The sequence below is a fragment of the Mycobacterium sp. NTMscope_MAC_12 genome (assembly GCF_976985675.1).
Genome location: NZ_CDRJYY010000001.1, coordinates 918,748 through 974,631, shown reverse-complemented (window position 1 = coordinate 974,631; position 55,884 = coordinate 918,748). Strand labels below are relative to the sequence as shown.

Here is a 55,884-nt window from a genome sequence, read left to right as displayed (position 1 = left end):
GGCGCGGCGCCGGTCAGATCCACGATCGTGGAGGCGGCGCCCTGCTCGGACGGGCCCGCTTCCAGGTATACGTCGACAAGATCGCCGAGCTGGCTGCGCGCCTCGCCGGCGTCCACGGCGGCCGAACGGCCCGAGATGTTGGCACTGGACACCGCCAGCGGCCCCACCTCACGCAGGAGCTCGATGGCGACCGGGTGCAGCGGCATCCGCAGCATCACGGTGCCGCGGGCGTCGCCGAGATCCCACTGCAACGACGGCGCCTGGGTCACGACCAGGCTGAGTGCGCCCGGCCAGAACGCGCGGATCAGATCGCGGGCGCCGTCCGGCATGGTGTAGACGAGTCCCTCGATGGTGTGCCAGGAGCCGACCAACACGCCCACCGGCATGTCACGGCCCCGTCCCTTTGCCGAGAGCAGCGCCGAGACCGCGGCGCTGTTGAAGGCGTCGGCGCCGATGCCGTACACGGTGTCGGTCGGCATGACCACGAGTCGCCCGCCCTTGAGAGCTCCCGCCGCCGCGGCGATTCCGAGTGCGCGCTGTTCGGGATCGGCGCAGTCAAAAACGTCTGTCATTAGCGCCACTCCTCCTCATCGCTGCGCTCTGCATCGTCGCGACGCGCGTCATCGGCGCCACTCGTCCCAACGGCCGACTTCTTGCGGGCCGTCACGAAGCGTGGCCGGCCGGTCAGATCATGCCGCGCCCGGACGTCCTCGAAAAGCCCCGTGCGCTCGAACAATTCCACCGTCTCCCGCGAGGTGGTGTCGTCATGCTCGACGCCGATCAGCCCTCCGGCGCGCAGCCAGCGGCCGGCGAGGCCGACGATCGGAGCGATCACCGCCAGACCGTCCGGCCCGCCGAACACCGCTTGGTGGGGATCATGCTGGGCGACTTCAGGATCCAGCACGGCGCCGTCGGGAACATAGGGCGGGTTGGCCACGACCAAGTCGACCTGACCGTCCAGTTCCGGGAGCACGCCGGGCTCGGTGATGTCGGCCCGCACGACCTCGATCGCGGTGCCCTCGGTGTTGCGGCGCGCGTACTCGAGAGCGGCGTCGGAGACATCGATGGCGATGATGCGCGCCCCCGGCCGGTGGTGGGCCAGCGCCACCGCCAAGGCGCCGGACCCGGTGCACAGGTCGACGATCACCGGCCGTGGCGTCAGTTGTTGCGCGCCAGCCCATTCCAGCAGCGCCTCGGTTTCGGGTCGGGGTATGAATACGCCAGGGCCGACGCGCAGCAGCACCGGCCCGAACGCCGCCGTCCCCAGCAGATGCTGCAGCGGCACACGTCGCGACCGGGCGGCCACGGCGTCGCGGTACCGCCCGAAAAAGTTCTCGCCGGGCGATTCCAGCACGGCCAGGCGACCGCGGTCGACGCCCGCCAGGTGCGCGGCCAGCTGCTCGGCATCCCAACGCGCAGAATCGATTCCCGCGTCGGCGAGGATGGCCGCCGCATCGTCGATCGCGCGCCGCAGACTGAGCTGAATCATCCTCAGCGCTTCCCTCTGCATCGCGGGGACGTCATGCTTGTTGCAGCCGGCTTTGCTTGTCGGCCGCGGCCAGGGCGTCGAACAACGCGTCCAAGTCGCCGTCGAGCACTTGATCGAGATTGTGTGACTTGAAGTTGATGCGGTGGTCGGCGATCCGGTTCTCCGGGAAGTTGTAGGTGCGGATGCGCTCGCTGCGGTCCACCGTGCGGATCTGGCTGGCCCGGTCCGCCGACGCATCGGCCAGCGCCTGCTCTTCGGCCAATGACTGCAGGCGAGCCGCCAGCACCTGCAGCGCCCGCGCCTTGTTCTGTAACTGGGAGCGCTCGTTCTGACAGGTCACCACGATTCCGGTGGGCAGATGCGTGATTCGCACCGCGGAGTCGGTCGTGTTGACACCCTGGCCGCCCTTCCCCGAAGAGCGATAGACATCGATGCGCAGGTCCGACTCGTCGATCTGCACCTCGCCGACTTCTTCGGGTTCGGGGTACACGAGCACACCCGCCGCCGAAGTATGAACGCGGCCTTGGGATTCCGTCACCGGGACGCGTTGCACGCGGTGCACCCCGCCCTCGAACTTCATCCGCGACCAGACCCCGTCCGCCGAATCACCCTTGCTGGCGATGGACAGCGTCGCGTCCTTGTAACCGCCGAGGTCCGAGGTGGTTTCGTCGAGCACGGTGACGGTCCAGCCGTGCCGCTCGGCGTAGCGAATGTACATCCGGGCCAGGTCGGCGGCGAACAGCGCCGACTCTTCACCACCCTCCCCGGATTTGACCTCGAGCACGATGTCGTCGGCGTCGTGCGGGTCGCGCGGGGCCAACATGTCGGTGAGCGCAGTGTCCAACTCGGCCACCCGGGATTCCAGGTCGGCCGCCTCGGCGGCGAACGAATCGTCGTCGGCGGCCAGCTCGCGTGCGGCCTCGAGGTCCTCGCGGGCGGCCATCAGCTTGCGGTAGGTGCCGACGATCGGGGCCAGCCGCGCGAACCGGCGTCCGGCCTTGCGGGCCTCGTCGGGGTTGCTGTGCAGTTCGGGGTCGGCCAGCCGTTGCTCGAGGTCGGCGTGCTCGGCCAGCAGCACGTCAATGGTCTGTACCGGCTTCGTCATGCCACACCTCCTGCCTCGCTGTCGCCCGTCACTGCCGCAAACGCAAACCGACGCCCGGCCTGTGCGACTGCACGCACAGTTCGGGCGTCGGAAACCGAGCTATTTGTCGGCAGCAGCTCCGGTGCTGCGCTTTCCGTAGCGCTTCTCGAAGCGCGCGACCCGGCCACCGCTGTCCAGAATCTTCTGCTTGCCGGTGTAGAAGGGGTGGCACTGCGAGCAGACCTCGACGGTGATGTGACCGCCCTCTTTGGTGCTGCGGGTCTGGAACGTGTTACCGCACCCGCAGAGCACCGTGGTCTCCGCGTAAGCGGGGTGAATGTCAGCTTTCATGGTGTCCTCTTCGATCGTTTGTCGCCCGCCCCCGTCCAGGAATCAGACGGTCAGGCGTGAACTCCGAACCTCATGCGGTTGGCGGATAATCGAGCCCCGATTATGCCAGGTCAACCGCCATCATCCCAAACAGCGAGCCGCGCCCGCGCATTCCCGGGTGCGCTCAGGTCTCTCCGACCGGGCTAGTCGTTGTCCATCCCAGGCGTCGTCTTGGACACCTGAACCAGGAACTCGTAGTTGGTCTTCGTCTTGCGCAGCTGCGACATCAACAGGTCGATGGCCTGGTGGGAATCCAGGCCCGACAGCACACGGCGCAGCTTGTGCACGATGCCGAACTCGTCCGGCGACAGCAGCAGTTCGTCCTTGCGGGTACCGGAGGGGTTCACGTCGACCGCCGGGAAGACCCGCCGTTCGGAGATCTTGCGGTCCAGCTTGAGCTCGGCGTTACCGGTGCCCTTGAACTCCTCGAAGATGACCGTGTCACCGGTGGACCCGGTCTCGACCATCGCGGTGGCGATTATGGTCAGCGAGCCGCCCCCCTCGATGTTGCGCGCGGCCCCCAGGAAGCGCTTGGGCGGGTACAGCGCGGTGGAGTCGACACCACCGGACAGGATGCGGCCCGACGCCGGCGACGCGTTGTTGTAGGCGCGCCCGAGGCGGGTGATCGAGTCCAGCAGCACGACGACGTCCTTGCCCTGCTCGACGAGCCGCTTGGCCCGCTCGATGGCCAGCTCCGCGGCCTGGGTGTGATCGGACGGCGGCCGGTCAAAGGTCGAGGAGATGACCTCACCCTTGACCGAACGCTGCATGTCGGTGACCTCCTCGGGCCGCTCGTCGACGAGCACGACCATGAGGTGGCATTCCGGGTTGTTCCTGGTGATCGCGTTCGCGATGTCCTGCAGGATCGTCGTCTTACCCGCCTTGGGCGGCGACACGATCAGCGCACGCTGGCCCTTCCCGATCGGCATGATCAGGTCGATGACCCGAGTGGTCAGCCGGTCGGGCGTGGTTTCCAGACGAAGCCGCTGGTTGGGGTACAGCGGCGTCAGCTTGGAGAAATCGGGCCGCTTCTTGGCGTCCTCGACCGAGCCACCGTTGACGCTGTCCAGGCGCACCAGCGGGTTGAACTTCTGGCGCTGGTTGGGCTGCTCGCCTTCCTTCGGCACGCGCACCGCGCCGGTGACGGCGTCACCGCGGCGCAGGCCGTTCTTGCGCACCATGTTCATCGACACGTAGACGTCATGCGGACCGGCCAGGTAACCGGACGTCCGCACGAAGGCGTAATTGTCGAGGACGTCAAGAATGCCGGCTACGGGCTGAACGACGTCGTCGTCGCGCAGTTCGGCATCGCCGCCCTCGCCGGATCGCTCGCCCCGGCGCCGGCGGTCGCGGAAGCGGCGTCCCCGCCGGCCCCCACGTCCTTCGCCGTCGTCGTCCTGCTGGTTCGACCCACCGCGCCCCTGCTGGCCGCCGGAGTTCTGTTGATCCTCGTTGCCGCCGCCCTGGCCGCGGTCTTCGCTCTGGGTGTCTTTGTCTTGCTTGCCTTGCTCGCGGCCGTCGGTCTCGCCGCCCTCTCGGCTGGCGGTGCGCTCGCGATCGGCGTCGTCGTTGCCGCGGGCGGCCGATCCGGCGTCGCGGGACGCGCCGCGTCGTTCGCGGCGGGGCGCCTCGGTGGTGGCACCGTTCTGGCTTTCCTTGGCCGGCGGTGCTTCAGCGCCGCTGTCGTCCTTGTTGTCTTTGGCGTCGTTGACTTTGATGTCCGACTTACCGCTGTCCTCAGCGGACTTCGTGCCGTTGGCGGGAGCGCCGTTGGCCTGTCCCCTGACTTCCTTGATCGCGGCGATCAGTTCGTTCTTACGCATGCCCGACGTCCCCTTGACGCCGACCTGGTTGGCCAGCGCGCGTAGCTCGGGCAGCACCATGGTGGACAAGGCACCGGCCGGAGCGTTCGTCTTCGCGTCGGGAGTGTCGGTGGTGGTCACGGCATTAGACAGTTGATTGGCGTCAGTGTTTTCGCCAGCCGTGAACAGGTCCGTATCAGTCACGGAGTTCCTTTCTTCCCCCGCTGATCACGTCATAGGGGGGTTCGTTGCATTCAGCCAAATTGCCGAGTGCGCCCAATCATCGACTCTGCAACGGTGATCGCCTGGATCGGCGGAGTAAACGGCGAACCTCGTCCACGAGAAGAATTGGTGTTGTCCTAGCGGCAAGGCAGTATGGATGCAGATGCAGATGCTGCGATTGCTGGACGGCTCCGAGGATAGCCCCCATCCCTGCTGGAAGCAAGCAAACCCTCCGGCCACGCTGTTGATCAACCCGCGACGGCGACTCCCGGACTCCAGCGAACTCGTTCGCCGGCGGCCATCTTGAAGAGGGCAAATCCGTTGGTGGCGCCGTACTGCACCACCTCCGAGGGCAACTCCGCCGCCGTGGTCATCGCGATGAGCGATGGACCAGCCCCGGATAGCGTCGCTGCCACGTCATAACGCCGCAACAGACGCAAATATTCCGCCGAGGCGGGCATGGCCGGCGCGCGCTGCGGCTGGTGGAGCACATCCTCGGTGGCCGCCATGAGCAAGTCGGGGCGTTCGGTGAGTGCGACCACCAGCAACGCGGTGCGGCTGACGTTGAAGCGTGCCTCGTCATGGCTGACCTGCGCCGGCAGCAGCACGCGGGTCTCCGCGGTCAGGGAGCGGTCCTCGGGAACGGCGCAGTACAGGTGGATTTCGGGGTGCAGCCGCAGCGGCACCGCCGCGTACCGAGGGTGATCACCGCTGCGGTCAACCCACGACACGATTGCCCCGCCCAGCACAGCGGCCGCCGCGTTGTCGGGATGACCCTCGAATTCCGAGGACAGCTGAATCAGCTGAGTATCGTCGAGCGGGTCCCAATCCGTCTGCGCGACAAGGCCATTCGCGGCCGCAAGGCCGCCGACCACCGCCGCCGCGGACGAGCCCAGGCCGCGGGAGTGCGGGATGGCGTTGCGGCAGCGCACCGCGAGGCCGGGAGCGCGGACCCCGACGGCTTGCAGGCCGCGCTCGAGAGCGCGCACCACCAGATGGTCGGGACCCGCCGGTAGCTGGCCGGCGCCTTCACCCTCGACCGTAACCGACAAGCCGGAAGGTGTTGTCTCCACGGTGATTTCGTCGCAGAGACTCAAGGCCAGACCGATGCTGTCAAAGCCCGGGCCGAGGTTAGCGCTGGACGCCGAAACCACGGCGGTGGCCACCAGCCCGGCGGGCAGCGTCGAGGTCACCAACAGCCCTTCGTCGCGCAAGCTTCAACCGATCCCAATGCGTGCCGACCCGCTGCGCCCGGCTCCGCCGCGCTTGCGATCGTCACTAGGCCAGCCCCAGCTTTTCGACCACCAGGACCGGATCGACCGGCAGCGCAGTCACGGTGGGCATATCCCGCAGTGCCGTATCGGGATCCTTGAGGCCATTGCCCGTCACCGTGCACACGACCGTCGACCCGCGAGCCACCCAGCCGTCGTCAACGGCCTTGAGCAGACCGGCGATGCTGGCCGCCGAGGCGGGTTCGACGAAGACACCTTCGGATTCGGCCACCAGGTGGTAGGCGGCCAGGATCTCCTCGTCGGCGGCCGCCAGGAAGCGGCCGTTGGATTGCTGCTGCGCGTCGACCGCGGCGGTCCACGATGCGGGGGCGCCGATGCGGATTGCGGTCGCAATCGTTTCCGGGTTTTTGACCGGCGCACCGTTCACCAGGGGGGCGGCGCCGGCCGCCTGGGTGCCCAGCATGCGCGGCAGCTTTTCGATCAGGCCCTCGTGGTGATATTCGGTGTAGCCCTTCCAGTACGCGGTGATGTTTCCCGCGTTGCCGACGGGAAGGGCGTGCACGTCCGGCGCGACGCCCAGCGCGTCGACGATCTCGAACGCGGCCGTCTTCTGGCCCTCGATGCGCACCGGATTGACCGAATTGACCAACGAGATCGTCGGAAAGTCGGCGGCCATCTTGCGGGCCAGTTCCAGACAGTCGTCGAAGTTGCCGTCGATCTGGATGATCTTGGCGCCGTGCATGACCGCCTGCGCCAGCTTGCCCATCGCGATCTTGCCCTGCGGGATCAGCACCGCGCAGGTGATCCCGGCGCGGGCCGCATACGCCGCCGCCGACGCCGAGGTGTTGCCGGTCGAGGCGCACAACACGGCCTGCTGGCCGCGTGCCACCGCATCGGTGACCGCCATCGTCATGCCCCGGTCTTTGAAAGAGCCGGTGGGATTGAGGCCCTCGACCTTGAGATGAACGCTGCAGCCGGTCTTTTCCGACAGGCGGGTCGCCGCGATCAGCGGGGTGCCACCCTCGAGCAGGGTGACCGGGGTCCAGTCGTCGCCCACCGGCAACCGGTCCCGGTAGGCCTCGATGAGGCCGGGCCACGGCTGATGGACGGCGGTGCGCGGCGCGCTCATAGGGTGGTCCCTTCCAGTCGCAGCACGCTTGCCACGTTCTGCACGGCATCGAGATCGGCGAGGGCGTCGACGGTTTCGGACAGCGCGGCGTCCGTGGCGCGGTGGGTGACCACGACGATCCGGGCCCCCACCCGTCGTCCGCCTTCGTCCGCGACCCCCTCCTGCCGCACCTCGGCGATGCTGACCTCGCGCTTGGCGAATTCGGCTGCCACCGAGGACAGCACACCGGGCTTGTCCGCCACGTTCATGCTGACGTAGTAGCGCGTGGAGATGAGACCCATTGGGGCCACGGGGAGTTGGGCGTATTTGGATTCCCTGGGTCCGCGGCTGCCCAGCACCCGGTTGCGCGCGGCCATCACCAAGTCACCGGCTACCGCGGACGCGGTCGGCGCACCGCCGGCGCCCTGGCCGTAGAACATCAGCCTTCCGGAGGCCTTGGCCTCGACCACGACCGCGTTGAATGCGCCGCTGACCGAGGCCAGCGGATGCGCCAACGGCACCAGCGCCGGATAGACGCGGGCCGAAACCCGTTCCTGGCCATCGTCGCCCGCGATGCGCTCGCAGATGGACAGCAGCTTGATGGTGCAGCCCAACGCCCGGGCGGATTCGAAGTCGGCCGGAGTGACTTTGGTGATGCCTTCGCGATAGACGTCGTCGGCGGTCACGCGGGTGTGGAAGGCGATGGACGCCAGGATCGCGGCCTTGGCGGCGGCGTCGTAGCCCTCGACGTCGGCGGTGGGGTCGGCCTCGGCGTAGCCCAGCGCGCTGGCTTCGGCCAGCGCTGTGTCGTAGTCGGCGCCGGTGCTGTCCATCGCGGACAAGATGTAGTTCGTGGTGCCGTTGACGATGCCGGCGACCCGCAACACCGTGTCGCCGGCCAGCGACTGGGTGAGCGGCCGGATGACGGGAATGGCGCCCGCGACCGCGGCTTCGAAATACAAGTCGACATGCGCGCTTTCGGCCGCCTGCGCCAACTCGCCGGTGGAGACGGACAGCAGCGCCTTGTTCGCCGTGACGACCGATTTGCCGTGCTCGAGGGCGCACAGGATGGCCTTGCGAGATGGCTCGACCGGCCCCATGAGCTCCACGACGATGTCGACGTCGTCGCGTGCGGCGAGCCCTTCGATGTCGTCGGTGAGCAGCTCGGCGGGAACGCCGCGGTCGTCGGCGACGCGGCGCACTCCAACGCCGCGCAGCACTAGGGGCGCACCGACACGAGCCGCGAGGTCATCGGCGCTGTCCTCGATGATTCGGACAACTTCGCTTCCGACGTTGCCCAACCCGAGTACCGCTACACCGACCGGCTTTTCGTCACGGGGCACAGTTCACCTCACTTCCAGACTCAGTAGATCGTCGACCGTCTCGCGGCGCAGGACCAGGCGCGCGCGCCCGTCGCGCACCGCGACGACGGCGGGCCGGCAGATCATGTTGTAACGACTCGACAACGAATAACAGTAGGCGCCGGTGGCGGCCACCCCGATCAGGTCGCCGGGGTGCAGGTCGCCGGGCACCCAGGTGTCGCGCACGACGATATCGCCGCTCTCGCAATGCTTTCCGACGACGCGCGCCAGCTCCGCGGGCGCATCGCTGAGCCGGGAGACCAGCCTGGCGTCGTATTGCGCGTCGTAGAGCGCGGTGCGGATGTTGTCGCTCATGCCGCCGTCGACGCTGACGTAACGCCGGTGTGCGGTGGCGCTGACATCCACGTCCTTGACCGTGCCCACCTCGTAGAGGGTGATGGTGCCGGGTCCCGCGATGGCGCGTCCGGGCTCGACCACCAGGCGCGGTGTCGGCAGCCCGACCGCCGCTGACTCGTTCTTGACGATCGAGCTCAGCTTGGCGGCCAGGTCTCCCATCGGTGGCGGGTCGTCCGCCGCCAGGTACGAAATACCAAGTCCACCACCGAGGTCCACGGTGGAGATCTGCGCGGTCTTCTCGACGCCGAACTGCTCGACCGCCTCGTGCAGCAGGCCGAGGACACGGCGCGCGGCGAGTTCGAAGCCGGCGACGTCGAAGATCTGCGAACCGATATGGCTGTGCAGACCGACCACCCGCAGGTGTTCGGTTTCGAATACCCGGCCGACGGCGGCCAACGCCGCCCCGCTGGCCACGGACAGCCCGAACTTCTGGTCCTCGTGCGCGGTCGAGATGAACTCGTGGGTGTGCGCCTCGACGCCGACGGTGAGACGGACGAAGACGTCCTGGACGATGCCCGCCTCCCCGGCAATGGCATTGAGACGCTCGATCTCGGTCATCGAGTCCAAAACCACATGGCCGACGCCGGCTTTGACCGCCGCGGTCAACTCCGCGACCGATTTGTTGTTGCCGTGGAAGGTGATCCGCTCCGGCGGGAAGTTGGCGTGCAGCGCGACGGCCAACTCGCCGCCGGTGCACACGTCGAGCGACAGGCCTTCCTCGTCGATCCAGCGTGCTATCTCGCTGCACAGAAAGGCTTTGGCGGCATAGTGCACGTTCTTGCCCCCACCGAAGGCCGACGCGATCTCGCGGCAGCGGGAACGGAAGTCGTCCTCGTCGACGACGAACAGCGGGGTCCCGTACTCCTGGGCGAGGTCGGTCACCGCGACGCCCGCGATGCTGGCGACGCCGGCTTCATCGCGAGCCGTGTTGCGGGGCCACACGTTTGGCGCCAGCAGTAGCAGCTCCTCGGCGGACTGCGGTCGTGGCGGGCTTTCGGCGTGGCGGGTCTCTTCGGCGTGCCGGGGACCGGCGGGATGAACGTTCACATTCGCTCCGGGGCAGTGACGCCGAGTATCGCCAGGCCGTTGGCGATCACCTGGCGGGTCGCCTGGCACAGCGCCAGGCGCGCGGTGTGCAGATCGGTGGGCTGCTCGTCGCCCTGGGGCAGCACCCGGCAGGAGTCGTAGAACCGGTGGTAGTCGCCGGAGAGGTCTTCCAGATAGCGGCAGATCCGGTGCGGTTCGCGCAGGGACGACGCCGTGGTGAGCACCCGGGGGAATTCGCCGAGGGTGCGCAGCAGCGTCCCCTCCTTGTCGTGGCTGAGCAGCCCGAGGTTCCCGGTGTCGGGAATCAGGCCGAGTTCGGCGGCGTTGCGGGCCAGCGCCGAGAGCCGGGCGTGCGCGTATTGCACGTAATAGACCGGGTTTTCGTTGGACGCCGACGACCACAGCGCCAGGTCGATGTCGATCGGGGTGTCCACCGAGGACCGGATCAGGCTGTAGCGCGCGGCGTCGACGCCGATCGCCTCGACCAGGTCGTCGAGCGTGAGCACGGTTCCCGCGCGCTTGCTCATCCGGACCGGCTGGCCGTCGCGGACCAAATTGACCATCTGGCCGATGAGCACCTCGACGGTGGCCGGGTCGTCGCCGAGGGCGGCGGCCACGGCCTTGAGGCGGGCGATGTACCCGTGGTGGTCGGCCCCGAGCATGTAGATGCACAGGTCGAAGCCGCGTTGCCGCTTGTCCAGGTAATAGGCGATGTCCCCGGCGATATAGGCGGGCTTCCCGTCGCTCTTGATCACGACGCGATCCTTGTCATCACCAAAGGCGCTGGCGCGCAACCATGTTGCGCCGTCCTTCTCGTAGATGTTGCCGGTCTCACGCAGCTTGGCGAGGGCCTGATCGACCCGGCCGCTGGTGTGCATGGCGTCTTCGTGGGTGTAGACGTCGAAGTCGGTGCCGAATTCGTGCAACGACTCCTTGATGTGGGTGAACATCAGGTCGACACCGATGGCGCGGAAGGTCTCGTGCATCTCGGCGTCGCGCAGGCTCAGCGCGTCGGACGCCTTCTGCATGATCTGGGCGGCGATGTCGTTGATGTAGGCGCCCGCGTAGCCGTCTTCCGGGGTGGGTTCGCCTTTGGCGGCGGCGATCAGCGAGCTGGCGAATCGGTCGATCTGGGCGCCGTGGTCGTTGAAATAGTATTCGCGCACCACGTCGGCGCCCTGGGTGGACAGCAGCCGGCCCAGCGCGTCGCCGACCGCGGCCCAGCGGGTTCCGCCGATGTGGATCGGTCCGGTCGGGTTGGCCGAGACGAATTCCAGGTTGATGTGCTGGCCGGCCAGCGCGTCGGAGTGGCCGTAGCGAGCGCCGGCGCCGATGACGTTGTTGACGACGACCGCCTGCGCCGACGCCTCGAGGCGCATGTTGATGAAGCCCGGCCCCGCCACCTCCGCCGACGCGACGCCGTCGGCCTGCATGAGTGCTTCGGCGAGCCATCCGGCGAGCTCGCGGGGGTTGGCGCCCACCTTTTTGCCCAGCTGCATCGCCAGGTTGCTGGCGTAATCGCCGTGCTCGGGGTTGCGGGGCCGCTCGACGGTCACCGTCGCCGGCAGCACGGCAGCGTCCAGCCCACGCTCGGCCAGCACCGCGGCGGCGGTGTTTTTGAGCAGCTCAGCGAGGTCAGCGGGGGTCACGAGCGTCCATCCTATTGGCTGGGGCGCCCGCGCCCCGAATCCATTGCGGTGGCGGGGCAGCCGCCTCGATGCGCTAGTCTGTCGGAGCCCAATGGTGCACCAACAAAGTTGTCGCGCCCCCGTAGCTCAGGGGATAGAGCGTCTGCCTCCGGAGCAGAAGGCCGCAGGTTCGAATCCTGCCGGGGGCACTGAGCATTAAAGCAGGTGAACGCGGGTTTTCCGCTACCTGGCCAAACATCGAATGCCCCCGGCATGCCCCTCGAAATCCTCCGGTCCGGTGTCAGCAAATTTCGACACCACCGAGAGGACACCATGCCAACCACTGAGATCGTCCCCACCGAGGCGCACACCGCGCTGACCAATGCCCTGCGGCACCTTCGGCACGCGCTGCGCTGTGCGGGCCGCTCCATGGCCGACCTCGGCGAAGCCACACCCGCCGCCCTGCGCGCCGCGGAGCTGTGCGTCGACGTCACCGCGGCGGCCCGGGCCTGCGCCAACCTGCTCGACCACCTCGACGGCTTCCGCAGCCCTGCCCTCGACGACCGCCGCCAGGCGATCGGCGAGGCTAAGCAGCGCCACCCCGCCGGGAGTGCACGGTGACCCGCGGAGGCTGGGCGTGGTTCGCTGCCCTGACGCTGGCCGCCGTGGGTTGGGTGCTGCTGCACGCCGACCCGGCCGCGTTCGACCCAGCGGTCGTCGGTTGGCCGCGCGTCCTGTTCGGTCAGCTTGCAGGCGGTGCCTGGTGATCCGTTGGGCGATGGCCGCCGCATGGGTGGCATGGGCGCCGGCCGCTGCCGCCGACCCAGCACCAGCCCCGCCCGGGTACGTCGAATGCAGCGGACAGCTCATACCAGCCGACCCGCGGCTCGACGTCCAAAACCCGCTGGGCGCAGTCATGTACCGCTGGTTTCTGCAACAGATGTGTACGGCAGGCACACCACCCGCGCCACCTGATGCGGCCCCAACCATTCCAGGCCACCACAGCGGCAGTGAACGCCGTCAACGCGCTGCGAGTCGGCAGGCACCTGGGTTGGTCTCGCAACGCATGCACTTGCCGCGGCCACACGCCCATGCCACGCTGGCCGGGTCAGCAGAAAACTACGGCTTTTCTACGGCGGGAATGACCTGGCCCGGGACGTAGATGCCGGGTTTCAGGTGACGCTCGCCAACGCTTCCATCCGCACGCAGTTCAGGCTCGGTATCGCCGGGAATGATGGTCACGTAGTCGGGCGCGAGCAGCGGTTGACCCTCCCGCAAGGTTGGCTTGTTCACAGAAGACCCCCATCCGATTAGCTGTGTGTAGTGTCTTTACTAAATTTAGGGTACACGCTAAATTTAGTACATGGCCGAACAAACTGTTGAAGTCGACCTGGGATTCACCAACCCCTATCGCCCCGGAGCGGGTCACATGCCGCCCTACCTCGCCGGCAGGGAACGCGAATACGAAGTCTTCGACGGACTGCTCGCACAAGATCCGGTCCTCGAGAACCTAATTCTTACGGGGCTTCGTGGTGTCGGCAAGACCGTCCTGCTCGAGACATTCAAGCCGCGCGCCGTGAAGGCCGGGTGGAACTGGGTCGGAACGGACTTGTCGCAGAGCGCGAGCGTCTCAGAAGACAATCTGGCCGTCCGCGTGATGACTGATCTTGCCGTAGTCACGTCGGCGATGTCCGTACCGACACCTACGCCCGCAGGCTTTGGCTTCGGTCAGCAGCAGGCCCCGGCAACCACTGACATCCCGTTGTCATATCAGGTGCTGCGCCAGATATACGAGAATGCGCCCGGACTTGTCGCGGACAAGCTCAAGAGTTTGTTGACTTTTGTGGCGATGCAGATGAAAGCCCAATACGGCCACAGCCGTGTTGTTTTCGCCTACGACGAGGCACAGAACCTAAGCGACAATCACTCGCGCGAAGAATATCCGCTCTCCACCCTGCTGGACGTCTTCCAGTACCTACAGCGTGAACAGATTCCGTTCATGCTCGTCCTCACCGGTTTACCGACCATGTTCTCGAAACTGGTCGAGGCGCGGACCTACAGCGAGCGCATGTTTCGCGTCGTGACACTCGGCAGGCTCGAGCGGTCGGACGCCCGCGAAGCCATCATCAAGCCGCTCGATACCGCGAGCTGCCCCATTCGATTTCGGGACGAGACGATCGAAGACATCTGCCAGCGATCGGGCGGCTACCCCTACTTCATCCAGTTCATCTGCCGCGAGGTGTTCGACGTCTGGATTTCACAGATGAGCATGGGCAAGGATCCGACCGTGCACATCGACGCCATCCAGGCGCGGCTCGACGACGATTTCTTTGCCGGACGCTGGGAGAGGGCGACAGACAGGCAGCGGGATCTGTTGTGGGTCATCGCGCATGTGGACGAGCCCGACGCCGAATTCTCTATCTCCGAGATTGTCGAGAAAGCCCGAGTGCTGCTGCCAAAACCGTTCTCCTCAAGCCACGCGAGCCAGATGCTCGCGAGCCTGATCGAGCGTGGCCTAGTACACAAAAACAGATTCGGCAAATACTCCTTCGCCGTCCCGCTTCTGGCCGGCTTCATTCTCCGTACTCACGAAGCGAGTAAGGATGCTTTCATGTTCGCCGACATAATCATCGAAGACGACGACGCGGAGAACTAACCGCGTTACGCGCGTGCGACGACCCTAACTACAACAGCAACTTCTGGCGAAAGTTCCTATCCCGCGTCGGAACTGGCGGCATCATGGGCGGCCTGGCGGGATCGAAGCATTCATCGAGGGCGCAACAGAAAGCGAGCCACCCAAATGCGGGAAGTGACCAAACTAGCGCTGCGGGCAACTGCACTGGTCGCAGTTGCCGTTTGGCTGCTGGTCACAACCCACGGCCTGCCAGTCGCGGCCGCCGCGGCCGCGTTGCTGGTGATGGCCGCCAGCGACGTCGCCGTGATCGTCCGCCAGCGGCGACACCAGCCGATTAAGTAGCGCCGCCCACGCGCACGATCACTGGCCGCCCGGCTTCAACACCCGGTCGGTGAATACCGATCCACGCGCGAACCGCATAAACTGCTGCAGCATGGGGCAAGATCCATTGCAGGTCGTCCCCGCCGAGCTAGTAGCTACAGCCGGCCAGTGGCAGGCGCTCAGCTCCCAACTCGTGGGAGCGCCGCCGGCACCTGGGCAACCATTCCAGGCCACCACGGCGGCCGTGAACGCCGTCAACGCGGCGATCGGCGTCACTGCAGCATCCTTTGCGGCGCGGACGCAGGAGACCGTCGGTGGGGTCACCCAGGCCGCCTGCGGATACACCGCCCAAGAAGCCACGTCAGCGGCCGAGATGGGCATCGCCACCGGGATAACGGTGATCTAGATGCCCGCCACCCTCTCACAAATCCACGCGTGGAGCACCGAACACCTCATCGACGCCGCCGCCTACTGGACCCAAACCGCCGACCGCTGGGAAGACGCATTCCTGACGATGCGCAACCAGGCGCAATCCATCACCTGGCACGGCGCCGGCGGCGACGCGCTGCGGCAACGCACGGGAGCCGACGTATCCGTCGTCACCGGCAAAGCCGACCTACTCCGCCAAGCAGCAGGCATTGCGCGCAATGGCGCCAGCGACATCAGCGCAGCCCAACGCCGAGTCCTCTACGGCGTCGAAGACGCGCAAAACGCAGGATTCGCGGTCGGAGAAGACTTGTCGGTCACCGACACCCGCAGCACCAGCCCGGCAGAACGTGCCACGCGGCAAGCACAGGCGGAAGCGTTCGCCGCTGACATTCGGTTGCGCGCCGAGCAACTCGACGGGGCCGACACCAAGGTCTCCGGTCAACTCACCGCCGCTACTGCCGGCCTCACCGGCGGCGGCTTTGCGCCAGCACAAGGCGGCTCTAATCGCAGTGCCCCGGCCGACAACCGGACTGCGCCCGGCTCGAACCACAACGGGGTCAAGCTGGTCGACTTCAAGCAGGACGGCGGCCCGCAACCCCAGCCCCAACCTGGGCTCCCGCAGCCCGGGCAACAGCCCAGCTTCATGGATCAGTATGAGCGCCAACTGACCTCGGCCGGCCCGCAATCACAGCCACCCGTCACACCCATGCCAGCGTTCGGTAAGCCACCCGACCCCGGACCGCAACCGGCGCCGGGGCCGATGCCGACTGTCACACCCCCACCGAGTTTCGGGCAGTGCGTGGAAGGAAAAGTGAAGGCCAACATCGGCAAAGATATGATCAAAAGTGGATACGAGACCGCGATCAAGGGCGCTATCGGCGGTGCTGTAGGTGGCGGGGTAATCACCCCGGAAATCGGCGGCGCCGGTGCGATACCCGGCGCTGTCCTAGGCTTTGTCGGCGGCTTCGCGAAAGGGCTTTTGGAAGCGCCGGTTAAAGCCGCAGTTGAGGGCGCGGTGGAATGCGCCGTCGATCCGATCCCAGGGGTGCCATGATCAACTTGAAGCGGGCGGTTCTTCTTTTGCCGCTGTACGTCGCGGCCATGATCACCGTGGACATTGTGTTCAACTCAGCCCACGTCAGCCCCACCAAACCTCTTCCGGTCTGGATAGTGGTCGGCTTCATCGCCTCCGCGATTATCGTTGTCGCCGTTGGAATCTGGTACTTCACGCAACGGAGCGCCGGGAAGGTCACACCGAAACGTGAACACGCCTACATCGCCATCATGGCAGGGGTGGTGGTATCGGGCTTCGTAGGTGACACTGTGAGCGCGATTGCTGGACTGTTCATGGGCGGAAAATCGCTGTGGGTCATGGCCCCCAGCTACGCGCTCGCTTACGTCGTTCTGCTGTGGACGATCGCGTTCACCGCGAGAGCGCTAGACAACCGCAGTGGCAACGTCGACGACCGCAGCGGTTCTTCACCGCGTAACTAGCAGGCACGTTGACGGTCGGGGTAGCCCTCGAGATTTCTGCGGCAGTCATTGTTGTCGGGGTTCTGGTCGTCGGGATGGTGCGCCTTCTCGTTCGGAGCGATCTGGACGCGGCCGAAGAATGGAAACGCTTGGTGCCCTTCATTTCTCTTGGATGCGGCCTCTTCGTGATCGTCGCCGGGTGGTACAGCTCCACCGGCGTGGTAGCGACGTCGGAAATCATCGCCGGGGCGGTAATGGCCGGCAACGCCGCGTACCTGGCCATACAAAACCGCTGGCGGCAGCTACCGGCCAAACGCGAAGCGCCCGTGAAGGATTAGACGACGTGAATAAATCGGGTGACCATCGGGGCCTGCCCCCCTTCCTGTACGGTCCAGCGTTCTACACAGGGCTGGCCGTGCTAGTCCTTGCCCTGTTCGTGCTCAACGTCTGCACCCACGGCACGACGCTGGGCCTCATCAGTACCGGAGGCCTAGCGGTGTTGATGGGGTACCTCGCCTACCGAGCCTGGTTCGGCAAGCGCCGCACCAACCAGCAATAGACCCACAACGCAACGTAGCTGCGTTTCGCAACCTCGGCGGGGCGCTGTCTGTGACATCCGTATGAGGGCGTCGATTCCCGCCCGCGCGGGAGCCGCGCATTGGTACCGTGAGCCGTTTCCCATCGCCCTACCCGGAGGTGCCGTACATGCTGTCTGAACAGCAGCGCGCGAGCGCTCGCGACCAGGAGCTGATGAGGATGGTGGCGCATGGCGGCCGCGTTGAGACACGGACATCGACTTCGGCGATCGTGACCACGGGCAAGCCCGTCAACCACATTCTGCACCTGCTGATAACCGTGCTCTTGGTCGGCTTCTGGTTGCCGGTATGGATCATCATGGCCGTCAACGGCGGCGAGAAACGCACCACCGTCAGCGTTGACGAAAACGGCAATGTGCAACGCACAAACCGGCCGCCGGCGTCGCCGACCGCGAATTGGCTCGGCCGCATGTCGGAGAACGAGGCGACCCTGGTCGTCATTGGCGCACTGGTCGGCGGTTGCATGCTTCTCGGCTTCATCGTGAGCCTATTCCACTGACCAATCCCACCCAACATCCAAAGGAACGCAACGCAATTGACCAACTCGCGAGATGCGCGACAGCCCCTGACGATGCGGGCCGCCACCATCTCCGAGCCTGCCGCAACGATTTTCACCAAGTTTGCCCGATAAGTGCCCGGACAGGGGTACGGCGTGCCAGCATCGGGCGCAACGACCACCCGGGAGAACAGCATGACCCCAGCAGTGCAACTCGCCGTCATCGCGCTCATCGCCTGCGCGGTATGCGTGGCGCTTCTCGTCGCCGCCCAGCGGCAGATCACCAAACTGCGGGAACGGGCGGACGGCTGGCGCGACATCGCCATCCAGTTCGCCGCCGAACTGGGCGGAGGGCACTGAAACGGCCGTGTGCGCATCGCTGCGTTCAGACACGGGGCGATTCCCGTAGGGACGCCAACCTACGGTTTACCTCGGCCGAATAAACTCATGCCCCTATGACTACCGGCCGGCCGAACTTCATCCAGACATTCCCAATCTCGGCTCTATTCGACCCCCGGGTATTCGCCAGACAGCTGAGCGCCCGGGGGAACCACCCGAAAATTCTCTACCACTAGACCAGCGAGGCAGGGCTGAAGGGAATTGTGAGCCCGCCGTCGTGGGACTTTAACAGTTCCGCGCTCGATCGGGCTGCACAGTTGTGGGCGTCCGACGTGAGGTACATGAACGACGTGAAAGAGCTGCTGTTCGGAGCCGTGCCGCTGGTGCAGCGGCTCCGTGCGGCCGCCACTGACTCGGTCACGCCGACGGGGTTAATACCCACCCTTACTTGGCTCGCAGACGTATTCAGCAACGAGGACGTTCTCAGCTGGGACTTGAAGTGTTACGCGGCGTCGCTGACTGAGGCGGGTGACCAAATGACCCAATGGCAGAGCTACGCAGGTGGGACCGGTGGTTACGCGATTGGTTTTTCGTGGGATGCAGTAGCCGAGCACTCCTTCGCATTTCATCCAGGGACAACGGTCGCAGGCACCACCCCGTTTCCATCCGGTCTGCGCCGGGTGTCATACGACAACCAAAACGCCGCGGCAGTAGCGGATGATGTTGTCAGCTGGCTGCGGGATACCTATGCACAACCCGGGGTTGTGCGCATGATGGTAGAGGGCGGCTACATCGGACAGATGTTCCTAGCAACAGTTGTATTAGGCCAACTCGCGTCGGTCAAGCACGGCGCGTGGAGCCACGAACGAGAGTGGCGACTGGTCGCAGTGAGCGAGCCACAGTACCCGGCCAAAACTCGGAACGGCCCCGGCGGGAAGGATCTTCCGTATCTCGACATGGCGGTGAACATGAACGACACGGATGTTCCGACGACAATCGCGAAGCTTGTCGTCGGCCCCGGTTCAGATCAACCGAGCCGAATCGAGATGGCACGAGGATTGCTGGAAGAACGTGGCCATGACCCTAATGTCGTTGTCGGGTCAGACGCCCCGCTCCGAGGGTGACGCGACGCCGCACACCCGCACACCCGCGGCCGCCTGGCCTCCAACGCAGCGATCCGCCGCTCGAGGTCCGCGACCCGCCGACGAAGCGACCACCACCGCGGCCACGACACCCAGCGCATCACAGGTCCATGAAATCAACTGGGGCGTACCAGCCCTCGCGGACCGCCAGCTCGGTCAGCTTCCGCTCCCCGCGGAACCCGGGCACCAGGAACCGTTCACGGCTGCCGCAGAACGCCGGCCACGACGACATGCGCTCCCCATCCAGCCGCCTCGGCGCCCCGCCGTTCGCAGCCTCCCAGCCGTCCAGGAAGTTCGCGACCGCGGAGCACGAATCATCCACAACACCGGCGTGTTTCGCGTACCGCAGGCAGTGGACGGCCCGAAACCAGTCACCCGAGTCGTCGTAATCCGACACCGGTTGCGCGGCCGGCACCCGTAGGCGCGCCATCAGCGCCGCCCCCCGTTATGCCCAGCGGCGCGCACCGCGGTGAGCGGCCTATCGGCCACCGTGTCCCAATTACCACCCTCCCCGACGTGGCGCCATCGCCGCGCCGGCCCCGGCGGGCTCACGCCGCACCGCCGACAGGTGCGCCCATAGCGTCGAGGTCGGAGACTTTGATGCGGATTAGTTTTGGCCCACAGCGCCTGCCGATCAGTGCGCCCGACGCCAGCCACCGCCGTATCGTCGCGGGGTGCACTCCCTTGTATTCGGCCGCCTCGGCGGGGCTGAGTTCGGTTCTTGTGGAGGTCATTTTCGGCTCCTCGTGCGGATCAACTTGCAATCGCACGGCTAAGCACAGCGAACGAACGCGCGCAAATGTCGACGATTAGCAATTAGACGTTACTGCAGCATATTTCGGTGTCGCTTATTGCTGTCAGCAAAAAGTGTCGCCTAGAAACTTAGGTCCAGTTAGCTGTACTTAGGGCACCGTTGAACACAGGCGCAGACAAACGCGCACGCTGTAGTGGTTGTCAATTGCAAACTTGCTGACAAAAATCATCGGGTCCAGAGTTCGAAACCCTTCTAGTGTCGCCTGGACGATTTTGCTGGCGGCTCAGCAAGTTTCGACAACGCGACGGCCACCTCAGCGTCGCGGCCCGCCGCGATCGACTGATACCGCAGACTCGCCTTCGCCGTGGAATGTCCGAGGCGGTCCATTGTTTCGCGGAGGTTGCCTACCCTCGCCGCCGACGTGCCGGCGAAGTGTCGCAAGTCGTGGATCGTCGGCCGGGGCAGCTTCTCGCCGTCGCGGCCGATGCGGTCCAGCGCGGGCACGAAGTAGCTATCGCGGAACACCTTGCCGTCGAGGTGGCAGCCGCCGCGCGCCGGCGACCACAACAGCGAGTCGGCAGACTCACCGACATGGTTCGCCAGGTGGTCCTTCAACGCCACCCGAATGTGCGGCGGCACCACGACAGTGCGGCCCTTGCCGCTCTTGGGAGTGTCGATTCTGCATACGCCTTCGCGACGGGTAGTGCCGCGAGAGATCGTAATAGTAGTGTCACCGCACTTCAGGCATGGTTTTGCTGAGGTGTGATTCGACTTCGTCGCCGCTGTCAAGCTCGGCACAACAATTGCGCTAAGGCGCCGAGATCGCACGCGCTTGACGCACCAGATCTGTTAAGTGACGTCTACCACCACCATTGACTTCACTTAACCGCGCAAGTGAGGTTAACTGGGACCAATGACTTCACTTCAGCCGGTCACTCACGAACATGTTCGTTGGGAACCACAGGGGACGCGGTATGCGAACGCGGCGCGGCCGAAGTACGGCACGTACCACCCGGCAGTGCCGGCCAACGTTGCCGACCTGATCCTGGACTTGCCGCCGTCCGTGTTGGCGGAGGCCGAATCCGCCAGCCGCGAGATCACGCGTTTTGACGCCGAGCTCGGAGGCGAGATCGCACCATTTGCCGCCGTTTTGATGCGGTCGGAATCCGCCGCCAGCTCGCAAATCGAAAACCTGACCGCATCGTCTCGAGCCATCGCCGAGGCCGAGCTGCCCGGCGGCAAGGCGAAGAGAAACGCCGAAATGATCGTCGCCAACACGGCCGCGATGCAAGCAGCGATCGCCCTGTCCGACACTGTTGACTCCAACGCCATTTTGGCGATGCACCGTGCATTGATGGCCAACGAGCCGCGCCATACCCCAGGCGAATTCCGCACCGAGCCGGTATGGATCGGCGGTGGATCCACTCCCATCGGCGCGACATTCGTCGGGCCGCGCCACGAGCGAATCCCCGGGGCCATTGATGACCTGCTCACGTTCGCGCAGCGCGCCGATGTCCCCGCGCTGCCGCAGATCGCAGTGGTCCATGCGCAGTTCGAGACCATTCACCCGTTTACCGACGGAAACGGACGCACGGGCCGGGCACTGGTGCAAGCCATGCTGCGCAACAAAGGTTTGACCCACCAGGTGACGGTCCCGGTCTCGGCAGGGCTGCTGGCCGACACCGACTCCTACTTCGCCGCTCTCACCGCGTACCGCGACGGTGATGCCGCCCCGATTGTCGAGCGCTTCTCCAACGCCAGCGTCCTGGCTATCGCGAACGGGCGTCAGCTGGTCGTCGAGATTCGCGGGATCCGGGAGAGCTGGAACGATGTGATCACCGCGCGGTCCGACTCGGCGGTGTGGAAGGTCGCCGATTTGTTGCCCCGCCGCCCGGTCGTCAACGCTGCGCTCCTGGCGCAGGAGCTCGGCATCGAATCCACCAACGCTCACCGCTACCTCAACCCGCTCACCGAGGCGGGAATCCTTGTCGAAACGGCCAGTGGACCCCGCAACCGAGTGTGGCGTTCTCCTGAAGTGCTGGCCGCGCTCGACGCATTCGCCGAGCGGGCCGGGCGGCGAGGCTGACTTCTCTCACGAGGTATTGCACTGCGCAACAACGTTATAGCGTGCGCGGTTAACCAGCTCAGGTCGTCAGTTGTCGGAGTCCTCTGACCCGTTGGACTTGTCGGATCCGTCGGAGTCCTCCGACCCGTCGGACTTATCGGACTTCTCCGAGTCCTCGGATTCCTCGGATTCCTCGGCCTCCTTGGCCTTGTCGGAATCCTTCGCCTCGTCGAGCTTGTCCGCATACTTGGTCAGCAGCCCGGCTAGGTCGCGGGCCTCCTCAGCGGCCAACGAATCCTCGAAGAGGCGCTCGTCGCTGTCAGAGATACGTTCGACGTAGACCGCGGCATCCTTGATTCCGACGTCCCATCGGCCTCCCTCGTGACGAACCATGTGATGCCGCCTTTCGACCGGTGACTCGCTCTCGAACGTGAACTCCGCGCGCTAGTGCGTTGTTTACCCACTTCTGCCGTCGCCGAGACGGTCATTTGCTTGAACGACGCTTCGCACGCCAGTCTTCTGAAAACCTCGCCCCACAGGTCACAGACAACGTTAAGCTGCTGGTCGTGGGGGCGAAGGTGTTCGCTAAGGGCAGTGGCCGATGGCTGGCGATCGCGGCGTCGCTCGTCGTCTCCGCCGCCATGATCCACGCCCAGGGCACCAAGCCGCGGTGCTGCGTCGAGACCCCGGCAGCGACCCCCACCACCTCCACCGCGGCGACTCCGCCACCCGGCGCGCCGCGCACCGCCAGTCCGGCCGAGCTGGAGGCGCTGACCGCGCTGGCGCCCCCCGCGCCTTCCGCCGGTCAGCAATTCCAGCTCCCGCTACCCCGCGGCGTCGCGTCCGAGGATCGGCTGCAGGTCAAGACCATCTGGGCGGCCCGTGCCATCGGCGTGCTCTTCCCCCAGATCAAGACCATCTACGGGTATCGGGAAGACCCGCTGCCGTGGCATCCCAAGGGGTTGGCGATCGACGTGATGATCCCGAACTTCCACACCCCGGAGGGCATCGAGCTCGGCAATCAGATCGCCGGGTATGCGCTGGCAAATGCGAAGCGGTGGGGAATCAACCACGTCATCTGGCGGCAGAAGATCTACCCGGGCGTCGGCGGGGGAAACTGGATGGCCGACTTGGGCTCAGAAACCGCCGACCACTACGACCACGTTCACATCGCCACCGACGGTGGTGGCTATCCCACCGGTCACGAGATTTATTACATCGCCTCCATGACCAGCGCGCCGCCGGACTGATCGACGGCGTCTTCGTCAGCCCCGCTCGGCGGCAAACGCCGCCACCGGCATCTCGACGGTCCCGCCGCACGGGCCGCCGTTGATGTCGGTGTGCCAGAGCCCGCGCAACGATCCGTCCGCCTGCGGTGTGTAGAAGGCCCAGGATCGCGCCGGGGCCCACACCTTCGCAGCGCTGTCTCCCATATAGCAATCCCACTGGAAGTCGAAGCGCTCCACCCATTTCGCCCCATCCCAGGTGTAATGCGACGGCTGGGGAAGGGTCGGATTCTTGGGCGTGGGGCCGTTGGTGGCGGTGGCCACGCACGTGCCCGACGAGCATGCGGTGGTGAAGACGTAGTCGGCGCTGAACGTGGGTTCGGCTTGCGTCGCGGCGACGCTGGTGCCGGATTTGCCGGCCGCATACCGCACCAGTGAATATTTGCCGTTCCACGACGGCGACACCGCGTGCGCGCCGACAGCGGGTGTACCGGCGACCGAGGCAGTCACGGCAGTGAGCACCGCAACTACCCGAAACCTCGGCCGCATTGGTCAATGGTGGGTGTCCGATGACGCAGTGCGATCTCGGCGAGGACACGATCACGGTGTTGCGCGACGTCGGTCCTCAGCGCAAGAGGAACAGGCCGTAGGCGGCGATCGACTGCGAGTCAGCGATGACTCCCCCGCGAATCATCTGCTCGACCTCGTCGCGCGCGAACCACGCGCTGCGCATGTCCTGCTCCTCGTGTTCGCGGTCGGCTTCGCCCTCGATGATCCCCGTGGCCAGAAACACCCGGCCGCGCTGACTGGTCATCCCCGGAGCCACGTCGAGCTCGCCGAGCACCTCGAACGTCGTTGCGCGCAATCCGGTTTCCTCGCGCAGCTCACGCTCGGCCAACTCGGCCGGTGCGGCGTCGGCCAGGCCTGGAGCGGTGCCTTGCGGAAACTCCCAACGACGCTCCCCGATGGGGTAGCGAAACTGCTCGACCAACCGGAAGCGGTGCCCGTCATAGGGCATCACAAGCGCGTACGCCGGCTTGTCGACGACCCCGTAGAGGCCCGTGCTGCCGTCCGGGCGGCGGATGTCATCCTCGCGCAGCACCATCCACGGATTCCGGTAGACCTCGCGGCTCGCGAGGCATTCGATAAAAGTCACGCCGCCAGTATCGCCGCCATACCGCACCTGAAGCGCGAGGGAGTAGCGTCCGAATCCATGCCGTCCCCAGAAGCCATCACCGAGACCGTCAATCGCTACCTGGCGCTGGTCGCCACGGGCACCGCCGACGACATCGTGACCCTGTACGCTGCCGACGCCACCATCGAGGATCCGATCGGAGCCGACATTCGCCGCGGGCACGACGCCATCCGCGGCTTCTATGCCGGTTTCCAAGACGCCAAGAAAGACACCGAACTCGCCGAATTGCGGGTCTCTGGCAGCGAAGCCGCCTTCCTCTGGCACCTCACGCTGGACGCCGGTGACAGCCGCACCCGGATCTCGCCCATCTCGACGATGTCCTTCGACGCGGACGCCAAGATCACGTCGATGCGGGCGTTTTGGTCACCTGCGGACGTTCAGGTTTTGTAACTAACCTGGCCAATTCCGTTGGCGGACGGCTCAACTCGGAAGCGGGCGGTGATCGCGCGTGCCCGTGGCCGCCGCCGTGGCGTGGCGGCCACCCAATTCAATTCGCGCTCGAGCACATGTCGCACTGGCGTCAATCGACACGGTGCCCGATAGTCGTAGCAACAAGTGAGCGCCAAGTCATCAGAGGTGGGGTTTATGCGTGACGACTCACCACGCCAAAACGACCGCGACTGTGCCGTCACCGTCGCGGCGAAACGTCCATGAGCGCGCGCAGTCACATCATCGTCAGCGGCGACGACGTGCTCGCGACCACGATCGCCACGGAACTGAACCGCGCGGGCGCCACCATCGTCAAACTGCCCAGCGAGGAGCTCGCCGGCGCCGACCTGGCCCGAGCGAGCGCCATCGTCTGCGCCGGGCATGACGACGCGAAGAATCTCGAAAACGCTTTGTTGGCAAGGAAAACGAATCCGGATCTGCGTGTGGTCGCCCGGTTGGGCAACGACGTGCTGCGCGGAGCGGTGGCCGCCGACAACGGTCCCGGCGCCATTCTCGACGTCGCCGACCTGGCGGCGCCGTCGGTCGTCGAGGCCTGCTTGGCGAGCAACACCCACCCGGTCGAGGCGGCCGGCATCAACTTCGTCGTGTCGGGGGCCGAGGCGCCACGCGACGCGACCCTTCGAGAGATCTACGGCGACCTGGCACCGGTGGCCGTGATCCACGGCAAAGACGCCGCCACCCCGGACGAGGTGGTGCCCTGTCCGGGCCGCGACCATCGAGTGCGCGCCGGTGATTGGACCGCCATGATCGGCAGCGCCGACGAGCTGGCCGCGCGCGGCATCAAAACGCCCCAACCGGCCGGGACGCGCTCTCGCCGATCGTGGGTGCGGCGGGCCTCGGACGCCGCGCGCGCCATGCGCGACGACGTGAACCCCATGCTCTTCCCCGCAATGCTGCTCGCGCTCGGCCTGCTGCTCGCATCGACGATCATCGTGCACTTCTCCTACACGAAGCCGCGGCTGTCCTGGTTGGACGCAATGTATTTCACCGCGGAGACCATCACCACGGTGGGATACGGCGAATTCACCTTCGCCCAACAATCCGCGTGGCTACGGATCTTCGCCGTCGCCTTGATGTTCGCCGGCGTGACCACCACCGCGCTGCTCGTCGCCTTCGTGGCGGACTTGCTGCTGTCGCGCCGCGTCCTGCAATCGGCCGGAGTGCGGCGCGCGCGCCACCTGCGCGACCACATCATCGTGGTGGGGCTGGGGTCTTTCGGCAGCCGCGTCGTCGGCGATCTGACCGCGGCCGGATACGACGTCGCGGTGATCGAACGCGACGAGAACAACCGGTTTTTGTCGACCGCGGCCGAACTCGACGTGCCGGTGATCTTCGGGGACGCGACGCTGCGCCAGACGCTGGAGTCGGCCCGCGTCGATCGCGCGCGGGCCGTCGCCGTGCTGACCCAGGACGACATGGTCAACATCGAGATCGGCATCGTGCTGCGCGAGATGCTGGGCCCCCGGGTGATGCCCGAGGTCAACCGGCCCGACGTGCCGATCGTGCTGCGCATCTACGACCGCACCCTCGGCGACGCGGTGGCCAAACGGTTCGGGTTCGAGAACGTCCGGTCGACGGTCGACCTGGCCGCCCCCTGGTTCATCGGCGCCGCGATGGGCCTGCAGGTGCTGGGCACGTTCTCGGTCGGGCAGCGTTCGTTCATGGTCGGCGCCATGCACGTAGCGGCCGGCAGCGAACTCGATGGGCTGCGAATGTTCGAAATGTCCACCCAGACCCGGGTCATCGCGATCACCCGTCGCGATACCCCGGTCGAGCTGCACCCGCGCCGCGACGCCTGGCTTCGCGGCGGCGACACCGTCTACCTGGTCGGGCCGTACCGCGAGCTGCTCGAGACGCTCCGCAAGGGGCAGCCGCACCAGGAGCCTTCCGTCGACGACGAACGCCCGGCGGATAAAGCGGTGACCTGACAGCGGCACATCGAGGTCAGGACGCAGACCAGTCCACCGACCCGTGGGTGTCGGGTTTGTCCGCGCGGCCGCCGTGCCGGGCACACCAGCCGGCCAATTCGTGGCGGGCCGCGACCGTCACCGGATGCTCGTCGCCAAGCACGCGCGCCTCTTCCTCGACCAGCGCCTCCCATGCGGCGACCCCGTCCGTCACGCCGGCCCGGTCCGGGGCCCAGAGCGTGAACATGTGCCGCGCCATGAGCAGGTGAACGTGGTCGCTTCCCAGCTTGTCGCGCAGTTCGCCGATCAACCACTCGAGTTCGGTGACCGCCGCCGGGATGTCACCCGCCCGGCCCCGCCAGATCGCCAGCATCAACCGCGTCCCGAGGGTGTCGGCGTGATCGTCGCCGAGCACCCGGCGCCGTGCCGCGAGCACGTGTTGCCCCTCGGTCATAGCTCCGGCGAAATCACCGGTCTCCCAATGCTTCTCAGCGACCCTCTCGCGGGCCATCAGCGTGCTCTCGTGATCGGCCCCCAGAATGCGCTGTTCGTCGGCGACGAGCTGTGACCATTCGGACAGCGAGGACAGCGGGGATTGTTGGCGACCCGCCAGCAGGTGACGAGCGGTCAAGGTGCTCAGGTGATCGCGACCGAGCACCTCGACGAGATCGGGAATCAGCCCGTCGAGGTCGGCGTAGACCGCGGCGTCCTCGCCCGCCCGCAGCTGCACGGTGGCCAGCGCCACCTTGAGCTCGAGGACGTTGGGATCGCGCTCCCCTAGCGTTGCCCGGCACAGGGTCACCAGCTCGTTGGCCTGCACCGCGGCCCCCGCGAAATCGCCGTTGTTCGCGCACTGCGCCATCAGCCCGGTCATTTCGGCCAGCGGGGCGGGCAACTCCTGCTGCGTCATTCGCTAATGAAAACGCCGCGGCGCCGATGCGGCAATTCACCCTGCGTCGGACGAGCTACAGCCGCGCGGCCACCTCCGCGGCGCGGCGCAGCTGCTCGACATCCGAGCTCGTCGGGATGAGCTGAACCTCGTCGGTGCCGATCTCCTCGAACTGGCGCAAGACCTCCAGCAGCTCGTCCTCGCTGCCGGCCCAGCCGGTCATCGGCGCCATCGCGTCGACGTATTCGGCCGGTATCCAATTCATGTAGCGGCGCAGATGGCGGTGTATCTGGGCGCGGGACTCCTCGGGCGAGCCGAACGCGAACCAAAACGAGGTGATCAGGTGGGGCTTGGGCTTGCCGGCCTGCGCCCAGGCGTCCCGCGTCACGTCGAACAGCTCGTTCTGCTTGGCGACGTCGAGGTCCAGGGTGGTGCCGGCCAGCCCGTCGGCCCACGCCGCGGCGCTGCGGATGGTTTTCGGACCGATGCTGCCCACGAACAGCGGCGGACCGCCGGGCTGCACCGGCGCCGGCCCGACGGGCAGCACCGAGTCGGCGGTCTTTTCCCCCGCCCAGACGCGCTTCATCACGGCCACCCGTTCGGCCATCCCGCGCATCGTCTGCGTGGCCGGGTCGGCGCTGACGGCGTGGTAATCCTCGTGCCGGCCGCCGACCCCGACGCCCACGGTCAGCCGGCCGCCGCTGAGCATGTCGCCGGTCGCCAGACCCTTGGCGAGCATGACCGGGTCGTGCAGTTGCGGCACGATCACGGTCGTCAGCAGCCGCACCCGGCTGGTCCAGGCGGCCAGCGCGCCCAGCAGCGTGAGGTTGTCCGGGTTGTCGAATGCGATGCGCTCGCCCCAGCACAGTGACGAGAACGGTCCGTCGTCGATGGTGCGCGCCCAGGCCTCGAGCACTGTCGCATCCAGGTCTGGTTCCATCACCGGCATGGTCATCGCTATCTGCACGACGGCGATTCTGGCATGTTTAACATACGGCCCATCAGTGGAACCATGGAGCGAGTGGACTTCACCAGCACTTCCATCGCGCATGTCCGGCTGACGGTGACCGATATCGAGCGATCCCGGCAGTTCTACGAGAGCGTGTTCGGCTGGCCGGTGTTGCTCGAGGTCCCCGACAACGCCGACGAATCCACCCGCAATCAGTTGAGCTTTCTGTTCGGCGGTGTCATCTACGACCTCGGCGGCACGCTGCTCGGGCTGCGGCCCGTCGCCGCGGACCGCTTCGACGAGGATCGCGTCGGGCTGGACCACATCGCGTTCCGGCTGACCAGTAGGGTCGAATTGGATTCGGCGGCAGCGCATCTCGATGATCTTGGGGTGGCCCACGAGCCGGTCAAGGACATCGGGCCGTCATACATTCTGGAGTTCCGCGACCCCGACAACATCGCCCTGGAGCTGACCGCGCCGAAGTAGCGCAACGCTCTTTCAGCGTTGTCGCGCAGGGCGACCGGTGGTTGACTGGACAGAACTATGAGCATCAGTTTCAACCACACCCTCGTCGCGTCGCGCGACAAACGAGAATCCGCCGAGTTTCTCACCGAGCTGTTCGGGCTGCCCAGCCCAAAGCCGTTCGGCCACTTCATGGTTGTCGAACTCGAACATGGCGCCAACCTCGACTACGCGGACGCTCCTGACGGCGCGGACATCCCGCGTCAGCACTACGCGTTCCTGGTGTCCGAGCAGGAGTTCGACGCCATCTACGACAAGATCCGGTCGCGCGGCCTGCAGCACTGGGCCGATCCGGGCGCCCAGCGTCCCGGCGAGATCAACCACAACGACGGCGGGCGCGGGGTGTATTTTCTCGACCCGTCCGGCCATGCCATGGAGATTCTCACTCGTCCCTACGGGTCAGCCGGCTGAGCCGCTGAGCGCGTCGCCTAGTCGCCGGTGCGCGCCGAGCCGTGCCGCTGGCTCTCCTGTTTCCGATAGTCATCGGCCAGTTGCGCGACATGCTTGGGCAGGCCACCGGTAGCGACGTCGGCCAGGGTCGTTTGTTCCAGCACGGATCGCATGCTGGCGCGCAGCGCACGCCAGACGTCGGTGAGCGCGGCGGTCGGTCCCGAATACGGCAGGTCGCCGAGGCCGATGTCGCGGACGCTGGCCAGCGGCCCGTCGATGCAGCGCAGCACGTCGGCGATGCTGATGTCGCTGCCAGAGCGGGCCAATTCGTAGCCCCCCTCGCGGCCGCGATGGCTGCGCACGAGCCGGTCGGTGCGCAGGTTGGTCAGGATGTCGACGAGAAATTGCGGCGGGATGCCCTGGGCCTGGGCCAAGTCGTCGGTCTTCACCAGCGTCCCGTCGGACACCGTGGCGAGCTGGATCATCGCCCGCACGGCGTACTCCGCCTTCGCTGACATGCGCACTCTCAGGATTGTGCCATCCAGAGCGTGCATTTCGGTGCAGCCGGGCTGGACCGGCAGGCTAGCCGCGTGATTCCAGCAGGTCGAGGACCCGCTGCGCCTGCTCCTCAACAGTGCCGTCCGGGGTGAGCCGCAGATCGGGATTCACCGGCGGCTGATACGGGCTGTCAATTCCGGTGAACTGCGTGATCTCACCCGCGCGCGCCTTCGCATACAGGCCCTTCGGATCACGCTTTTCGCATTCGTCGATCGGGGTGTCGCAGAACACCTCGATGAAGTCGAATCCGGCGTCGGTGTGCACTTTGCGCGCCAGTTCGCGTTGCTCGGCCAGCGGGCTGATCGCCGGCACCAGCACCACGTTGCCGCAGTCGGCGAGCAGCGCCGCCACGTGCGCGAGCCGGCGCAGGTTCTCGGCGCGGTCGGCCATGGAAAAGCCCAGGTCGGCGTTCAACCCGTGCCGCAGATTGTCACCGTCGAGAACGTAAGCCAGAGAACCGCTTTCGAGCAGCTTCTGCTCGACCAGCATGGCCACCGACGACTTGCCGGAACCCGACAGGCCGGTGAACCACACCGTCTTACCGCGGGGCCGGGCCTCGGCGGTGGCCGAGGGCTTGTGCCGCACGGTGTTTGGGCTCGCCGCCTGCGCCGACACGTCGCGCAACACCATGCCGGCCGCCACGGTGCCGTTGGTGTGCGGGTCGATGAGGATGAACGAGCCGGTGCTCGGGTTGCGGGTGTACTCGTCCAGCAACAGCGGAACCTGGGTGCGCAGCGAAATACGGCCAAGCTCATTGAGCTTCAGCGCCGTCGCGGTTTTGTCACGGTGCAGGGTGTTGACGTCGAGCCGGTAATCGAGCGCGGTCACCTTGGCGTGCGTGGTGCGGGTGGTGTGCTTGATGACGTAATCGCGGCCGGGCTCGAGCGTCGCGTTGTCGGCCATCCAGCACACCGTCGCGTCGAACTCCTGCGCGACCCTGGGCTGGTTGTGGGTGCGCGCGATCAGATCTCCCCGCGAGATGTCGATCTCGTCGGCGAGGGACACCGATACGGCCATCGGCGGGAACGCTTCTTCGACCGGACCATTCGGCCCCTCGATCGCGGTGATGCGGGTGTGTTTGCCGACGGGCAGCACCACGACCTCATCCCCGGCACGCATGACGCCGCTGGCGACGGTGCCGGCGTAGCTGCGGTGGTCTTGATGTTCGCGGGTGTGCGGCCGGATGACGTACTGCACCGGGAACCGAACGTCGACCATGTTGCGGTCACCGGCGATGTACACCTCTTCGAGGTGCGACAACAATGCCGGCCCGTCGTACCACGGCGTCTGGTCCGACTTGGTCACGACGTTGTCGCCGTGCAGCGCGGAAATCGGGATGGTGGCGACGTCGTGCACGTCCAACCGAGCGGCGAACGCGTGGAACTCGTCGCGGATGGCTTCGAATTTCTCTCTGTCCCAACCGATCAGGTCCATCTTGTTGACGGCGAGCACGATGTGCTGGATGCCCAGCAGGGACGCCAGGAACGCGTGCCGGCGCGACTGCTCCAACAGGCCGTGCCGCGCGTCGACGAGCACGATCACCAATTGGGCGGTCGACGCCCCGGTGACCATGTTGCGGGTGTACTGGATGTGACCGGGAGTGTCGGCGATGATGAATTTCCGCTTGGGAGTGGCGAAGTAGCGGTAGGCGACGTCGATCGTGATGCCCTGCTCGCGTTCGGCCCGCAAGCCGTCGGTCACCAGCGCCAGGTCGGTGTAGTCGTGACCGCGGTCCTTGGACGTCTGCTCCACCGCGGCCCACTGGTCTTCCATGACGGCCTTAGAGTCGTACAGCAGGCGACCGATCAGGGTGGACTTGCCGTCGTCGACGGAACCCGCGGTTGCGAGCCTCAGCAAGGTGGCCATCAGAAATATCCCTGTCGTTTGCGGTCTTCCATGCCGGCCTCCGAGATCCGGTCGTCGGCCCTGGTCGCCCCGCGTTCGGTGAGCCGGGACACCGCGGTCTCGGCGATGACCTCGTCGACGGTGGCGGCTTGCGACTCAACGCATCCGGTGCACGTGACATCCCCGACGGTGCGGAAGCGCACCGTCGCCTCGAACACCGGCTCGTCGGCGCCCGGCTGCATGTTCCGGTCGACCGCGAGCAGCATGCCGTCGCGGCGAAAGACCTTGCGCCGGTGCGCGTAATAGATCGACGGCAGCGCGATGTTCTCGGCGCCGATGTAGGACCAGATGTCGAACTCGGTCCAGTTGGACAGCGGGAAGACCCGGATGTGCTCGCCCTTGTGGTGCCGGCCGTTGTAGAGGTTCCACAGCTCCGGCCGCTGCGCCTTCGGATCCCACTGACCGAACTCGTCGCGGAAGCTGAACACGCGCTCCTTGGCCCGGGCCTTCTCTTCGTCGCGGCGGGCCCCGCCGAACGCGGCGTCGAACTTGTTCTCCCGGATGGCGCGAAGCAGGGTCACGGTCTGAATCGGGTTGCGCCCCTGCCGCGGCTCGACCACCCGGCCGGCGTCGATGTCTTCCTGGACCGAGGCGATGACCAGGCGCACCCCGTGCTCGTTGACCAACTCGTCGCGGGTGGCGATCACCTCGTCGAAGTTGTGCCCGGTGTCGACGTGCATCACCGGGAACGGCAGCCGGCCGGGACGGAACGCCCGCAGCGCCAGATGCAGCATGACGATGGAGTCCTTGCCGCCCGAGAACAGCAGCACCGGCCGCTCGAACTCGGCCGCCACCTCCCGAATGATGTGGATCGCCTCTGCCTCCAGCGAGCGCAGATGGCTCAATTCGTACTGTCCGACGGCGGGGGCCGCCTTCAGATCACTGGTCATCGCTTCCTTCGCAATCGCTAAAACCTGGCAGAATTGACCATATTTAGCACCTTAGCGATATATGAGACCAGCTGGCGCTGGACCTGTCAACCTGGGGTGCGAAAGCATAAACGAATGACTTCTACCTCCGGACCTTCTCACCCGCCCACGCCGAGCGGCCGCGACGTTATCGCGCAGTTCCTCCCCCAGTCCCCGTTCGTCGTCAAGTTGGGCATCGTCGCCGACCGGCTCGAGGAGGACGAGGTGCGGCTGCGGCTGCCCTGGGACCCGTCCAACGTGACGCTCGGCGACATGGTTCACGGTGGGGCCATCGCCACCCTCGCCGACCTCACCGTGATGGCCGCGGCGTGGTGCGGCGTCCCGGCCCCGCCGGAACTACGAGGCGTGACGGTGTCCATGGCGCTGGACTACATGGCCCCGGCTCGGGCCACCGACGTGATCGGCATCGGCCGGGTGCTGCGACGCGGCCGATCGCTGGTCAATTGCGAGGCCGAGATCGTCGACTCGGGGGGCACGCTGGTCGCCAAGGCCTTGGCGACCTACAAGGTCGGCTGAAGGGCCACCGAACGTGCACTGATGGCGGGGATTGGGCCGATTTCTCGCCGTGGCTACACGCTCGGCGCACGCTTCTAGATCTTGACCTCGTTGAGCTTGCCCGTGGCGACGTCGAAGAAGAAGCCGCGCAGGGAGACGTGCTTGGTGACGAACGGATTGCCCTCGATGCGGCGCAGCGACTGACGGACGTCCTCGGCGACGTCCGGAAACGCCTCGGCCGCCCACGACGGCTTGATCCCGGTCTCCTCCTGGATGCCGCGCTTGAAGTCATCGTCGGTGAAGGTGAGCATCCCGCAATCGGTGTGGTGAATCAGGATGATCTCGCGCGTTCCCAACAGTCGTTGGCTGATGGCCAACGAGCGGATGACGTCGTCGGTGATGACTCCCCCGGCGTTGCGGATGACGTGGGCCTCCCCCTCGTTGAGGCCGAGGAGGCGATACACGTCGAGCCGCGCATCCATGCACGCGACAACCGCCACATGCTTGCCCGGCGGCATCGGCAGCGGGCCCTTGAAGGTGGTCGCATATTCGGCGTTGTTGGCCAGGAGATCGTCGGTAACCGTCACGCAAGCCTCCTCGGGAGTGTCGCGGTCTGAGGCGTGCCGCAATTGCCGCACCGCTCGGTACCGCGGTGGATGCTAACAACCGATCACACGCGATGCACGCATGAGAATCAAGCAGATCCAAAGGTCACCGAACGCACAGGGCGCTGCACCCGCGACGCTGTGCTGTCGGCTCGATAACCTGTCCCAATGCGACGCGGGCTGTGCGGACGGGTATGACTCGGTTCCTCGCGCGCCGGTTGCTCAACTACGTCGTGCTGCTCGCGCTGGCATCGTTTTTGACGTTTTGCCTGACGTCGGTGGCTTTCAAACCGCTGGACAGCCTGCTGCAGCGCAATCCGCGACCGCCACAAGCCGTCATCGATGCCAAGGCCCACGCGCTCGGTCTCGACGAACCGATACCGATCCGCTACGCGCACTGGGCTTCGCACGCCGTCCGCGGTGACTTCGGCAAGACCATCACCGGCCAGCCCGTCGGGGAGTCACTGTGGCGCCGCGTCGGAGTGACGCTGCGGCTGTTGGTCATTGGTTCGCTGGTGGGCACCGCCGCGGGCATCGCGGCCGGGGCGTGGGGCGCCATTCGGCAATACCGGCTCAGCGATCGCGTCGTCACCATGGTGGCTCTGCTGGTCCTGAGCATCCCGACGTTCGTCATTGCCAACCTGTTGATCCTCGCCGCGCTGCGGGTGAACTGGGCCGTGGACCTGCATATTTTCGACTACACCGGGGAGACCTCACCGGGTGTGTCCGGCGGGGCCGGCGCGCAGTTGCTCGACCGGCTGCGGCATTTGGTGTTGCCGTCACTGACCCTGGCGCTGGTGGCCGCGGCGGGATACAGCCGCTATCAGCGCAACGCGATGCTCGACGTCCTCGGCCAGGATTTCATCCGCACCGCGCGCGCCAAGGGGCTGACCCGCCGGCGTGCGCTGGTCAAGCACGGCTTGCGCACCGCGCTGATCCCGCTGGCCACCCTGTTCGCCTACGGGGTGGCCGGGTTGGTCACCGGAGCGGTGTTCGTGGAGAAGATCTTCGGCTGGCACGGCATGGGCGAATGGCTGGTGCAGGGCATCGCGACGCAGGACACCAACATCGTCGCGGCCATCACCTTGTTCTCCGGCGCGGTGGTGTTGCTGGCCGGCCTGCTCTCCGACGTGTTTTACGCGGCCCTCGATCCCCGGGTCAGGGTGTCATGACCCGCGCCGCCGACGATGCAGGGCGAAGCGACGAGGAGGAGGGGCGTCCACGGACCTCCGCGGCGGATATCGATGGCGCCCATGGGTTTTCGGGTCACGAGGTGGCGGGCTTCACCTCGCGCCGCACGCTGGTGTTGCGCCGGTTTGCGCGCAACCGGTTCGCGGTGGCGTCGCTGACGTTGTTGGTGCTGCTGTTCGTCGGCTGTTACACGCTGCCCGCGGTGCTGCCCTATTCCTACGAGGACCTCGATTTCACCGCGCTGCTGCAGCCGCCCAGCGCACGCCACTGGCTGGGCACCAACGCGCTGGGCCAAGACCTGTTGGCGCAGATCCTGCGGGGAATGCAGAAGTCGATGCTGATCGGTGTCTGTGTCGCGGTGATCTCCACCGGCATCGCCGCCACCGTCGGGTCGGTGTCAGGCTATTTCGGCGGTTGGCGCGACCGCGTGCTGATGTGGGTGGTCGACCTGCTGTTGGTGGTGCCCAGCTTCATCCTGATCGCCATCGTGACGCCGCGAACCAAGGATTCGGCCAATATCTTGATGCTGGTTCTGCTGCTGGCCGGGTTCGGCTGGATGGTCAGTTCCCGCATGGTGCGCGGGATGACCATGAGTTTGCGTGAGCGCGAATTCATCCGCGCCGCAAGGTATATGGGCGTATCGAGTCGCCGCATCATCGTCGGGCATGTGGTGCCCAACGTGGCTTCCATCCTGATCATCGACGCGGCGCTCAACGTCGCGTCGGCCATCCTGGCCGAAACCGGCCTGAGCTTCCTGGGTTTCGGCATTCAGCCGCCGGATGTGTCGCTGGGCACCTTGATCGCCAATGGCACCCAGTCGGCGACCACGTTCCCGTGGGTGTTCCTGTTCCCCGCCGGGGTGCTGGTGCTGATCTTGGTGTGCGCCAACCTCACCGGCGACGGCCTGCGGGACGCGCTCGACCCCGGCAGCACAGCGGGCCGAGGGGGCGACCGATGAGCACCCTGCTCGAGGTGACCGACCTGGCCGTGACCTTCGCAACCGGCGGCGACCCGGTGACCGCGGTGCGCGGCGTCAGCTACCGCGTCGGACCGGGAGAAGTCGTCGCCATGGTCGGCGAATCAGGTTCGGGCAAGTCCGTTTCCGCGATGGCGGTGGTGGGCCTGTTGCCCGACTATGCGCGGGTGAGCGGCTCGGTCCGGTTGCACGGCACCGAGCTGCTGGGCCTGGACGACGGCGCGATGTCGCGGTTCCGGGGCAAGACGGTCGGCATGGTGTTCCAGGATCCGATGTCGGCGCTGACGCCCGTCTACACCGTCGGCGACCAGATCGCCGAGGCGATCGAGATCCACCAGCCGCGGGTGGGAAGGAGAGCGGCCCGCCGCCGCGCGGTGGAGCTGCTCGAATTGGTGGGCATCGCCCAGCCGGAGCGACGCGCCCGCGCGTTTCCGCACGAACTCTCCGGCGGCGAACGGCAACGGGTCGTCATCGCGATCGCGATCGCCAACGACCCCGACTTGTTGATCTGCGACGAGCCCACCACCGCACTCGATGTCACCGTGCAGGCGCAGATCCTCGAGGTCCTCAAAACCGCACGCGACGTCACCGGAGCCGGGGTGCTGATCATCACGCACGACCTCGGTGTGGTCGCCGAGTTCGCCGACCGGGCGCTGGTGATGTACGCGGGACGGGTCGTCGAATCCGCCGACGTGCACACGCTTTACCGGGACCGCCGCATGCCCTACACCGTCGGGCTGTTGGGCTCGGTTCCGCGCCTGGACGCCGCACAGGGCACCCGGCTGGTGCCGATCCCCGGCGCACCGCCGTCGTTGGCCGGCCTGGATCCCGGCTGTCCCTTCGCCCCGCGCTGCCCGCTTGCCATCGACGAATGTCGGCTCGAGGAGCCGGAATTGCTGTCCGTCGGCGCCGATCATCGGGCGGCCTGCATCCGCACCGACCAGGTCGAGGGCCGCAGCGCCGCGGACATCTACGGCGTCAGCACCGAAGCCCATGCGGCGGAATCCGGTGATTCGTCGGTCGTCGTCCGGGTGCGTGACCTGACCAAGACCTACCGACTGACGCAGGGCGTGTTGCGCCGCAGTGTCGGCGAGGTCCGCGCGGTCGACGGTGTCAGCTTCGAATTGCGTCAGGGGCGCACCCTGGGCATCGTCGGCGAGTCCGGTTCGGGGAAATCGACCACGTTGCACGAGATCCTGGAGCTCACCGGGCCCGAATCGGGATCGATCGAGGTGCTGGGCACCGACGTCACCACCCTGAGCCCGGCCGGTCGACGTTCGCTGCGGCGCGACATTCAGGTCGTGTTCCAAGACCCGGTCGCCTCGCTGGACCCGCGGCTGCCCGTGTTCGAGCTGCTCGCCGAACCCCTGCGCGCCAACGGGTTCGACAAGAGCCACACCAACGCGCGCGTCGCCGAGTTGCTGGACATCGTGGGGCTGCGCCGCGCCGACGCGATCCGCTACCCCGCCGAGTTCTCCGGCGGGCAAAAGCAGCGCATCGGCATCGCGCGTGCGCTGGCACTGCAACCGAAGATTCTCGCACTCGACGAGCCCGTCTCCGCGCTCGACGTCTCCATCCAGGCCGGGATCATCAACCTGCTGCTCGATTTGCAGGCAACCTTCGGATTGTCCTATCTGTTCGTCTCGCACGACCTTTCGGTGATCAAGCACCTCGCGCACGAGGTGGTCGTCATGCATGCCGGAGCGATCGTCGAGCAGGGCGACAGCCGGCAGGTCTTCGCCAACCCGCAACACGAATACACCCGGCAGCTGCTGAATGCGGTGCCGCAACCGGATCCGGGCAATCGTGTCTAACCGCGGCATCCGGTTCGCGGCAGCGCTTTTCACGATGGCGCTGGCGCTGCCGGGCTGCTCACCGGCGATCAACGTGATTCCGGAGACGGGTCAAAACGCGCGCATCGGCTCGACCAGCGACATCAATCCGCACGATCCGGCGACCCTGCAAGACGGTGGCGACCTGCGGCTCGCGCTCACCGCGTTCCCGCCTAACTTCAACATCTTGCACATCGACGGCAATTCGGCCGAGGTCGCCGCGATGATGAAGGCCACCTTGCCGCGCGCCTTCATCATCGGGCCGGACGGCTCGACGACGGTCGACACCAACTACTTCACCAGCATCGAACTGACCGGCACCGCACCGCAAGTGGTGACCTACACGATCAACCCCCACGCGGTGTGGTCGGACGGCACACCGATCACCTGGGAGGACATCGCGAGCCAGGTGCACGCCCTGAGCGGCGCCGACAAGAATTTCGAGATCGCCGGGCCCAGCGGCGCCGACCGCGTCGCCTCGGTAACCCGCGGGGTCGACGACCGGCAGGCCGTCATGACCTTCGCCAAGCCGTACGCGGAGTGGCGCGGCATGTTCGCCGGCAACGGGATGCTGCTGCCCAAGAGCATGACCGCCACCCCGGAGGCGTTCAACAAGGGCCAGCTCGACGGGCCGGGCCCGTCGAGCGGCCCGTTCGTCGCATCGTCGTTGGATCGGACGACCCAGCGGATTGTGTTGAGTCGCAACCCGAGATGGTGGGGTCCGCGGCCCCGCCTGGACAGCATCACCTACTTGGTGCTCGACGACGCCGCGCGGCTGCCGGCGCTGCAAAACAACACGATCGACGCCGCCGGGGTCGGCACGATCGATCAACTGACCATCGCGCAGCGCGCCAAGGGAATCACGATCCGGCGCGCCCCGGGCCCGGCCTGGTCTCACATCACGTTCAACGGCGCGCCGGGGTCGATCCTGGCCGACAAGGCGTTGCGGGTCGCGGTGTCCAAGGGCATCGACCGGCAGACCATCGCCAAGGTGGTCCAATATGGCCTCACCAGTGACCCGGTGGCGCTGGGCAATCACATTTACGTCGCGGGCCAGAAGGGCTACCAGGACAACGCCGCCGTGGTTCCCTACGACCCGGCCGCCGCCAAACGCGAGCTCGACGCCCTGGGCTGGCGGCAGGTCGGCCAGTTCCGGGAGAAGGACGGTCGACAGCTGGTCATTCGTGATTTGTTCTACGACGCCCAGGGCAGCCGACAGTTCGCCCAGATCACCCAGCACAGCCTCGCCCAAATCGGCGTCAAGCTCGAACTCGTCGCCCGGGCGGGCAGCGGCTTCTTCACCAACTACGTCAACGTCGGAGACTTCGATCTCGCCCAATTCGGTTGGCTCGGAGACGCTTTCCCGCTCTCGGGGCTGACCCAGATCTACAAATCCGATGGGGAGAGCAACTTCGGCAAGATCGGCAGCCCGCAGATCGACGCCGCCATCGAGCGGACCCTGGAAGAACTCGACCCCGACAAGGCGCGGGCGCTGGCCAACGACCTCGACAAACTCATCTGGGCGGAGGGGTTCAGCCTCCCGCTCACCCAATCGCCCGGCGATGTCGCGGTGCGCAGCACGCTGGCCAACTTCGGCGCGGCCGGCCTCGGCGACCTGGACTACACCGCCATCGGTTTCACGCGGAGTTGAGCCGCCGCAGCAGCCGCGACGGGATCGGCAGCGCCCCTTCGGCGGCGGCCGCCGTCCCGACCAACTTCCACAGCAGGCGCACCTCGGGGCGCGGCGGAAGCGCGTCCAGCGACGACGCTTGGGCGGCAAGGCCATCCAGGTCACCGCGCCCAACGGCGTCGGCGGCGGCGAGCGCGACGGGCTCACGAAAATCCAGCGCGCTGTGCGCCATGCTTGGCAGGCTCACGAGCACCGCGCTGGGCAGCAGCGCTGCCACGCGTTCGGCCACCGCGGGCGGGGTGATGAGGTCACGGCCGCCGGAAATCACCGCGGTGGGCCAGTTGAAATTCGGCATTTCGGCGGGCAGGTCATAGGGCTCGTCCTCGAACGACACCCGCTGCGTGCGTGATTCGCGTTCGGCCACCGCGGGATCCAGCGGCAGGCCGTCGGGTTCGGCCGCGTAGTCCAGCTCGCGGAACGCGATGCGGCTCACCAGGTCTTCCTCGTAGCGGTACGGCAGGTTGCTCAGGGTGGTGAACCGGGATAGCGCCCACCACAAGAGTTTTCGGCGCTCCAGCAACAGGTCGAGTTGACGCTCGAGCAGTGCTGCCCCACCATAGCCGTAAATGGTCGCGACGACATGCGTTGCCGCCGGGGTCATGACGCCGGCGTCGACGAGTTTGCGCATTTTCGGTGCCAATGCGGCGGTTTCGGGACTATCGCCTTTGAGCAGCAGTCGGCGGATCGCCCGTCGCACGATGACGATGTCGTGCCGCGACAGCAGTGGCGAATCGAGCACCATCCCGTGTACGCGGTCGGGATGGCGCACACCGACCCCGGCCGCGATGTAGGTGCCGTAGGAGGCGCCGTAGATGTCGGCCGCGTCCGCGTGGGCGTCGTCGAGCACCGCCGCCACGTCGTCGACCACCTGATTCACCGTCATCGCCTGCGGGGGCAGATCGGCACCCGAATCGTCGTGGCGCGACATCCCCACCCCGCGGTGTTCGATCATGATGACGTCGAGACCGGCCGCCGCGGCGCGCCTGCGCAGCCCCCGGTACATCTGCACCGACGCGACCCCCGGCCCGCCGGGGATGATGACCAGCGGGTGGGGGGATTTGCGGCCCGTGCGCAGGTAGTACAGATCGAACTCTTCGGCGCTGTGGGGCGAGATCGGCCGGCGCACGGCGCGCACGCCGGGCAATTCCGCCAGCTTCTGCTGCACCCGGCTGCGCTTCGCGTTCATGGTCATTCGTGTCGGACCGCCATGGTCCCATTCTGCAGGCAGCGCATCCGGCGGTGACGAGTCGTCACGCCGGCCGTATCGGTTGAGGTCAGCCGCCCGGGTTAGGCGCTGAGGTCGATGCGGTGTGCGCCCCGGACACCGTCGTACCGGTCGGGACTGCAGGTCAGCACGATCACCTGGCCGTGAGTGCCGACGCTGTCGAACAACTGCCCCATCTTGGCCAGCCGGTCGGGGTCGGTGAAACCCAGTGCGTCGTCGACGACCACCGGGACGGCGTCCTCCTTGGCGACCAGGGCGGCGCCGGCCAGCCGGGCCAGGATGCCGAGTTGCTCCTTGGCGCCGCCGGACAAGGATTCGTAGGGCACCGTGATGCCGTTGAGCGTGCGGCTACGGATGCACAGGTCGCTGTCGATGTCGACCTCGAAGCTGGGGCCGAACACGGGACGGCCGAGCCGCTGCAGCTCCGCGCGATAGGGCTCGACGTAGCGTCGCCGGGTGGTGTCGCGGTGGCGCGTCATGACCGAGCGCAGCAGTTGCGCGGCCCGGGCCCGCCCGCCGATCTGCCTGTGCTCCGTGGCGGCGTGCTCGCGTTCCGTTTCCGCGGCGTCCAGCTTGCCCTGGCGCCCCTCGCTGCCGAACACCGAGAGTTCGATGGTGATCTCGCGCAACGCGCGGGCGGCTTCTTCGTAGCGCTCCTGCAACGACTCGGCTTCCTTTGTGGCCTCGGCCAATTCGGCGGCTACCGCTTCGGGGGACGCGGCGGCCAAGGCGGCGTCGAGCTCGCCGAGCCGTTGTTCGGCGGCCTGCCGGGCCCGCAACGCCGAGTCCGCCGATGCCGCCAGTTCCTCGTCGCTGACCGAGGCGCGTTCGGTGTCCAGCCGGGCCGCGGCCGCCTGGAGCTCGGCGCGTTGGGCTTCCAACGTGTTCTGCAGAACGCTTGTCCGGGTTGATAATTCGGCCAGTGCCGCGGCGGCGGTGGTGGCGGCCTGACGGCGAGCCTCGCAGTCGCTCGATGCGGCCGCGTGACCCTGTCGGGCCGCGTCGAGTTCGGCGCGGGCAGCGCCGATGTCCGTGGCGCCCGGCTCCGGTTCGGCCGGGTGTTCGGCGCGAAGCTGCGCCAGGCGCGAGCGCATCTCCTCGATCACTTCGTCGCCGCACAAACCGGCCAGGGTGGCGCTGAGCTGATCGCGGGTGCTTTGCAGCTCGCGGCGTCGCCGGTCGGCCGAGCGCGCGGCGGCGAGATCGGCCACCTCGCCCGCTGCCAGCGCCGTGGTCATTTCTTGTTGTGCCGCGGCGTGTTTCGCGTGAATATCCAGCGTGGTGGCGCCCGGGGTGACCCGGGCGGTCAGGACATCGGGGAACTCGACGACGGTGGGCCCGGCGGCGGTGGTCGACCAGCTTTGCCCCGCCGCCAAGGTGATCCGTTCGCCGCCGACCACGAGGTGAATGTCGGCGGAGGCGGTGAATTCGACCGCCGCCGACGTCGACGCCAACTGGTCGCCGATGCGATCGACCGCGGCGGCGGCGTCCTCGATTCGGCGCAGCACTTCCTCGGTGACGGCGATCGTGCTGAGCTCGGCGCAGATTCGCTCACGATCCCGCTCGATGGCATCGACCCTGGCCAGCCGGGCGCTCAACCGGTCGGCCTCCTCGCGGTCGGCGAGCCGGTCGACGGCGCGCCGTGCGGCGTCGACCCGGCACTGCAGGTCGGCCAGCACCTGGGTGGCCCGCTGGAGCGTGGCGTCGCACGCCTCCGCCTCCGCACGCGCCGCCGAGTGCGCGGCCGCGGCTTGGTGCGCGTGGGCTTCCGTTTCGGCGACAGTGCCAGCGCGGGTGTCGATTTCGGCGAGCAGCTGCAAGCGTCCGGCGTGGGCGGCGCCCGCCGCCGCGCTGGTGGCTTCCGCCGCGGCGGCCATCAACTGGGCTTCGCGCCGCTGCGCGGTGAGCTCCGCGATCTTGTCGGCCGCTTCCTGCGCGGCCGCGACTCGCGGGCCGGCGGCGATGCGCCGCTGGGAGAAGTCGGCCACCTGCTCGGTCAAGACGGCGTGACGAGACACGCGGTCATCGACCTCGGCGACGGCGGCCGCGCACTCGGCGACCGCGGCCTCCGCATCGGCCAGCCGGGCAATCGCGGCGGCCCACTGCCCCGTCGGACGCCCGGTCGGCGTGAAATACCGTGCATATTCGGTGTCGATTCGCTCGATCAGCAACGGCTCGGTGCCGCAGAGGCCGCCGCTGTCACCGGCGGCGACATCGAGCGCGCGCGACAGCGCGTCGCACCCGGACAAATCCACCGCGGTCGTCGACGCCGACTGCAGCACGCGCTGGGCATGCCACAGGTCGCTGTCCACCGTCTCGGCCAGCATCGCCCGGACCCGTTCGTGGGCTTCGTCGCCGGTCAGTTGTTCGCGGCACGGCGAGATGACCGTCAGCTCCGTTTCGCATTTCTTGTGAAACCGCTTGCGATAGACGAAACGGTAGGGGCCACAGCTGATCTCGGCAGACACCTCGGAGCCCACGTCGCTGTGAGTGGGCTTGACCTGCTTGACTTCCTTCTTCGTCGAGCGATCCCGGGACTCCAGCAGCAGATCCAGGGCCTCGATCATCGACGACTTGCCGATCTCGTTGGCGCCGCACACCACCACGACGCCGTGGTCGGGGAATTCGATTTCCCGGTGCGAGATGCCGCGGTAGTTCGTCAGGATCAACCGGTGCAGCTTCACGCGGCGCCCCGATCGGTGAGGCGCAGCAGCAACGCCAGCGCCGCCTGCGCGTCGACGGCGGCGGCGGAATCCTCCTCGCGGGCCGTGGCCACCAATTCCTCGACCGCCGCGGCGGCGAATCCCCCGATGCCGAGGTCGCTGAATTCGCCGTCGGCCGGGATCACCGCCAGATCGGTGTGCCGTTCCCACAGGCCCAGCCACGCGAACAGCCGCGCGTATTTGTCCAGGCAGGCGTCCAGCGCCGCACGGTCGGTGACCGTCAGCGAGCCGGTGAGCGCCAGGCGCACCACGGTTCGGTCCTTGTCGGTCATCAGGTCCAGGTTCACGTCGAGGTCGGCGATGTCGCGGCTGGTGTCGACCTGCCGGTGCATCGTGACGAAGCGCCAGCATCCGACGTGCCGCGCGGTCACGGAGACCGCGCGCCCCGGGTCGGCCTCATCGATCTCCACCACCAGCACGTGGCCGGGCTTGGATTCCACATCGTCGAAGTTGGTGACTTCCGGCGCGCCGGAGTACCACACCCGGTCGCTGCTGCCGACCTGGGTCAGTGAGTGCTTATCCCCCAGCGCCACGTAGTGCACCGCGCCGCGGGACAGCGCGTCGTCGAGCGTGGCGAGCCGGATCAGCGAGGGCTTGTCCTTGTCGGGGTCCAGGACGTCGACTCCGCCGTGCGCGACGAGGATTCGGGTGCCCGCGGCCGCGGGCAGGCCGTCGAGAACGTCGGCCACGAGGTCGGTGGTCGGCACCTTCGACCGCCACGGCGCGGCGACGATCTCCAGCCCGGGACGCACCTGATGGACGCCGGCACGGTCGAGCACCACGACGTTGTCCGGACGCTCGGCGGTGAACAGCGCGCTGGTGTACACCGATGAGGCGTCCAGGGGATCGTGGTTGCCCGGAAGCAGATAGACCGGAATTCCGATGGCGCGCATGGCTTCCAGGGACTGACCGATCACCTTCGGCGGAAGCTGGTTGTGCTCGAAGACGTCGCCCGACACGACGACGAACTCGGCGCCTACTTCCGCGGCGAGCGCACCCAGACCGGCAACCGCGTCGCGGCGGGCCGCCGAATAGCGTGGCTGGGCGTCGCCGGCGAGGAAGTGCCGGGTCATGCCCAGTTGCCAGTCGGCGGTATGCAGGAATCGCATGCGGGCGACCCCCTTTCGAACTGCGTGTTTACCGGGGCATCGCGAGTTTAGGTCTGCGCACCGACAAGACGCGGGACCTCGATCGGCAGGTCTTGGCACTGGCCAAATACCGGCGCGCAGGGCATGGCCGGCCGGGCTGCCGCTCTGACTAATCTGATTGTTCGTGACTGCCGAGCGCACCTTGCTGTTGATGCGGCATGCGAAGTCCGAGTATCCGGCCGGGGTCGCCGACCACGATCGGCCGTTGGCGCCCCGCGGCATCAGGCAGGCCGGGCTCGCCGGAGACTGGCTGCGCGCCCACGCGCCCACCATTGACGAAGTGCTGTGCTCCACGGCGACGCGGACCCGCGAGACGCTGCGGAACACCCGCATCGATGCGCCCGTGCGATACAGCGAGCGCCTCTATGCCAGCACCCCGGGCACGATCATCGACGAGATCAACGCGGTGGACGACCGCATCCGCACGCTGCTCGTCATCGGACACGAGCCGACGATGTCGACCCTCGCCCTGGGACTGGGCCGTGCCGGCGGCACCGACGCCGCTGCGGCCCAACGCATTTCGACCAAGTTCCCGACGTCGGCGATCGCGGTCCTTGCGGTGCCGTGTGCATGGAACGAGCTGGAGCTCGGGGGTGCGTCCCTGGTCGACTTCGTGGTTCCGCGCTAAGCGCACTCCGCTGCGCCGAACGTGGACTTGTTGGGCTCGAAACACGATATCGACGTTCGGCGGGGTGAAATGGCTAGGAGTTGGTGGCCAGCGTCAGCTCCATCAGCTTGATGGCCTGCCCGCACGCGTCGATGCCCGGCGCCTGCGGGTTGATCCACCAGCCGACCACACCGGCCGCGTCACTGGCCACCCCGCACGCGCCGTTGGCGTCGTCGGGACGCATCACAATCGAGTCGATCCCGGCGATCGGCCGCGACTCGATCTTGTACTTCAAGAACTCCGCGACCTTGCGCTCATTGCTCAGGCTGCCCTGCTCGAACCAGAACCGGGTGATATCGATCAGGCCGCCCGGGTTGGCCGCCTGCCACCGGCAGATCGCGCCGACGAACGTGCTCTGGATGTCGAGCGGGTCCGCCCCGACCGTCTTGGCCAGAATGTCGCTGGTCAACACCTCACATTCCTTGAGCAGGTTCGGGTACTGCTGCTGGGAGTTGTTGTTGCGGGGCACGTTGCCGCCCGCCTTGACCGCGTTGCCCCCGACCGACCTGGAGCAGCCCGTCAACACCAGCAGCGCAACCATGACGACGGCCGCCACGGCGCGCATCGGGGCCGTCATTTCGAGTTCGCAATCGACTGCCGAGCCAGCTCTTTCGCGATATCGCACGGCGGCGGGAACGGCTTCTGACTGAAACTGATCGACCACTCGATGAAGTCGTCCTGGAACTGGATGCCTACTTCGCACAGCGAGTCACCCAGGTTCGGCTCGTTCCCGACGGCGATGAAACCGCCGTGGCCGTTGATGTTGATGTCGTCGACGCTGGCACGTGAAAGCTCCTCGGTCTTGCGTTCGCGTCCGATCGGGCTGCCGCGATACCAGGAGAAGGAGAAGTGCGGCCCGAGGATGCCGCCGCCGGCGAGCCACTGGCACCCGACGGAGTTGCGGGCGGTGTTGATCAGTCCGGTCACCCTGGTGAGCTCGGCCACCGTCTGGTCGCTGATGCCGCCACATTGCGGGAACATCGGCCCGTGGTTGCCTTGCCCCTTCTGCGGCGTCGACGACGCCGTCGCTCCGGGTTTGTTGCCGCCGGAATCGGAGCAGGCCGCAACCGCGGGAATCAGGATCGTCAATGCTGACGCGACAAAAGCCAGCGCCCTCGCATTACGCCGCACCGCTACCCTGCTTCCGTTCCGCCCGCTGCTGGTCCACACGATGCACTGTAGCGGCAGCCCAGCGGGTCAACCACCGACGCGCCTGAGCAGGAATTTCAACGCCACCAACCCGTGCCGTGCGGGCGTTGGCCGTCGGCGGTTGGCGCGGACGACCGGGCCGCCGGTGTGCGACAGTTACCCCATGCTCCTGGCACTGCTGCGCCAGTACATCCAGCCGTACCGCCGGCTGGTCGCGGTGCTGATGGTGCTGCAGCTGATCAGCAACCTCGCGTCGCTGTACCTGCCGACCGTCAACGCCGCCATCATCGACGAGGGTGTGGCCAAGGGCGACACCGCCACGATCGTCAGGCTCGGCATCGTGATGCTCGGGGCCACCGGGTTGCAGGTGTTGTGTTCGGTCGGGGCGACCTATTTCGGCTCCCGGACCGGGATGGGCTTCGGTCGCGATCTGCGCGCGGCGATGTTCGAACACGTCGTCACCTTTTCCGAGCGTGAGAGCGCCCGGTTCGGCGCGCCGACGTTGCTGACGCGCAGCACCAACGACGTGCGGCAAATCCAGTACCTGGTCCAGATCACGGGCACCGTGCTCGTGACGGCCCCGATCATGTGCCTCGGCGGAATCGTCATGGCCATTCACCAGGAGGCGGCGCTGACGTGGCTGTTGCTCGTCAGCGTGCCGATCATGGCGGTGGCCAACTACTGGGTGATGTCGCACATGCTGCCCCTGTTCCGCAGGATGCAGGGCCTGATCGACGGCATCAACAGGGTGATGCGGGACCAGCTGGCCGGCGTCCGGGTGGTCCGGGCGTTCGCGCGGGAAGGTTTTGAGCGTGACCGCTTCGCGCGGGCCAACACCGCGCTGTCGAATACCGCACTGACGGCGGGCAACTGGCAGGCGTTGATGCTGCCGGTGACCACGCTGACCATCAACGTGTCCAGCGTCGCGCTGATCTGGTTCGGCGGGCTGCGCATCGATCGCGGCCAAATGCAGGTCGGCTCGTTGACCGCATTTTTGGCGTACTTCACCCAGATCCTGATGGCCGTGTTGATGGCGACGATGACGCTGGTGGTGCTGCCGCGAGCGTCGGTATGCGCCGAGCGGATCACCGAGGTGCTCTCCACCCGTCCCGCCGTCACCGACCCACCGAGCCCAACATCTCCCCCGGGCGGCATCACCGGCGTGGTCCGCCTCGATGGCGCCACATTCACCTACCCGGGCGCCGATCGCCCCGTGCTGCAAGGTATCTCGTTTTGCGCCCGGCCCGGAACCACCACCGCGATCGTCGGCGGCACGGGCTCGGGCAAGTCGACGCTGATCTCCCTGATCTGCCGGCTCTACGACGTGACCGGCGGAGCTGTCCTGATCGACGGCATCGACGTCCGCGATTACCACACCGAGCGGCTGTGGTCGGCGATCGGTCTGGTCCCCCAGCGCGGCTACCTCTTTTCCGGGACGGTCGCCGACAACCTGCGGTACGGCGCCGCCCCGGGGCAGGACATCACCGACGAGGACATGTGGGAAGCGTTGCGGGTGGCCGACGCCGACGGGTTCGTGCGCGCACACCATGACGGGCTGCACATGCGGGTGGCCCAGGGCGGCATCAACTTTTCGGGCGGGCAGCGGCAACGACTCGCCATCGCCCGCGCGGTCATCCGCCGCCCCACCATCTATCTGTTCGACGACTCCTTCGGCGCCCTCGATGTGCACACCGATGCCCGAGTGCGCGCCGCCCTCGAACACCTATCGGGCGAAGCCACCGTCATCGTTGTCACTCAACGGGTTTCGACTGCCGCCCAGGCCGACCAGGTGCTCGTCGTCGACGGCGGAAGACTGGTGGGCGCCGGCACGCATGAGTCGCTGCTCACCGAGTGCCCCACCTACGCGGAATTCGCCGACTCGCAAGCGGTGGGCGCCCTGCCATCAGGGCAAGTCGGGGGCGCGCAATGACCAACACCGCGACCCGCGGCGCGGCGCCGGCCGGGGCGTCCCGCGATTTCTGGGGTTCGGCCGCCCGGTTGGTGAAACAACTTGCGCCACAACGCGGGCTGAGCATCGGGGTGATTACGCTGGGCATCGCGGGCACCGCGATCGGCGTGATCGTTCCACGGATCCTCGGCCATGCCACCGATCTGCTGTTCAACGGCGTCATCGGGCGGCAGCTTCCCGCCGGGATCAGCAAGGCACAAGCCGTCTCCGCCGCGCGCGGCCGAGGCGAGGACACCTTCGCCGACTTGCTGTCCGGGATGAACGTGGTGCCCGGCCACGGCGTGGACTTCGGGGCGGTCGCGCGGACCCTGACGCTGGCGCTGGCCCTCTATCTCGTTGCCTCGGTGTTGATTTGGGCGCAAGCCCGGCTGCTCAACCTCACCGTGCAGCGCACCATGGTGGCGCTGCGCTCCGATGTCGAGGACAAGATCCACCGATTGCCGTTGTCGTACTTCGACGGACGCCAGCGCGGCGAGCTGCTCAGCCGGGTCACCAACGACATCGACAACGTCCAATCGTCACTGTCGATGACGGTTAGCCAGCTGCTGACATCGGTGCTCACCGTGGTGGCGGTGCTGGCGATGATGCTGTCCATTTCGCCACTGCTGGTGGGGATCACGGTGCTGACGGTGCCGCTGTCGCTGCTGGCGACGCGGGCGATCGCCCAACGTTCGCAGCGCCTGTTCCTCACCCAGTGGACGAGCATCGGGCGCCTCAACGCCCACATCGAGGAAACCTACAGCGGGTTCACGGTGGTGAAGACGTTCGGCTCCCAGGCCGCGGCCCGGGAGCAGTTCCGCGCCCTCAACGACGACGTCTACCGGAGCAGTTTCGGCGCCCAGTTCTTCTCCGGGCTGGTGGCGCCCGCGACGACGTTCATCGGCAACCTCGGCTACGTCGCCGTCGCCGTGGTGGGGGGCCTGCAGGTGGCCACCGGCCACATCACCCTGGGCAACATCCAGGCTTTCATTCAATATGTGCGGCAGTTCAATTCGCCCCTGAGCCAACTGGCCGGGATGTACAACACCCTGCAGTCCGGGGTGGCCAGCGCCGAACGCGTCTTCGCCCTGCTCGACGAACCCGAAGAATCGCAGGATCCCGACCCCGCCGGGCCCCCGCCGCCCACCGACGGCGCCCCGCGGTCTGGCGGGCGCGTCGAATTCGCGCACGTCAGCTTCGCCTATCGCCCCGGCGCCCCGGTGATTGACGACCTGTCGCTGGTGGCCGAGCCCGGTAGCACGGTAGCGATCGTCGGACCGACCGGGGCCGGCAAGACCACGCTGGTGAACCTGTTGATGCGGTTCTATGACGTCGACTCCGGCCAGATCCTCATCGACGGGGTGGACATCACCACATTGGACCGGCGTTCGCTGCGGTCGCGGATCGGCATGGTGCTGCAGGACACCTGGCTCTTCGACGGCACCATCGCGGAGAACATCGCCTACGGGCGCCCCGAGGCGGGCGACGACGAGGTGGTGGCGGCCGCCGAAGCGGCCTACGTCGACCGGTTCGTGCGGTCGTTGCCGCGCGGCTACCAAACCCGGGTCAGCGGCGACGGCGCCAACATCAGCGCCGGCGAAAAACAACTCATCACCATCGCGCGCGCATTCCTCGCCCGCCCGCAGCTGCTGATCCTGGACGAGGCGACCAGCTCGGTCGACACCCGCACCGAGGCCCACATCCAGCACGCGATGTGCGAACTGCGCCGAGATCGGACGAGTTTCATTATCGCGCATCGTCTTTCGACGATCCGCGACGCCGACCGGATCCTGGTGGTCGAGGCCGGCCGGATCGTCGAACAAGGCAACCACGCCGAACTGCTGGCCCGCCGCGGCGCCTACTACGCGATGACCCGGGCATGACAACCGCCCCCCGCGCCGCGGACGCGAAAGGCTGGTAGGCGCGATGACCGACAAACATCTCGACTTCCGGCTACTCGGACCGTTGGAGTGCAGCGTCGACGGCGTCCTAATTCCGTTGGGCACGCCCAAGCAGCGGGCGGTGCTGGCCATGCTGCTGATGAACCGCAACAACCCGGTCGGCGTCGACCGGTTGATCACCGCCCTGTGGGACGAGTCGCCGCCGTCGGGGGCGCGAGCCAGCATCCACTCCTACGTGTCCAACCTGCGCAAGCTGCTAGCCGGCGCCGGGGTCGACCCGCGCGCGGTGTTGGTCGCCGCGCCGCCGGGTTATCGGCTCAATGTCCCCAAAGACGCATGCGATCTCGGCCGGTTCATCGCCGAGAACGCCGCCGGGGTGCACGCGGCGGCCTCCGGCCGGTTCGAACACGCCAGTCAGCACCTATCGGCCGCGCTGGCCCAATGGCGCGGCCCGGTGCTCGAGGACCTGGCGGACTTTCGGTTCGTCGACGCGTTCGCCACCTCCCTCGTCGAGGAGAAGATCCTGGCCCACACGGCGAAGGCCGAGGCCGAAATAGCTTGCGGGCGAGCATTTACCGTCATCACCGAACTGGAAGCGCTGACCCGGGAACACCCGTACCGCGAGCGGCTGTGGGCTCAGTTGATGACGGCCTACTACCTCACCGACCGCCAGTCCGACGCGCTGGCGGCCTACCGGCGCGTGCAGAGATCGCTCGCCGATGACCTCGGGATCGACCCCGGCCAAAACTTGCGCACCCTCAACGACCGGATCCTGCGCCAGGAACCGCTGGACGCCAAGAAGAACGCCATGACGACCGCGGCGGCCACGATCACCGTGCTCGAGCAATACACCGTGGCATCCGACCGGAAGGCGGTCGCGCATCTGCACGACGCGTCCGGGCGCCGGTATCCGCTCCACGCGTCGACAACGATTGGGCGCCTTGGCGGCAACGACATCGTCCTCGACTCCCCTGAAGTCAGCCGGCACCACGCCGTCATCGTCGACACAGGAAGCAGCTACATGATCAACGACCTGCGGTCCTCGAACGGGGTGCACGTGCAGAACCGGCGAATCGTCGCAGCCGCCAGCCTGCGGAATGGTGACCGTATCCGCATCTGCGACCACGAATTCACCTTCCAGATAGCCGGTAACGGCCAAAACGAGGCCTAGGAAGTGCGGGCGCCCTGCCGCGCAGGGCGTGCCCGGCGATTGTCGCCGTTATCGTGCGCCGGGGCGGGTGGGCGCTTACCGTCATGATTGCTCGGTCATGGGTCACGATCGTGCGTCCGCCCGCAGACATCGTCATGGGACCGGCGGGTGCGGGGTCGGGTTGGAAGGATGAGGAATGAGCGACGAGCAGGCCTCACGGGCGGGGTCGATGTTCGGCCCCTACCACCTGAAACGGCTGCTGGGCCGCGGTGGGATGGGTGAGGTCTACGAGGCCGAACACACCGTCAAGGAGTGGACCGTGGCGGTCAAACTTCTCTCGGAAAGCTTCAGCAGAGACCCCGTCTTTCGCGAGCGGATGAAACGTGAGGCCCGCACCGCCGGCCGTTTGCAGGAACCCCACGTGGTGCCCGTGCACGACTACGGTGAAATCGACGGCCAGATCTTTTTGGAGATGCGCCTGGTCGAGGGCACCGACCTGGACAGCGTGCTCAAACGCTTCGGCCCGCTGGCCCCGCCACGCGCGGTCGCCATCATCACACAGATCGCCGCCGCTCTCGATGCCGCGCACGCCGCCGGTGTCATGCACCGCGACGTCAAACCGCAAAACATCCTGGTCACCAGCGACGACTTCGCCTACCTCGTCGACTTCGGCATCGCCAGCGCGACCACCGACGAAAAACTCACCCAGCTCGGCACCGCGGTCGGGACCTGGAAATACATGGCGCCCGAACGGTTTTCCGATGCTGAGGTCACCTACCGTGCCGATATCTACGCGCTGGCGTGTGTGTTGTTCGAATGCCTGACCGGGTCCCCGCCGTATCGGGCCGACAGCGCCGGCGTGCTGGTCTCCGCCCACATGAGGGACCCCATTCCCGCGCCCAGCCGGCAGCGCCCGGATATTCCCAGGGCCTTCGATGCGGTGATCGCGCGCGGCATGGCGAAAAAGCCCGAGGACCGTTACGCGAGCGCGGGTGACCTCGCGCTGGCCGCCAAGCAGGCGCTGAGCAATCCCGATCGAGACCGCGCAGCCACCATTTTGCGTCGCAGCCAGGAAGCCGCACTGCCCACGGCCGGCAACGCCGATGCCCGGCAGAACACCGCTCCGGCGCCGCCGGTACCGCCTCCCCCGCCGTACCAGCCCGCTTTCAATACCCCGCCGCCGTCGCCACTCGGGGCGCCGTATTACCAAGGCGGCAGCGCCAATTGGGGCGCCCCTCCTCCGCAGTTCGCCAACGCGGCTCCCTGGGGTCCGCCCCCACCCAGGCCGCGCCGCAACGTCTGGCCCGTCATAGTGGCCGTTGCCGTGGTGTTTGTTCTCCTCGGGAGCGGGTTGGGCATCTGGCTCGCCGTGCGGCCCGATCCGGAACCGCCACCTGCCGCCCCGCTGGCGGCCGACCGTCTCAGCGCCCTGCTGCTCAGCCCGTCCGACATCAACGCCGTGATGGGCTCGTCGACGATGCAGCCGGGCAAACCCATTACGTCAACGGACAGTTCGTCGGTGACGGTGTCGACGCCCGACTGCCAGGGCGCGCTCTACACGACCCAGGATCCGGTGTACGCGGGCACCGGCTACACCTCGGTGAGCGGACTGGTGTCCTCGGAGCCGGGCGACAACTACGACCACTGGCTCAACCAAGCGGTCGTGCTGTTCCCGTCCGCCGACAAGGCCAAGAGCTTCCTGGAGAACTCGGCGGAGAAGTGGAAGGGCTGCGCGGGCAAGACGGTCACCGTCACGAACAAGAGCAAGACATACCGGTGGACGTTCGCTCAGGTGCAAGGCGGTCCGCCGAAGATCACGCTGATGGACACCCAGGAAGGCGCCGACGGCTGGGAGTGTCAGCGCGCGCTGAGCGTGGCCAACAACGTGATCGTCGATATCAATGCGTGCGGGTACCACATCAGCGATCAAGGCGGCCAGATCGCGGACAAGATCGTCGCCAGGATCGACAACGAGTAGCACGCGGTTGCGCGCCAATGCCGTTGGGGCGCTGTGGGATTGCTATGACTGCAGATCGGGGCCCTGCGCGCGCAGGTCGTCGACCGCCGTCATCGCGTCGCGCAATTTGGCCAGCCACTCCTCGGCATGTTCACCGACCAGCTTCACCGACCACGCCAGCGCGTCGGCGCGGGACCGTGCGACGCCGGCATCGACCAACGTGTCGAGCACCTGACGTTCTGGTTGCTTCAGCCGGGTCATGACGGGTACTGCGATGTGGGTGAACAGGATTCGTTCCGTGCCGGATGCGGAGGCGACGTCGACGCCCCAGGAAACCTTGCGTCCGTAGCGATCCTGGGCTTCGTCGGCGATATGCATCCGTTCGGAGCGCGTTTCCTCGCGGAATCGTGACGCCCGCCCGGCCGCGCGGGCCTCGCTCTCCCCACCTTCGGCGCTCGCCGTGTCCGCGAGCTTTCCGATGACGGTGATCTCTTCGCGGTCGACGATCACCGTGGGGTCGCCGTCGAACCACTTCTCCGGTAGACGTCCGGCGAACCATTCCGCGGCGTCGCCGGCGTCGGGTTGCTGGGCTTGCTGCCAGCCCCCGGGGCGGCCGTAGCGCCGCCCGTGTGCGTGATGAGCCTTCATGATTACATGATTACACCGTTGCACTTGAAACGGAACAGGCGTTCGCCGGGAGCTGAAGGCGACCGGCCGCCGATCTCGTCGCCGGACCCGAAAAACCGTTGATCCGGGCTGTTCGACGGCGTATTTTGGGTAGCGAAGCAGGCCCGGGAAGCGACCAATTCGAAGTGCCGGAACACGGGGTAGGAATCCGGCCGCGTAGGACACGCGTAAGACGGAGTCAGACGCCCCCTAGAGTCGCACCGGGCCTGCCCATACCGGCACCGCCGCGGCCGTCAGTCGTCGGCGTCGCCCCGCCGGATGCGGAACAGTTTGACCTCGCCCTTGATGCCCTTGAGGTGGCGGGAACCCGCGAACGATGCCGAAAACTCACCGCGCTCCCCAATGACGTCCCACACCGAATCCGCCGCCAGCACCGTGCCCGGGCGCGCCACGCCCGTGACACGGCTCGCCACGTTGACCGGACTGCCGAACCAATCGCCCGCCCGGCTCACCGCCATGCCGGAGGCCACGCCCGCCCGCAACCGAGGGAAGTCGTTGTCGGAATCGACCGCTTCGACTAGTTTCACGACGACGTCGAGCAACGGTTGCGGCTCGGGGCAGACGAACATCACCGCGTCACCGATGGTCTTGATGAAACGCACCGGAGGAACGGTCATGTCGCGGGCGAGGATGGCCAGCCGGTTGGCCAAATGCCCCAGCTCTTCGGGCGTGACCGCCTCACCGATCCGGGTGAAGCCGACCAGGTCGGCGAAGGCGACGCTGATTTGGCGCGCGCCCGGCAGCGGCTCGCCGGCGGCGCGCTCCGCGGCGTTGACCGCTTCAGTCTCCAGCATGTGGCGCAGCTGCATGAACAACATGTGCTGGATCATCGGGCCCACCATGGGCGCGATTTTGGTCACCAAAGCCTTTGACGCTTGGGCGATTTCGAGCTCGCTGGCACCCGGGCGCATGATCGCCGAAAGCGCCGAATACCGCATCACCTCGGCGGTGCGCGACAGACCTTCGGCGAGCACCCGAACCACGAGAACCACGTGCTCGGGGTCCAGTCCCAGCTCGACGAACCGCTGGGTGAAGGCGGCGGCCTCGCCGTCGGCGCGCATGTGAACGGCCGCGTCGGGGTCGTCGACGCGGACCAGACCGATGGCGCGCTGCACTCGCTGCAGCAATCCCAGGTCGATGCCGTGGGTTTCGCTGATCTCCCGCGTCGACACGTACGTGCCGTCGTCGCCGATGATGTGGCGGGTGGCCAGCAACAGAGGCGGATTGGTCGCCCGGATCTCCTCGGCGGTGATGCCCTGTTCGAGCAGCCACTGCACCAGTTCGGCCCGTTCCGTGCGCGCGGTTCCCTCGAGCCCTTCGAGCAGGTCTTCGATGGTGTGGTCGTCCCCGTCGTGCACGTCGCCAACGTACAACGCGGGGGCGTCATGATGTGGGGTGATGAGCACACCGTTGCTGCGGGGATTCCCGCCGGTCATCGACGAGCGCGCCAGGACGTTGATCCTGGGATCGTTTCCCAGTGCGCAATCACTGGTGGCGGGCCAGTACTACGCCAATCCGCGCAACGCGTTCTGGTCGATCACCGGCGAGCTCTTCGGCTTCGATACCGCCGCGCCCTACGACAGGCGCCTGGCCGAACTGCAATCCCACGGAATTGCGCTCTGGGATGTGCTTCACGCGTGTCGTCGCCGC

General features: G+C 66.9%; 59 protein-coding genes and 1 tRNA gene (2 of these 60 cut by a window edge). 30 read left to right on the top strand and 30 right to left on the bottom strand.

Features of this window, described 5'->3' with window-relative positions; translation table 11 throughout:
• From AC0KS4_RS04685 to argS, 10 genes are all read right to left on the bottom strand, one after another.
• Positions 1 to 572: the 5' portion of an L-threonylcarbamoyladenylate synthase gene (locus AC0KS4_RS04685; protein WP_225326716.1), read on the bottom strand. 88 nt of this gene lie to the left of the window's left edge; only the first 572 of its 660 coding nucleotides appear in the window; it begins with the start codon at positions 570 to 572; its stop codon lies beyond the left edge, outside the window.
• A complete protein-coding gene (gene prmC / locus AC0KS4_RS04680; protein ID WP_425326384.1) occupies positions 572 to 1,486 on the bottom strand; it encodes a peptide chain release factor N(5)-glutamine methyltransferase in 915 nt (304 codons plus the stop codon). Before prmC ends, AC0KS4_RS04685 begins: the two co-directional genes overlap by 1 nt.
• A 34-nt stretch (positions 1,487 to 1,520) precedes the next feature.
• Positions 1,521 to 2,594 carry a peptide chain release factor 1 gene (gene prfA, locus AC0KS4_RS04675; protein WP_225326718.1) on the bottom strand — a complete coding sequence of 358 codons (1,074 nt, stop codon included), beginning with the start codon at positions 2,592 to 2,594 and terminating at the stop codon, positions 1,521 to 1,523.
• Between the two features lie 99 nt (positions 2,595 to 2,693).
• A complete protein-coding gene (gene rpmE / locus AC0KS4_RS04670; RefSeq protein WP_225326719.1) occupies positions 2,694 to 2,924 on the bottom strand; it encodes a 50S ribosomal protein L31 in 231 nt (76 codons plus the stop codon).
• Positions 2,925 to 3,106: 182 nt separating this feature from the next.
• Complete coding sequence (gene rho / locus AC0KS4_RS04665; protein ID WP_238958058.1) at positions 3,107 to 4,969, bottom strand: transcription termination factor Rho; 1,863 nt, start codon at positions 4,967 to 4,969, stop codon at positions 3,107 to 3,109.
• Between the two features lie 266 nt (positions 4,970 to 5,235).
• Complete coding sequence (gene thrB, locus AC0KS4_RS04660; RefSeq protein ID WP_425326385.1) at positions 5,236 to 6,183, bottom strand: homoserine kinase; 948 nt, start codon at positions 6,181 to 6,183, stop codon at positions 5,236 to 5,238.
• An 82-nt stretch (positions 6,184 to 6,265) separates the two neighbouring features.
• Positions 6,266 to 7,348: a threonine synthase gene (thrC, locus tag AC0KS4_RS04655; protein WP_238958059.1), complete on the bottom strand. Its 1,083-nt coding sequence runs from the start codon at positions 7,346 to 7,348 to the stop codon at positions 6,266 to 6,268.
• Entirely contained in the window at positions 7,345 to 8,670 is a 1,326-nt protein-coding gene (locus AC0KS4_RS04650; RefSeq protein WP_238958060.1) for a homoserine dehydrogenase, read from the bottom strand. Before AC0KS4_RS04650 ends, thrC begins: the two co-directional genes overlap by 4 nt.
• A 3-nt stretch (positions 8,671 to 8,673) precedes the next feature.
• Positions 8,674 to 10,092, bottom strand: a complete 1,419-nt coding sequence (gene lysA / locus AC0KS4_RS04645; RefSeq protein ID WP_238958061.1) for a diaminopimelate decarboxylase — start codon at positions 10,090 to 10,092, stop codon at positions 8,674 to 8,676.
• Complete coding sequence (gene argS / locus AC0KS4_RS04640; protein WP_238958062.1) at positions 10,089 to 11,741, bottom strand: arginine--tRNA ligase; 1,653 nt, start codon at positions 11,739 to 11,741, stop codon at positions 10,089 to 10,091. Before argS ends, lysA begins: the two co-directional genes overlap by 4 nt.
• A gap of 115 nt (positions 11,742 to 11,856) precedes the next feature.
• Here argS and AC0KS4_RS04635 point away from each other — a divergent pair.
• From AC0KS4_RS04635 to AC0KS4_RS04625, 3 genes are all read left to right on the top strand, one after another.
• Positions 11,857 to 11,929 (top strand) — tRNA-Arg (locus AC0KS4_RS04635).
• 124 nt (positions 11,930 to 12,053) lie between these two features.
• Entirely contained in the window at positions 12,054 to 12,341 is a 288-nt protein-coding gene (locus AC0KS4_RS04630; RefSeq protein WP_238958063.1) for a hypothetical protein, read from the top strand.
• The gene (locus tag AC0KS4_RS04625) at positions 12,338 to 12,487 is read left to right on the top strand and encodes a hypothetical protein (RefSeq protein ID WP_238958064.1); all 150 of its coding nucleotides are present in this window, start codon (positions 12,338 to 12,340) and stop codon (positions 12,485 to 12,487) included. Before AC0KS4_RS04630 ends, AC0KS4_RS04625 begins: the two co-directional genes overlap by 4 nt.
• 352 nt (positions 12,488 to 12,839) lie before the next feature.
• On the opposite strand, the gene AC0KS4_RS04620 is transcribed toward AC0KS4_RS04625, so the two are convergent.
• The gene (locus AC0KS4_RS04620; protein WP_158084862.1) at positions 12,840 to 13,013 is read right to left on the bottom strand and encodes a hypothetical protein; all 174 of its coding nucleotides are present in this window, start codon (positions 13,011 to 13,013) and stop codon (positions 12,840 to 12,842) included.
• A 70-nt stretch (positions 13,014 to 13,083) separates the two neighbouring features.
• Here AC0KS4_RS04620 and AC0KS4_RS04615 point away from each other — a divergent pair, with 70 nt between their 5' ends.
• The 10 genes from AC0KS4_RS04615 (at position 13,084) to AC0KS4_RS04570 (ending at position 19,133) form a co-directional block, all read left to right on the top strand.
• A complete protein-coding gene (locus AC0KS4_RS04615; RefSeq protein ID WP_238958065.1) occupies positions 13,084 to 14,376 on the top strand; it encodes an ATP-binding protein in 1,293 nt (430 codons plus the stop codon).
• 153 nt (positions 14,377 to 14,529) lie between these two features.
• Positions 14,530 to 14,697 carry a hypothetical protein gene (locus tag AC0KS4_RS04610; RefSeq protein ID WP_238958066.1) on the top strand — a complete coding sequence of 56 codons (168 nt, stop codon included), beginning with the start codon at positions 14,530 to 14,532 and terminating at the stop codon, positions 14,695 to 14,697.
• 91 nt (positions 14,698 to 14,788) lie between these two features.
• Complete coding sequence (locus tag AC0KS4_RS04605; RefSeq protein WP_238958067.1) at positions 14,789 to 15,082, top strand: hypothetical protein; 294 nt, start codon at positions 14,789 to 14,791, stop codon at positions 15,080 to 15,082.
• A complete protein-coding gene (locus AC0KS4_RS04600) occupies positions 15,083 to 16,159 on the top strand; it encodes a hypothetical protein (protein ID WP_238958068.1) in 1,077 nt (358 codons plus the stop codon). It abuts the gene before it with no gap.
• The gene (locus AC0KS4_RS04595; RefSeq protein ID WP_308193103.1) at positions 16,126 to 16,599 is read left to right on the top strand and encodes a hypothetical protein; all 474 of its coding nucleotides are present in this window, start codon (positions 16,126 to 16,128) and stop codon (positions 16,597 to 16,599) included. Before AC0KS4_RS04600 ends, AC0KS4_RS04595 begins: the two co-directional genes overlap by 34 nt.
• An 8-nt stretch (positions 16,600 to 16,607) precedes the next feature.
• Positions 16,608 to 16,916: a hypothetical protein gene (locus AC0KS4_RS04590; RefSeq protein ID WP_238958070.1), complete on the top strand. Its 309-nt coding sequence runs from the start codon at positions 16,608 to 16,610 to the stop codon at positions 16,914 to 16,916.
• A gap of 32 nt (positions 16,917 to 16,948) precedes the next feature.
• A complete protein-coding gene (locus AC0KS4_RS04585; RefSeq protein ID WP_238958376.1) occupies positions 16,949 to 17,137 on the top strand; it encodes a hypothetical protein in 189 nt (62 codons plus the stop codon).
• Positions 17,138 to 17,283: 146 nt separating this feature from the next.
• Complete coding sequence (locus AC0KS4_RS04580) at positions 17,284 to 17,673, top strand: hypothetical protein (protein WP_238958071.1); 390 nt, start codon at positions 17,284 to 17,286, stop codon at positions 17,671 to 17,673.
• A 192-nt stretch (positions 17,674 to 17,865) separates the two neighbouring features.
• Positions 17,866 to 18,030, top strand: coding sequence for a hypothetical protein (locus AC0KS4_RS04575; RefSeq protein WP_238958072.1), 165 nt, complete (start codon positions 17,866 to 17,868; stop codon positions 18,028 to 18,030).
• Between the two features lie 320 nt (positions 18,031 to 18,350).
• A complete protein-coding gene (locus AC0KS4_RS04570; protein WP_238958073.1) occupies positions 18,351 to 19,133 on the top strand; it encodes a DUF2971 domain-containing protein in 783 nt (260 codons plus the stop codon).
• A 118-nt stretch (positions 19,134 to 19,251) separates the two neighbouring features.
• On the opposite strand, the gene AC0KS4_RS04565 is transcribed toward AC0KS4_RS04570, so the two are convergent.
• From AC0KS4_RS04565 to AC0KS4_RS04555, 3 genes are all read right to left on the bottom strand, one after another.
• A complete protein-coding gene (locus AC0KS4_RS04565; protein ID WP_238958074.1) occupies positions 19,252 to 19,581 on the bottom strand; it encodes a hypothetical protein in 330 nt (109 codons plus the stop codon).
• Positions 19,582 to 19,699: 118 nt separating this feature from the next.
• A complete protein-coding gene (locus AC0KS4_RS04560; RefSeq protein ID WP_238958075.1) occupies positions 19,700 to 19,885 on the bottom strand; it encodes a helix-turn-helix domain-containing protein in 186 nt (61 codons plus the stop codon).
• Positions 19,886 to 20,157: 272 nt separating this feature from the next.
• The gene (locus tag AC0KS4_RS04555; RefSeq protein ID WP_472408496.1) at positions 20,158 to 20,520 is read right to left on the bottom strand and encodes a hypothetical protein; all 363 of its coding nucleotides are present in this window, start codon (positions 20,518 to 20,520) and stop codon (positions 20,158 to 20,160) included.
• 298 nt (positions 20,521 to 20,818) lie between these two features.
• Between AC0KS4_RS04555 and AC0KS4_RS04550 the strand changes: the two genes are divergently transcribed.
• Positions 20,819 to 21,991, top strand: coding sequence for a Fic family protein (locus AC0KS4_RS04550; RefSeq protein ID WP_238958077.1), 1,173 nt, complete (start codon positions 20,819 to 20,821; stop codon positions 21,989 to 21,991).
• A 66-nt stretch (positions 21,992 to 22,057) separates the two neighbouring features.
• Here the strand turns inward: AC0KS4_RS04550 and AC0KS4_RS04545 are convergent, their stop codons facing one another.
• Positions 22,058 to 22,363: a hypothetical protein gene (locus AC0KS4_RS04545; protein ID WP_238958078.1), complete on the bottom strand. Its 306-nt coding sequence runs from the start codon at positions 22,361 to 22,363 to the stop codon at positions 22,058 to 22,060.
• Between the two features lie 185 nt (positions 22,364 to 22,548).
• Here AC0KS4_RS04545 and AC0KS4_RS04540 point away from each other — a divergent pair, with 185 nt between their 5' ends.
• Complete coding sequence (locus AC0KS4_RS04540; RefSeq protein WP_374109658.1) at positions 22,549 to 23,220, top strand: VldE C-terminal domain-containing protein; 672 nt, start codon at positions 22,549 to 22,551, stop codon at positions 23,218 to 23,220.
• 15 nt (positions 23,221 to 23,235) lie between these two features.
• Here AC0KS4_RS04540 and AC0KS4_RS04535 read toward each other — a convergent pair whose 3' ends face one another.
• Positions 23,236 to 23,745, bottom strand: a complete 510-nt coding sequence (locus AC0KS4_RS04535) for an Rv2253 family sensor-like surface protein (protein WP_275254816.1) — start codon at positions 23,743 to 23,745, stop codon at positions 23,236 to 23,238.
• Between the two features lie 76 nt (positions 23,746 to 23,821).
• Positions 23,822 to 24,301: an NUDIX domain-containing protein gene (locus AC0KS4_RS04530; RefSeq protein ID WP_238958377.1), complete on the bottom strand. Its 480-nt coding sequence runs from the start codon at positions 24,299 to 24,301 to the stop codon at positions 23,822 to 23,824.
• Positions 24,302 to 24,409: 108 nt separating this feature from the next.
• Between AC0KS4_RS04530 and AC0KS4_RS04525 the strand changes: the two genes are divergently transcribed.
• Entirely contained in the window at positions 24,410 to 24,781 is a 372-nt protein-coding gene (locus AC0KS4_RS04525) for a nuclear transport factor 2 family protein (RefSeq protein WP_067176198.1), read from the top strand.
• Positions 24,782 to 25,041: 260 nt separating this feature from the next.
• Positions 25,042 to 26,769 (top strand): NAD-binding protein, encoded by a 1,728-nt coding sequence (locus AC0KS4_RS04520; protein ID WP_238958080.1) that lies wholly within the window; start codon positions 25,042 to 25,044, stop codon positions 26,767 to 26,769.
• A 16-nt stretch (positions 26,770 to 26,785) separates the two neighbouring features.
• Here the strand turns inward: AC0KS4_RS04520 and AC0KS4_RS04515 are convergent, their stop codons facing one another.
• Both AC0KS4_RS04515 and AC0KS4_RS04510 read right to left on the bottom strand, forming a co-directional pair.
• Positions 26,786 to 27,658 (bottom strand): tetratricopeptide repeat protein, encoded by an 873-nt coding sequence (locus AC0KS4_RS04515; RefSeq protein ID WP_238958081.1) that lies wholly within the window; start codon positions 27,656 to 27,658, stop codon positions 26,786 to 26,788.
• Between the two features lie 55 nt (positions 27,659 to 27,713).
• A complete protein-coding gene (locus AC0KS4_RS04510; protein ID WP_238958378.1) occupies positions 27,714 to 28,592 on the bottom strand; it encodes an LLM class flavin-dependent oxidoreductase in 879 nt (292 codons plus the stop codon).
• Positions 28,593 to 28,658: 66 nt separating this feature from the next.
• Between AC0KS4_RS04510 and AC0KS4_RS04505 the strand changes: the two genes are divergently transcribed.
• A complete protein-coding gene (locus tag AC0KS4_RS04505) occupies positions 28,659 to 29,072 on the top strand; it encodes a VOC family protein (RefSeq protein WP_238958082.1) in 414 nt (137 codons plus the stop codon).
• Positions 29,073 to 29,129: 57 nt separating this feature from the next.
• Positions 29,130 to 29,519, top strand: a complete 390-nt coding sequence (locus AC0KS4_RS04500; protein WP_238958083.1) for a VOC family protein — start codon at positions 29,130 to 29,132, stop codon at positions 29,517 to 29,519.
• 17 nt (positions 29,520 to 29,536) lie between these two features.
• Here the strand turns inward: AC0KS4_RS04500 and AC0KS4_RS04495 are convergent, their stop codons facing one another.
• From AC0KS4_RS04495 to cysD, 3 genes are read right to left on the bottom strand one after another with little or no spacing between them, the layout of a single operon-like run.
• A complete protein-coding gene (locus AC0KS4_RS04495; protein WP_008254753.1) occupies positions 29,537 to 30,022 on the bottom strand; it encodes an Rrf2 family transcriptional regulator in 486 nt (161 codons plus the stop codon).
• A gap of 58 nt (positions 30,023 to 30,080) precedes the next feature.
• Positions 30,081 to 31,922 (bottom strand): adenylyl-sulfate kinase, encoded by a 1,842-nt coding sequence (gene cysC, locus AC0KS4_RS04490; protein ID WP_238958084.1) that lies wholly within the window; start codon positions 31,920 to 31,922, stop codon positions 30,081 to 30,083.
• A complete protein-coding gene (gene cysD / locus AC0KS4_RS04485; RefSeq protein ID WP_238958085.1) occupies positions 31,922 to 32,851 on the bottom strand; it encodes a sulfate adenylyltransferase subunit CysD in 930 nt (309 codons plus the stop codon). The genes cysC and cysD overlap by 1 nt, the downstream gene beginning before the upstream one ends.
• Positions 32,852 to 32,965: 114 nt before the next feature.
• Between cysD and AC0KS4_RS04480 the strand changes: the two genes are divergently transcribed.
• A complete protein-coding gene (locus AC0KS4_RS04480) occupies positions 32,966 to 33,406 on the top strand; it encodes a PaaI family thioesterase (RefSeq protein ID WP_238958086.1) in 441 nt (146 codons plus the stop codon).
• 74 nt (positions 33,407 to 33,480) lie between these two features.
• Here the strand turns inward: AC0KS4_RS04480 and AC0KS4_RS04475 are convergent, their stop codons facing one another.
• A complete protein-coding gene (locus AC0KS4_RS04475; RefSeq protein WP_238958087.1) occupies positions 33,481 to 33,972 on the bottom strand; it encodes a beta-class carbonic anhydrase in 492 nt (163 codons plus the stop codon).
• A gap of 212 nt (positions 33,973 to 34,184) precedes the next feature.
• Here AC0KS4_RS04475 and AC0KS4_RS04470 point away from each other — a divergent pair, with 212 nt between their 5' ends.
• The 4 genes from AC0KS4_RS04470 (at position 34,185) to AC0KS4_RS04455 (ending at position 39,640) form a co-directional block, all read left to right on the top strand.
• A complete protein-coding gene (locus tag AC0KS4_RS04470; protein ID WP_238958088.1) occupies positions 34,185 to 35,162 on the top strand; it encodes an ABC transporter permease in 978 nt (325 codons plus the stop codon).
• Positions 35,163 to 35,263: 101 nt separating this feature from the next.
• Positions 35,264 to 36,139 carry an ABC transporter permease gene (locus AC0KS4_RS04465; protein ID WP_225326760.1) on the top strand — a complete coding sequence of 292 codons (876 nt, stop codon included), beginning with the start codon at positions 35,264 to 35,266 and terminating at the stop codon, positions 36,137 to 36,139.
• Positions 36,136 to 37,971, top strand: a complete 1,836-nt coding sequence (locus AC0KS4_RS04460; RefSeq protein WP_225326738.1) for a dipeptide ABC transporter ATP-binding protein — start codon at positions 36,136 to 36,138, stop codon at positions 37,969 to 37,971. Before AC0KS4_RS04465 ends, AC0KS4_RS04460 begins: the two co-directional genes overlap by 4 nt.
• Complete coding sequence (locus tag AC0KS4_RS04455; RefSeq protein WP_225326739.1) at positions 37,934 to 39,640, top strand: ABC transporter family substrate-binding protein; 1,707 nt, start codon at positions 37,934 to 37,936, stop codon at positions 39,638 to 39,640. Before AC0KS4_RS04460 ends, AC0KS4_RS04455 begins: the two co-directional genes overlap by 38 nt.
• On the opposite strand, the gene AC0KS4_RS04450 is transcribed toward AC0KS4_RS04455, so the two are convergent.
• From AC0KS4_RS04450 to AC0KS4_RS04440, 3 genes are all read right to left on the bottom strand, one after another.
• Positions 39,627 to 40,871 carry an alpha/beta fold hydrolase gene (locus tag AC0KS4_RS04450; protein ID WP_225326740.1) on the bottom strand — a complete coding sequence of 415 codons (1,245 nt, stop codon included), beginning with the start codon at positions 40,869 to 40,871 and terminating at the stop codon, positions 39,627 to 39,629. The two genes, AC0KS4_RS04455 and AC0KS4_RS04450, sit on opposite strands and share 14 nt — an antisense overlap.
• A gap of 95 nt (positions 40,872 to 40,966) precedes the next feature.
• Positions 40,967 to 43,588, bottom strand: coding sequence for an AAA family ATPase (locus AC0KS4_RS04445; protein ID WP_225326741.1), 2,622 nt, complete (start codon positions 43,586 to 43,588; stop codon positions 40,967 to 40,969).
• A complete protein-coding gene (locus AC0KS4_RS04440; protein WP_238958089.1) occupies positions 43,585 to 44,736 on the bottom strand; it encodes a metallophosphoesterase family protein in 1,152 nt (383 codons plus the stop codon). The genes AC0KS4_RS04445 and AC0KS4_RS04440 overlap by 4 nt, the downstream gene beginning before the upstream one ends.
• Before the next feature lie 163 nt (positions 44,737 to 44,899).
• Between AC0KS4_RS04440 and AC0KS4_RS04435 the strand changes: the two genes are divergently transcribed.
• Positions 44,900 to 45,403, top strand: coding sequence for a SixA phosphatase family protein (locus AC0KS4_RS04435; RefSeq protein WP_238958090.1), 504 nt, complete (start codon positions 44,900 to 44,902; stop codon positions 45,401 to 45,403).
• A gap of 73 nt (positions 45,404 to 45,476) precedes the next feature.
• Here the strand turns inward: AC0KS4_RS04435 and AC0KS4_RS04430 are convergent, their stop codons facing one another.
• Positions 45,477 to 46,007: a DUF3558 domain-containing protein gene (locus AC0KS4_RS04430; RefSeq protein WP_238958091.1), complete on the bottom strand. Its 531-nt coding sequence runs from the start codon at positions 46,005 to 46,007 to the stop codon at positions 45,477 to 45,479.
• Positions 46,008 to 46,015: 8 nt separating this feature from the next.
• Complete coding sequence (locus AC0KS4_RS04425; protein WP_225326745.1) at positions 46,016 to 46,573, bottom strand: DUF3558 domain-containing protein; 558 nt, start codon at positions 46,571 to 46,573, stop codon at positions 46,016 to 46,018.
• Between the two features lie 181 nt (positions 46,574 to 46,754).
• On the opposite strand from AC0KS4_RS04425, the gene AC0KS4_RS04420 reads away from it, so the two are divergent.
• The 4 genes from AC0KS4_RS04420 (at position 46,755) to AC0KS4_RS04405 (ending at position 53,568) form a co-directional block, all read left to right on the top strand.
• On the top strand, positions 46,755 to 48,521 hold the full coding sequence (locus AC0KS4_RS04420) for an ABC transporter ATP-binding protein (RefSeq protein WP_238958092.1): 1,767 nt from the start codon (positions 46,755 to 46,757) through the stop codon (positions 48,519 to 48,521).
• Entirely contained in the window at positions 48,518 to 50,422 is a 1,905-nt protein-coding gene (locus AC0KS4_RS04415) for an ABC transporter ATP-binding protein (RefSeq protein ID WP_238958093.1), read from the top strand. The genes AC0KS4_RS04420 and AC0KS4_RS04415 overlap by 4 nt, the downstream gene beginning before the upstream one ends.
• A 43-nt stretch (positions 50,423 to 50,465) precedes the next feature.
• Positions 50,466 to 51,611 (top strand): BTAD domain-containing putative transcriptional regulator, encoded by a 1,146-nt coding sequence (locus AC0KS4_RS04410; RefSeq protein WP_425326370.1) that lies wholly within the window; start codon positions 50,466 to 50,468, stop codon positions 51,609 to 51,611.
• Between the two features lie 175 nt (positions 51,612 to 51,786).
• Complete coding sequence (locus AC0KS4_RS04405) at positions 51,787 to 53,568, top strand: serine/threonine-protein kinase PknH/PknJ (RefSeq protein ID WP_238958094.1); 1,782 nt, start codon at positions 51,787 to 51,789, stop codon at positions 53,566 to 53,568.
• Between the two features lie 42 nt (positions 53,569 to 53,610).
• Here the strand turns inward: AC0KS4_RS04405 and AC0KS4_RS04400 are convergent, their stop codons facing one another.
• The gene (locus tag AC0KS4_RS04400) at positions 53,611 to 54,195 is read right to left on the bottom strand and encodes a hypothetical protein (RefSeq protein ID WP_238958095.1); all 585 of its coding nucleotides are present in this window, start codon (positions 54,193 to 54,195) and stop codon (positions 53,611 to 53,613) included.
• Positions 54,196 to 54,467: 272 nt separating this feature from the next.
• Positions 54,468 to 55,670, bottom strand: coding sequence for an adenylate/guanylate cyclase domain-containing protein (locus AC0KS4_RS04395; protein WP_238958096.1), 1,203 nt, complete (start codon positions 55,668 to 55,670; stop codon positions 54,468 to 54,470).
• Between AC0KS4_RS04395 and AC0KS4_RS04390 the strand changes: the two genes are divergently transcribed.
• On the top strand, positions 55,633 to 55,884 hold the 5' end (the start) of the coding sequence (locus AC0KS4_RS04390; RefSeq protein WP_238958097.1) for a DNA-deoxyinosine glycosylase. 270 nt of this gene lie beyond the right edge of the window; only the first 252 of its 522 coding nucleotides appear in the window; it begins with the start codon at positions 55,633 to 55,635; its stop codon lies off the right edge, out of view. The genes AC0KS4_RS04395 and AC0KS4_RS04390 overlap by 38 nt on opposite strands.

Excerpts from the sequence above, each read along its gene's own strand:
- AC0KS4_RS04560 (WP_238958075.1), bottom strand. The coding sequence starts at position 19,885 with ATGACCTCCACAAGAACCGAACTCAGCCCCGCCGAGGCGGCCGAATAC.
- AC0KS4_RS04450 (WP_225326740.1), bottom strand. The coding sequence starts at position 40,871 with ATGACCATGAACGCGAAGCGCAGCCGGGTGCAGCAGAAGCTGGCGGAA.
- AC0KS4_RS04405 (WP_238958094.1), top strand. The coding sequence starts at position 51,787 with ATGAGCGACGAGCAGGCCTCACGGGCGGGGTCGATGTTCGGCCCCTAC.
- AC0KS4_RS04480 (WP_238958086.1), top strand. The coding sequence starts at position 32,966 with ATGACTTCTACCTCCGGACCTTCTCACCCGCCCACGCCGAGCGGCCGC.
- AC0KS4_RS04460 (WP_225326738.1), top strand. The coding sequence starts at position 36,136 with ATGAGCACCCTGCTCGAGGTGACCGACCTGGCCGTGACCTTCGCAACC.
- AC0KS4_RS04545 (WP_238958078.1), bottom strand. The coding sequence starts at position 22,363 with ATGGTTCGTCACGAGGGAGGCCGATGGGACGTCGGAATCAAGGATGCC.
- AC0KS4_RS04515 (WP_238958081.1), bottom strand. The coding sequence starts at position 27,658 with ATGACGCAGCAGGAGTTGCCCGCCCCGCTGGCCGAAATGACCGGGCTG.
- AC0KS4_RS04440 (WP_238958089.1), bottom strand. The coding sequence starts at position 44,736 with ATGCGATTCCTGCATACCGCCGACTGGCAACTGGGCATGACCCGGCAC.
- AC0KS4_RS04595 (WP_308193103.1), top strand. The coding sequence starts at position 16,126 with ATGCGCCGTCGATCCGATCCCAGGGGTGCCATGATCAACTTGAAGCGG.
- AC0KS4_RS04530 (WP_238958377.1), bottom strand. The coding sequence starts at position 24,301 with ATGGTGCTGCGCGAGGATGACATCCGCCGCCCGGACGGCAGCACGGGC.
- AC0KS4_RS04605 (WP_238958067.1), top strand. The coding sequence starts at position 14,789 with ATGGGGCAAGATCCATTGCAGGTCGTCCCCGCCGAGCTAGTAGCTACA.
- AC0KS4_RS04615 (WP_238958065.1), top strand. The coding sequence starts at position 13,084 with ATGGCCGAACAAACTGTTGAAGTCGACCTGGGATTCACCAACCCCTAT.
- AC0KS4_RS04565 (WP_238958074.1), bottom strand. The coding sequence starts at position 19,581 with ATGGCGCGCCTACGGGTGCCGGCCGCGCAACCGGTGTCGGATTACGAC.
- AC0KS4_RS04455 (WP_225326739.1), top strand. The coding sequence starts at position 37,934 with ATGCGGTGCCGCAACCGGATCCGGGCAATCGTGTCTAACCGCGGCATC.
- AC0KS4_RS04420 (WP_238958092.1), top strand. The coding sequence starts at position 46,755 with ATGCTCCTGGCACTGCTGCGCCAGTACATCCAGCCGTACCGCCGGCTG.
- AC0KS4_RS04520 (WP_238958080.1), top strand. The coding sequence starts at position 25,042 with ATGAGCGCGCGCAGTCACATCATCGTCAGCGGCGACGACGTGCTCGCG.
- cysC (WP_238958084.1), bottom strand. The coding sequence starts at position 31,922 with ATGGCCACCTTGCTGAGGCTCGCAACCGCGGGTTCCGTCGACGACGGC.
- AC0KS4_RS04415 (WP_238958093.1), top strand. The coding sequence starts at position 48,518 with ATGACCAACACCGCGACCCGCGGCGCGGCGCCGGCCGGGGCGTCCCGC.
- AC0KS4_RS04410 (WP_425326370.1), top strand. The coding sequence starts at position 50,466 with ATGACCGACAAACATCTCGACTTCCGGCTACTCGGACCGTTGGAGTGC.
- AC0KS4_RS04430 (WP_238958091.1), bottom strand. The coding sequence starts at position 46,007 with ATGCGCGCCGTGGCGGCCGTCGTCATGGTTGCGCTGCTGGTGTTGACG.
- AC0KS4_RS04580 (WP_238958071.1), top strand. The coding sequence starts at position 17,284 with ATGCTGTCTGAACAGCAGCGCGCGAGCGCTCGCGACCAGGAGCTGATG.
- AC0KS4_RS04525 (WP_067176198.1), top strand. The coding sequence starts at position 24,410 with ATGCCGTCCCCAGAAGCCATCACCGAGACCGTCAATCGCTACCTGGCG.
- AC0KS4_RS04630 (WP_238958063.1), top strand. The coding sequence starts at position 12,054 with ATGCCAACCACTGAGATCGTCCCCACCGAGGCGCACACCGCGCTGACC.
- AC0KS4_RS04400 (WP_238958095.1), bottom strand. The coding sequence starts at position 54,195 with ATGAAGGCTCATCACGCACACGGGCGGCGCTACGGCCGCCCCGGGGGC.
- AC0KS4_RS04535 (WP_275254816.1), bottom strand. The coding sequence starts at position 23,745 with ATGCGGCCGAGGTTTCGGGTAGTTGCGGTGCTCACTGCCGTGACTGCC.
- AC0KS4_RS04500 (WP_238958083.1), top strand. The coding sequence starts at position 29,130 with ATGAGCATCAGTTTCAACCACACCCTCGTCGCGTCGCGCGACAAACGA.
- AC0KS4_RS04550 (WP_238958077.1), top strand. The coding sequence starts at position 20,819 with ATGACTTCACTTCAGCCGGTCACTCACGAACATGTTCGTTGGGAACCA.
- AC0KS4_RS04510 (WP_238958378.1), bottom strand. The coding sequence starts at position 28,592 with ATGACCATGCCGGTGATGGAACCAGACCTGGATGCGACAGTGCTCGAG.
- AC0KS4_RS04570 (WP_238958073.1), top strand. The coding sequence starts at position 18,351 with ATGAACGACGTGAAAGAGCTGCTGTTCGGAGCCGTGCCGCTGGTGCAG.
- prfA (WP_225326718.1), bottom strand. The coding sequence starts at position 2,594 with ATGACGAAGCCGGTACAGACCATTGACGTGCTGCTGGCCGAGCACGCC.
- AC0KS4_RS04395 (WP_238958096.1), bottom strand. The coding sequence starts at position 55,670 with ATGACCGGCGGGAATCCCCGCAGCAACGGTGTGCTCATCACCCCACAT.
- AC0KS4_RS04470 (WP_238958088.1), top strand. The coding sequence starts at position 34,185 with ATGACTCGGTTCCTCGCGCGCCGGTTGCTCAACTACGTCGTGCTGCTC.
- rpmE (WP_225326719.1), bottom strand. The coding sequence starts at position 2,924 with ATGAAAGCTGACATTCACCCCGCTTACGCGGAGACCACGGTGCTCTGC.
- thrC (WP_238958059.1), bottom strand. The coding sequence starts at position 7,348 with ATGAGCGCGCCGCGCACCGCCGTCCATCAGCCGTGGCCCGGCCTCATC.
- AC0KS4_RS04600 (WP_238958068.1), top strand. The coding sequence starts at position 15,083 with ATGCCCGCCACCCTCTCACAAATCCACGCGTGGAGCACCGAACACCTC.
- AC0KS4_RS04575 (WP_238958072.1), top strand. The coding sequence starts at position 17,866 with ATGACCCCAGCAGTGCAACTCGCCGTCATCGCGCTCATCGCCTGCGCG.
- cysD (WP_238958085.1), bottom strand. The coding sequence starts at position 32,851 with ATGACCAGTGATCTGAAGGCGGCCCCCGCCGTCGGACAGTACGAATTG.